Genomic DNA, 57,671 nt, shown 5'->3' with positions numbered 1-57,671 from the left:
TTTTGTGCTGGCCAAGCTGACCGAGATCAGAGAAAGCAGCACAGCGGAAAGCGCCAGCGCCGCAAAAGAGCTGCGGACAACAATGGCCTGACCAATTGTCAGGTCTGCCATCAGAACCAGGTCCCTCGCCGGTATTCCGCGTACTTTGCGCCGAATTTTTCAGACAGCACTTTGGCTTCCCGTCCGGCATTCATGATCTGGAGGGGAACCAGAATGACCAGGGGCACAAGCGGATACCACCAACCCGTGGCCAACGCCACGCCCATGAGAGTAAGGTCAAGAAACACGTACATCGGATTACGGATGCGCGAATAAAGGCCGGTGGTGACCAGCCCTTTGGCCTGCGGAGTCACGGAGAAGGCCTTCCCCAGTTGGACACGCGCCACCAGCAGGAGCGCGAACGACACCAGGGCGACAAAGGCGCCCAGAAGCGCAGTTGGTTTCATGAGAGTGGTGCACCCTTTGAAGTTGTTACGACTGATTTTCATTGATAGCACTGATTGATACAAAAAAGGCGCCGCCTTTCAGTAGCGCCTTCAGATCTGCGTTTGATCTGTGTAGATCAGTGGTTCAAATCGCCTTTACGCTTCGCGAATCCCATCCATGAACGCCTTCAACTTGCGCGAGCGCGAAGGGTGCCGCAGTTTGCGCAACGCCTTGGCTTCTATCTGGCGGATGCGTTCGCGGGTGACCGCAAACGACTGACCGACTTCTTCCAGCGTGTGCTCGGAGCCGTCTTCCAGACCAAAACGCATCTTGATGACTTTTTCTTCGCGCGGCGTGAGCGTGCGCAGCACCTGCGAGGTCTGGTCTTTCAGGTTCACGTTGATCACCGCTTCGGCGGGCGAGACCATGCTGCGGTCTTCAATGAAGTCGCCCAGATGCGAATCTTCTTCCTCGCCAATGGGCGTCTCCAGCGAGATGGGCTCCTGTGCAATCTTCAAGACCTTGCGGACCTTGGCCACGGGAATATCCATGCGCTTGGCTATCTCTTCCGACGTGGGCTCGCGCCCCAGTTCCTGCACCAGTTGACGTGAGGTGCGGATCAGCTTGTTGATGGTCTCAATCATGTGCACCGGAATGCGAATGGTGCGGGCCTGGTCGGCGATGGCGCGAGTGATGGCTTGGCGGATCCACCACGTGGCGTAGGTGGAGAACTTGTAGCCGCGGCGGTACTCGAACTTGTCCACGGCTTTCATCAGGCCGATGTTCCCTTCCTGGATCAGGTCCAGGAACTGCAGTCCGCGGTTGGTGTACTTCTTGGCGATGGAGACCACCAGGCGCAGGTTGGCTTCAATCAGCTCACGCTTGGCGGCTTCCGCGTCTACGTCGCCCTGGATGATTTCCCGCTGCGTGCGCCGCAGCTCCTGGTAGGTGACGCCGGTATCGCGTTCCTGCTTTTCCAGGTCAATGCGGTGGGAACGCTGGATGCGGCGGTACTCGCGCCGGGTTTCTTCCACGCGCGTGGCTTCAATCTTCTTTTCCAGATTGTTGATCTGGCGTTCCAGCGCGCGCATGGACTCAACCGTCTTGTTCACCCGGTCAATGAGCCGCTTGCGCTCCGGCGTGGTGAACTTGAGGTTGCGGATACCGGTGGAAACCTGCACCTGGGCCCGGCCCAGCGCCCAGCGCGCGCGGCGGTGTTCGCGCGGCTTCTTTTTCTGCGCCAGGTTGGCCAGCTTTTCTTCCACCTGCTGGACTTTTTTGTAGTGCTTGGAGACGTCGTCAATCTTGCCGACGAAGTTCTTCAGGCGCGCCTGCACTATCTCTTCCGTGATCTCCTCTTCGTCGAAGGCCACCAGCTCCTTGATGGAGCGGACGCCGCGTTTGAGGTCCTCGCCCAGGGCCAGGATTTCTTTGATCACAATGGGAGAGCGTGACAGCGCTTTCAGCACGCGCAGTTGCCCGCGCTCAATGCGCTTGGCAATTTCCACTTCGCCTTCGCGGGTGAGCAACGGGACGGTGCCCATCTCGCGCAGGTACATGCGCACCGGGTCGTTGGTTTTCTCCATCGTGCCCGGGGTCAGGTCAAGTTCTACGTCTTCGCCTTCTTCCAGATCTTCAAACTTCTGTTCGGAAGGAAGGCCCTTGGTCGAATCGAGTACATCTATGCCTTGCGTGCCAATGGTGGTAAGCAGGTCGTCCAGATCGTCTGGAGAGTGGACATCACCGGGAATGAGGTCATTGACCTGGTCATAGGTGAGATATCCCTTTTCTTTGCCTGCATCAATCAGTTTTTTTATGTCTTCGAATTTGTCGTCTAGAGCCAAACCACAATCCTCTTTGTAAGTGTCACAGCCAAGTTTTCAAGGCAATACCGGGTTGTCCGCTCGTATCCCCAAAGCGTGTAAGCGTGCGGGATGTAGGCTGGAAAGCGCGCAAAACCCGAGGCTAAAAATTTTAGCACACGGTGCGTCAAGAAAAAAAGATAGGCGGCCAGCCAACCCTGCTCAAAACAAAGGGGATATATTACCTATTTATTAGATGGCGGCATACCCTAAACCGATGCGGCATACATGGCGAAGATTACCGTAAGACCCGCTGCGGCCGTGGCGAAAAACCAGGTCCGTGACGCTCGCCAGCCGGCCAGAAGTGAAAGACCAAAGGCCACCACGCCGCAGATGAGGACAGCTTCGTGGGTCTTCAACCAGGCAACTTGGGGCGCCAACACTGACGCCCAGAAATCAACAACATACAGCGCGGCTAGAGCTCCGCAAAAGTGCCAAAGCCAGCGAAGAGGGGATTGATCGGCGGTCATGTGAAGACCTCAGATGGTTATGATGCATGCTCGTGCCCAGCAGGCGGGTCCTGTTACGTGTCTTGGCAGGATGCAGCAACTGGGAAACCGTCTAGTTCTGGGCGGCCGCCAGCTTACGGTCCAGTTCCAGCTTCTCCTGCTTTAGACGGACCAGCGTAGCAGCGTCATTGCGTTTCTCGGCGTCCACGATTCCCCATTTGATCTCGCGTTCACGGCGGAAGATCTGGATGCGGTGGCGCAAACCGTCCAACGCGCCTTCCAGCAATTCAGTGGTGAGAGGCTCGTGCTCGGTCATCACCACGGCGGCGAGCAGCTTGCGCTCCGGCTCTTCCAGCGGCAATTGCATAGGATCGTCCACTTCTTCGCCGGCTTCCAGCAGATGTTGCAGCAGGACTTCACTACTCAGTCCTTCATGCAGCCGCTCTTCCGCCAGAGCGCGCAGGACCGCGCTACGCATGGAACGCTCATCTGCCGCGGTGGCCGACGCCGCGCGAATCAGTACTTTCTCCGACGAGGTGAGGTGCGGAGCGGTGCTCGCCGGCATTTCCCGGTTTGCTCGCTGGGTGGCGGCGGTCTTGAACTCCTGCCGCATCACTCCGGAATCAATTCCCAGTTTTTGCGCGATGTCGCTGGCCAAGCTCTCGCGGACAATGCGGCTGCTCACGCGATGGATGTGCGGCAACAGATAGTTCACCGCGTTCTTTTTGCCTTCCGGCGTGCGCACCGGGAACATGTGCATGGCGCGGTCCACCAGGTAGTCAAAGTAGTCGAGCGACTTTTCCTTGAGAGCCTTGGCGTACGCGGCGGCGCCGTGCTTGCGGATGAAAAGATCAGGATCAAAGCCGGCTTCGAGGCGCAGGACCTTGATATGGAACTCTTCGGCCAGCAGCATGCCGAGCGAACGGTCAGTGGCGGTGGCCCCGGCGGTGTCCGGATCAAAGTTGACGACAATATCTTTGCTGAAACGCGCCAGGAGGCGGACCTGGGCCTCAGAAAACGCCGTCCCCGAACTGGCGACCACGTTGTGAAAGCCGGCGGCGTATACGGAGATGCAGTCCATCTGGCCTTCCACGATGATGGCGTAGGTCAGTTTGCGGATGGCCTCTTTGGCTTTGTCCAGGTTGAACAGCACGCGCGACTTGGAATAGATGGCGGTTTCCGGCGAGTTCAGATACTTGGGCCCGGCCTTTTCGTCGGTGGCCAGCGTGCGCCCGGTGAAGGCGATGACCCGGCCATTTTCTTGGGCGATAGGAAACATGATGCGGTTGCGAAACTTGGAGTAAATGTTTCCCGCGTCCGAGCCTTCTTTCCAGGAAAACAACCCAGATTCGCGAAGCAGCGGCTCGCTGTAGTCGGCTTTGAGGCGGTCGCGCAGCAGGAAACCTGAGTCGGGCGCAAAGCCGATGCGGAATTCGCGGATGGTCTCTTCGCTCAGCCCGCGCGTGCTCAGATACTGGCGGGCATGCGCTCCTTCGGGTTTCCGCAACTGCTCTTCAAAGAATGCGCAAGCGCGCTCATGCATCTCCATGAGTTGTCCGCGATGCCGGGCCTGCTCGGCTTCCTGCGGTGACGAATACTCAAACTTGGGCAGCTTGATGCCGCACTTCTCGGCGACGACCCGAATAGCTTCAGGGAAAGAAATGTTTTCGATCTTCTGCACGAAGCTGAACACGTCCCCCGATACGCCGCAGCCAAAACAGTGATAGAACTGCCGCGTCGCGTGCACGGAAAATGAGCCCGTCTTTTCCTGGTGAAAGGGACAGATGCCGGTATAGTTCTGCGCGCCGCTCTTCTTGAGCTTGATGTACTCGCCCACCACGCGAACGATGTCCGCCTGTTGCCGCACCATTTCTTTGAGATCGTTGGAGGTAGTCATGGGCGCTCAAGATCAAAGATCATTGTGCTTGAAAACTTCACGGAGGGGAATGCCAGAACTTGGTGCAACTTGAACGCCGCCGGTGCTCCGCCTGTCGCGTAGACGCTCATCAGCCTCGCCGCAACCGCGCTTTCGCCCACAAAGCTATAACAGAAGCCATTCCAGCGGCATCTTACATAGTAGATATGGCGCCCGCCGGGAGGGGATTTATGACGCGAACCACCATCCGCACCACGATTGCACTGTTTTTCCTGATCACCGGGCTTGCTCTTCAACTGCCGGCCCAGACAGGTCCTGAGTTTGTCGTTAGCATCAGTCCCTCCATTGTGACCATCACGCAGGGCGGCATGACGTCGTTTACCGTGAATATTGCGGTCAACGAGCGGCCAACATTTGAACTTAATCTTTCCGGACTGCCCTCCGGGGTGATTGCCCAGGTCCCCGCCGGGCGCGCCGGCGCCACCACCATTGTCCTAAACGCCCTGCCCAGCGCGGCCACGGGTTCCTTTACGGTTGATTTGACCGCCCTGGCTGGCGGGTTGTCGCCAGCCCGGGCCGGCAACGTCGCGCAGACCCAGAGCTTTGTGCTCAACGTGAAGCCGATGCCCGTGGTGCAATGGGAGTACCGCGTTGAAGTCACGCGAACCCAGCAGGAGTTGGAAGACATGGCCGGCAGCCTGGGAACGCAATCTTGGGAACTGGTCAGCGTGGTCCTGCATGAGCACAATGGCACACCAGAGTGGGTGGGATTCTTCAAACGGCAGAAGCACTAACCAATGAGTTGATCGAAACTCACAGTGCTTGCCTGTTCCCGACCGACATAGCCTGGGCCTTTTTGTGTAATCTGTAGGGCGATGAGAATTGAAACCAAGGCCATCCACGCCGGCGACATCGCCGAGCAGACCCACGACGTGACCTCCGCCATCCATCTTTCTACTACGTTCCACAAGGCAGACGACGGCTCGCTCCCAGGCGGCCATCTTTATGCGCGCGTGAGCAACCCCAACCGCGAAGCTCTGGAACGCGCGCTGGCTGCGCTGGAGCAGGGCTCGCTCAAAGAAAGTCCGGCGGCGTTGGTGTTTTCCTCCGGCAGCGCGGCCACCATGACCGTGCTGCAGTCGCTGGCGCCGGGCGACCACGTCATCGCCCCGGAAGATGCTTACTACGGCACACCGATCCTGCTCAAGACGGTCATGGCGCCGTGGGGGCTCAAGTTTTCGCTGGTCAACATGCAGGACTTGAACGCCGTGGAGCGCGCCGTCACGCCGGCGACGAAGCTGATCTGGGCCGAAACGCCCTCCAATCCGCTGCTCAACATCACCGACCTGAGCGCGGTGGCGGCCATCACGAAGAAGGCCAACGCGCTGTTCGCCGTGGACAACACATGGGCCACGCCGCTGCTGACGCGTCCGCTGGAGTTGGGCGCCGACGTGGTGATGCATTCGGTCACCAAGTATCTTTCCGGCCACAGTGACGTGCTGTGCGGAGCGTTAGTGTTTCGCGAAGCCGGCGATCTCTACCAGCGCGCGCGGCACATACAGCACGAGGGCGGAGCGGTGCCGTCGCCGTTTGAATGCTGGCTCACGTTGCGCGGGTTGCAGACGTTTCCCTATCGCGTGCGCGCGCAGTCGGAAAGCGCGCAACGGATTGCCGAGTTTCTTGAAAAACAACCGAAGATTGAGGCGGTGCACTATCCCGGACTGCCGAGTCATGCTGGACACAAGATTGCCGCCCGCCAGATGTCGGCTTTCGGCGGGATGATGTCCATTCAAGTCAAAGGCGGGCAGACCGAGGCGTTCAAGCTCGCCGCCGGGTTGAAGCTGTTCAGCCACGCCACCAGCCTGGGCGGGACGCATAGCCTGGTGGAACATCGCGCGTCAGCAGAAGGCGAGTACACGCGCAGCCCGAAAAACCTGTTAAGGCTTTCAATTGGCCTGGAGCATCCGGACGACCTGATGGAAGACCTGGAGCAGGGACTGACGAAGCTTTAGCCGCAGATCAACGCAGATAGGCGCTGCTAACACAACAATTGGCAAATGGAAATTAGCAAATGGCACAGCTAAAGCAAAACCGCGAGAGAAACATTCGAATCGCGGCTGTTAGGGTCAGCTTGAGCTGGGCTAATTGCTAATTGCAACTGCTGAGTGCTCATCAAGCGTTCATCTGCGAGAATCTGCGGCACGTTTTCCAGGAGCTTCCCGATAACGTCTTCCGCGTGGTATGAAGATTTTCCAGCGGGCAGGAACCGCGCAATATGCTTCAAGTCATCGCCAGACGTAATCAGGCCCTGCTCCACGTACCTGCCGTTTCGGATCTGCGCGTGTCCGATGTTGGCCACCAGAGCGTTGCACAGGCATTTTCTCCCTGCCGTGTTATCCGGTTTGCCGCCCTTGGACAGGTACAGCGTGACCGGCTCACCCGGACAGCGGTAATCAATCTTGCCGTCGGCGGCGCGGAAAGCTTCACGCAGAAATCCCAGGTCACAGATACGCGGCCGGGCGGAGTAAACCTCCGCGTCTGACAGCGTGCTTTCCAGTTGGGCAATCTTGAAGGGAAAGCCGGTGGGTGACGCCAGAGGATCGGTGAATACCTTCGCCTCTCCGCGGATGGCTTTTTTCAGCAAGGCCTGCTTGTAGTCGCTGCGCAGTCCTGATTCGTCGCAGAATGCAAACGCCGTACCCACTTGCACGCCTGCCGCGCCGGCGTCCAGTGCTGCGCGCACTTTCTGCGGCGATCCATATTCTCCGGCCAGCCAGAAAGGCAGGCCCAGCTCGCGGATTTTGTCCAAGTCAACGGAGTCGCGTTCTCCGTACACCGGCTCGCCAGCATCATTCAGCTGCAGCTTGCCGCGCGGTGGCGCGTTGTGCCCGCCCGCGGTGGGACCTTCAATCACAAATCCATCCACGCGGCCGTTGGCTTTCTTGACCATGGTGGTGGCCAGCGTGTTGGAAGCGATGATCGCCAGAAACCTGGGACGCACCAGCGGAGGCAATTCGCGTTCCATGAAGTCGCGAGGCACAAACGTCATGGTGGTATCGTCGTCGGCCTGCGCACCGGTCACGTAAAGCTCGTAGTTGGCAGGCTGGTGGCGGGCAAGCTGGTCAAGCACGCCGGGAATCTTGAGCGGTATGCCCGCGCCCATCAGCACGTATTCCACTCCGGCGAGCATGGCGCCATAGAGCGAAGGCAAGTGCGGCATCTGGACTTTCTCCAGATAGTTGATGCCCACGGGATTCGAGTGCCCCACGCGCGCCAGAAACACTTCCACAAAGTTGGCGACGATGCACAACTCCCGCAGTTCGCGAGAACTGTCCTTGGAGTGCATGGCCAAAGTTCTGTACGACGCGAGCTCAGGTTTGCCGCCGGCAACGTAATACGTTTGCCAAATGCGCTCCGCCATGGCACGAAAAGGAAAATGGTCGAGCGCGTAGCGAATGTTCCCGCCGGGGTCGCCATCTTGCAGACGCCGCGCCATGATCTGGTCCAGCGCGGTCCCGGAAACAACGCCCAGCTGGCCAAGCCGCGAAACCGCGCGCGCCAGCCGCCAGTCAGAAACTCCGGCGCCCATGCCGCCTTGAATGATGATTGGATCATTGCTCATGCTTCTATTCTGGCAGTCTTGGCTGCGCGTGATTGTCAGAGTTGGGTAATAGAAAAGTGTGAGCTTGATCACATAACGAGTGAGATATGCCCTGGGAAATCGCTACACCTTCACCTGCACATTGGCCCGGTCACCCGCCTCCGCGGCGAACAGACTCTGCGGATTAAACCCGAATGCGCCCGCCACCAAGTTGCGGGGAAATTCCGCGATCGCCGTGTTCAACTGCCGCACGGTCTCGTTGTAATGCTGGCGGGCGAAGGCGATGCGGTTCTCGGTGGACGTCAGCTGCTCCTGCAGCAAGAGGAAATTCTGTGAGGCTTTCAGCTGCGGGGATCGCTCGACGACGGCGAACAGGTTGCCGATGGCGCCGCCGAGCGCCATCTCCGCCACCGCGCGCGTAGCGATGTCAGCGCCAGCTTGCATGGCGGCGCTGCGCGCCTGGGTCACCGCTTCCAGCGCCTGCCGCTCATGACCCATGTAGCCTTTCACTGACTCCACCAGGTTAGGCACCAGGTCATGGCGGCGGGTGAACTGGACGTCAATATCGCTCCAGGCACTGCGCGCGTTGTTGCGCATGGAGACCAGACGGTTGTAGGTCCGCAGCAGGACGAACAACAGAAGAACAGCCACAGCAACAATCGCAATCAAACCAACCGAGATATCCAAGAGTTTCTAGACCTCCAACTCTCACTCTGAACGTTCAGACCAGGACTATTTAACTTTCGCTTTTCAATTCCGGCGATTTTGGCAATCTCCCCGACTCACCTTCTCGCTTTATTGATCGCGGTGATCAAGTCGCCCACAAACTTCGCGAACCCTTGCGCGATCGCCACCCAATCCTGGGCAAAGGCCCAATGGATCACCGTCAGCCACAAGGTCAGGAACAACAGGTTCAACATGATCATCAGGGCGATGGCTACCAGCATCATGGCGCCGGCGGCGGCCATCAGTGGGGCCAGGACCAGATACATGATGAAGAGAAAGATCCTCAGTCCCCAGCCGTAGCCGCGCACGGGAGCGACCATGGTTGCGCCCATCTTTTGCAGCCGCTTGGCGCGCTTGCTGAGCGGGGGATGAAACGAGAGAAAACTGTGCGTCTGCAAACCGGACTTGCCGTGACGCGGGCCTCTCTGTTCGCGGACGTCGCGCAGTGCGCGGATGCGGGCGATGGCCGCGCGGTCGCCTTGTTGCGCCAGAAGAATGTCATTGGGGTTGGGCATGTTGGGTAGCCCCATGCCCGGATCGCCGCCCATGATCTGCGCAAACGCTGCCATGCGGACCGCGGCTTGCGCGTTGCCGGTGGCTGCGGCCATGCCCACGGACAACATTTCCTGGCGCACCGAGGGCCACTCGCCGGGGAACGCCGCAGGCGACGCCACAGCAGCGTTCTCTCCCGTGACAGCAGCGCTGCCCGCTGCTGAACCAGTAGCTTTCCATGCCGCAATGGCCTTGGCCATTTTTTCCTGCGAAGGCTGCAGACCGCGCAGGCTGGAATCGCCGGAAGGATTCACGGCAAAAAGATGCGACGCCCACTCGCCGCCCTCCATCACGTTGTTGTCTTCACTCAGGCGCTGCAGCGCGCGGGCCAGCGCGTCCGGGTTGCGGGTAAGCTCCACCGCGCCGGCGTCGCCCAGGTAGCGGCGCGTCCGCCACAGCAAAGCCATGCACGGGCCAAGGCAGACGTTCAGGAAGAACCACAGCGTGATCTCCACCGCCACGTTGGTGAACTGCATGGGGAAAAAGAGCAGGCGGAAGAATTTGCGGATAATCCCAGGATTCTCTTTGCTGAAGAAGCGGTTGATGTCGGTGGAGTCCACGTCGAGCGTGTCAGAGAGCATGGCGGCGACTTCGGCGGCGTCGGCGGCGCGGTCCGTACCGGAGCGGCGGCTGAAGGCGTAGCCGATGATCCGCCACAACACGCTGCGCGACTGGCTGCCAAAAGGCGCGTTGATCAGCGTAACGATCATCCCGCAGGTTTCAAATACGCTGGTCACCGTAAAGGCGATACGCAAGTCGCCGTTGCCGATGGACGCCACCTGCGCGGCCAGCACAGCCTGCAACTGGTCGCGGTCCAGGTCGTCGAGCAGGCGGCGCGAGATGACGATGCGCGCGTCCTGGGCTGAAGTGCCGATGGCCGCCGCGTTGGCCCCGGCGGAATCAATCAGCATGACCTTGGGCGCGGGCAGACCGGCGGCAATGGCCATCTCCTGCACCACGTCAGCCAGTTGCAGCTCTTTCAAATCGTTCTGATTGGGTTCGCGCGCGCCCAGGCTGGCCAGCGTGCCGCCTACGCCGCCGTGGCGGAAGAGCATCTGCATTCCCATCCACAAAACAAACGCCAACACCATTCCCGGCAGCAGGGTAAGCGCCAGGCCAATGGCGATTTCCTGCGGGTCCACCGAGCCGCGCTGGTTGATGAGGTAGTCGGCAACGCGAACGAAGAGCTGGGCCAGCCCGTTCAACGTCTGCCAGAACTCCGGCGGCAAGGGCGAAAAGCGGTTGATGATCTCCGCCGCCAGCAGCGTCACCGCATAGAGCAGCGGGGTAAGCACCAGGGTGAGGGGAATACCCATGACGAACGCAGCAAACACGCACAACGCGGACATGCGCCATGTGGCGCGGCGATTGCGCTTCTGCGCCTTGAAAAACGCTTCCGGATCGCGGGGAGCAAATGATTGGACGACTGGGGCACTCATGTGGCGACGAGATTAGCATTTGCGTTAACCATGGACAAGCGAAGCCGCAAGATTTTGCCGCAGATTTTCGCGGATAACGCAGATAAAGAACTAGCAAATAGCAATTGGCAACTAGCAAAAACTGCACTGTTCACTCCAACGCGCTTTGGCTTTCGCTTTCCAACCTGATTCATCCGCGAGCATCCGCGAAAATCCGCGGTAAGTTTCCCCGCACACTCACTTTACCGGCTCATTAAACCGGAGCTTGTTACCGAACGGGTCCAGCAGGTCCATGCCCAGCGTGTCCCACGGTGTCTCCTCCACGTGGGGACGGTAATATCTATAGTTCTTGGCGGCCAGTTCGGCGTGGAACTCGCGGACGCCCTGCATGAGCACGTACACGCACGATCCCGGTGTGCCGTCGCCATAGTGTTCGCTCAGATGAAACACCAGATCTCCGCGCGAGACCCCCATGTACACCGGCGTGTTCGGTTCAAAGGTATGTTCAAAGTCCAGGTTGAAGCCAAGATAGCCCAGATAAAACTCCTTGGCTTTTTCCACGCTGAACATGCGCAGCGTGGGAATCGTCCGGGTAAAGATGATGGCCATGGGCGCTCCTTTGTTAGAATCGCTCGGGTTACGGTGCGGTTCGGTCTGGCATTTCTTGCATCTTAATTCTCTATAAGACGTGGCGATAAGGCATCTGACATCTCTATGCGAAAGTTTTTGTGCTGCTTCCCGGGCGTCCTGGCCCTGCTGCTGAGCGTATGCGCCGGCGGCCGGGCGCAGTCCAGCGCGCCGGACTATGACGAAATGGCTGCCCATTATTCCTATTTCACCGGCGGGCAACTCAACATCCGCGAGTTCAACGTGGAGATGCGCGACAAAATCCTGATCACGGACATCGTATATTCCGGCACGGGTGAAGACCACGTCCCGGCGTATCTGGTGATCCCGCACGGCAGCGGCCCCTTCCCGGCGATCATCTGGGGCCACTGGATGCAGCCGGGATCGCGCCTGAGCAATCGCGAAGAATTCCTGGATGAAGCGGTGGCCCTGGCGCACTCCGGCGTGATGTCCCTGCTGATTGACGCGCCCATGGTCCGGCCGGGATGGACGGAAGAATCAGCCAAGGAAGATGCCTGGCGCTGGGCGGTGCAGTACAGTGAGACTGACCGGCAGCAGATCATTGATCTCCGCCGCGGGGTGGAGGTGCTGCTGACCCGCCGCTATGTTGATCCGCACCGCATCGCCTACGTGGGCCACAGCTACAGCGCGCACCTGGGGGCCATCCTGGCGGCGGTGGAGAAGCGCATCGGCACGTTTGTCCTCATGGCCGGCACGTACAGCGACGAAGAAGACGTCCGCAACGCCAAGGACAAAGACAGCGGCCTTTTCCAGTGGCGCGAACGCATGGGCGCGGACAAAGTGGAACAATACTTCCACGACTACGCCTGGGATGACCCCGCCAACTTTCTCGGCCACACCGACGGCAAGAGCATCTTTCTTCAGTTCGCGGTGAAGGACAATGTCACCCGCGAGCAGGCGACGAAATACCTGAACGCCTACAGCGCCAAAGATAAGAAGATGGAGTTCTACGACTCCGGCCACGCCCTCAACGCCGCCGCCCGCCTAGACCGCGACCGCTGGCTGCAACAGAAGTTGCATTTCAAGGGGCTGGATGAGAAGGCGATTGGGGAGATCAGGCAGTTGAGGTAGTTTTTTCTGAAATCCCGAATCCCGCGTCAGCGGGTGAGGGAGCCCTACCCCTCCCTGTTCATCCCAATATCTAAAGAACTTACGCGACGCATCCCAACGGCGTGCCTTTCAGAAGCACTCCAGGAGTGCCGGTTCTCAATCGTCACTCTTGGCAATTTCGGCGATTTTGGCAATCTCATTGGGATCCCCCCACCCCTTCCTATTCATCCCAATGGTCGGTTACAACATACTTGACTCATGCGAACAAAAGTGCTATGCTTTTTGACATGACAGGCTATGTGAAAGAACCGAAAACGCTCCAAGAAGCGATCACCTATTTCAGCGATCTGGACAACTGCCTTGCGTATCTGGCGAAGAAACGCTGGCCCGATGGCGTGGTGATCTGCCCCACTTGCGGCGGTAAGCAAGTCCACTATCTCTCGACGCGCCGTCTTTGGCAGTGTGTCAACGAACACAAACGGCGGCAATTCAGCATCAAGGTCGGAACAATCATGGAGGACAGCGCAATCGGCCTCGACAAATGGCTGGCGGCAATGTGGATGATCTGCAATGACAAGAACGGGATTAGCTCTTACGAACTTCACCGTTGCTTGGGAGTCACGCAAAAATCCGCTTGGTTCATGGCCCACAGAATCCGGCTTTCGTTGCACAAAGAACCCTTGGGAAAACTCTCCGGGCACGTCGAGGCAGATGAAACCTTCATCGGCGGTAAGGCCCGGTTCATGCACAAGGACAAGAGGGAAAGAATTAACAGGCGCGGGTTCGGCGGCAAGACCGTTGTAGTCGGAATCCTTGAGCGTGGCGGCGAAGTGCGAACGGAAGTTACGCCTGACCGCGAACGCAACACGCTGCAAGCTCTTGTCAGGCAGCACGTCCAACCCGGCTCTTATCTGTCCACGGATGATTGCAAGAGCTATTGGGGACTCCATGCCGACTACATCCACCAGATCGTTGACCACGCTGAAACCTACGTGAGCGGACAGGTGCACACGAATGGCATGGAGAACTTTTGGAGTCTCTTTAAGCGCGGGATTAAGGGGACTTACGTTAGCGTCGAACCTTTTCATCTTTACAGATACCTTGACGAACAGATGTTCCGTTTCAATAATCGTGCGACCAAAAAGCAGTTCATTGGCGACGGTGACCGTTTCCGCATGGCAGTCTCGCAGATTTGCGACAAACGCCTAACCTACGATCAGTTGACGGGTCGCAGAGCGGAGCAACCCTGAGCGGAAACGCTTTAAACCTCGCCGCCAGAATCGCGGGAAGGGCCGCGTTCGCTGGTTTTAGCGCGTTTCTTCCTGGCCTTTTGCTTTTTGTCTTTGGCGATTTTGCGCTGTAGTTCCTTAGCGGGAACAGCTAGGAGTCGCGTCATGGCGCGGTCAAACGTGCCGAATTCATCAGCGTTTTTCGGCTCGTATTTTTCGGGGACTTTCATTGCAGGTACTACTTGCATAATAAACCTCTCTTGTTAAAATTGCGCGTCTATATCCCAAGTAAAAGGCTAGTTCCATGCCAGATCAAAACAGCGGCGACACACCAGCCGGGGATGCCCACCAAGATTCTTTTTCTAAGCCTCCACTTCAACCCGCTATACAACAAAACGAAATGAGAGAAGATTCCAAGTGCGGAACCAACGAGAAAGAGAATGCAACCGTAAAGCTTGAGCGGGACATAAAAAAGGGCGAGATATGGCTTATAGGCATTAATGGTGCTCTGCTGATAACTACCATCGTCATTGCCTGCATTTACAACGGCCAACTCAACCAAATGCGCACTGCCACCGAAGCCGCGACAAAAAGCGCGAATGCCGCCGATGCCACCTTGAAAGAAATTCGCCAGGGAAGTGCCGATACTCACACCTTGGCGGTCGCTGCTGATACTCAATCCAAGCAAGCCATCGAGCAGACTAAGAAAATGGGGGAGTCGCTGGCGAAGACGGACAAACTCATTGGAGCTACAAGTGACCTTGCCAAAGAAGCCAAGCGATCTGCGGACACTGCTCATGCTTCTGTAACTCTGGCCCGCGAAAACTTTGCCCGCGATCAGCGACCTTATCTTTGGTTCAAGCCGGACTCCCCGAAGTTTGAGGATGGAAAGCCCGTTTCCTGGAACGTGCATATCGTCAACTCCGGTCGAACGCCCGCTATCAATGTAAGAAACTGCATCACTATTTGGTGGGCGAAAGAACCCATCAAAGAGGAAGAAGTGACTGAGGAACGTATTGACGCTCAATGCTCCAAGCTGACCCACCATTCCACGGCACCCGTATTGCCGGGAAATGACATGTTCGTAACCGTTTTGACGACTGATACATTCTCTGGTGATTCTCTCAAGACAGCCAGAGATAGAGATGCCACGCTGCTCGTAACGGGCCGCGTAGCTTACCGTGACACTTTTGGGAATGAGTACAGCAGCACTTTTTGTGGCATACATCTCGCTTCGGGAGCGACTGCTACGTGCGCCAGATACAATGAAATAAAGTAAAGCAAGCAAAACCAATAGCCCTGTCACGGCAGCCCCAGTGTGCGCGAATCCAACACATGAGTCAAGTATGTTGTTACCCAATGGTCCCAATAAACAAAGGACTTAGCGGCGAGCCATCCCAATGGGGTCCCATTCGAATCGGCTGCGGGGCACAGGCTCCTTGCCGTGGCTGATTGCTGACTGCTGATTGCTAAGCGCTTATTTTTTCAATGATCTATGTTCTTTCACACCCTGAGGCGCACTTCATCATAGCGCATTTCTATTAGCGAATACAGCACGAAGTTGTACATCTTGACAAGTCGAAGTTGCGGAGGTGTTCATTTTCGCCCACTCGTCTTCAGTCTGTCACCCTGGGCGAAGCGCCGGCAATATGTGCTTTTATAACGGATTCAATATCAGGGTCACCAACTTCAGTTGCGCCGTATGGGCCACAGGGATTGAAAGGCGCAATCCTTTCAGCGCGCTTCACTTCTCCTCCAAGTCCTTTATAGCGGTTGCCGCTTGAGCATGATTTGGGTTCAACTGAAGGACTGCTTTTAAGTCCTGCATGGCTCGGACTTGGTCGCCTTTCGCGCGATAAACTAGGGCCCGGTTATAGAGCGCATTGGCATACTCAGGTTGCAGACGAAGGGCTTCGCTGTAATCCTGGAGGGCGCGATCATAATCGCCTTTGTTGGCATAGGCAATCCCGCGGTTGTTGAAGGCCCTTGCATAGTTTGGCCGCATGCGGATCGCTTCCGTAAACTGCTCGATCGCTCCACCAATGTCCCCTTTGTTGAGATAAATGACTCCCACATTGTTCACTGCCTCAGTAAGGTCCGGCTTCAAGCGAAGGGCGTCACGGAAATCTGCAAGGGCACGGTCATACTCGCCCCTTGCTTGGTAGGCGCGGCCTCTGGTATTGAACGCTTCAAACAATTTCGGATCCAGTTGGATGGCCTTGGTTGAATCCTGAATGGCTTGACCTAGGTTGCCTTTTCCATAGTATGCCGTTCCGCGGGCGGCATATGCTTTGGCAAAATTAGGATCCAGGCGAACACTATGGTCGGCGTCGGCGATGGCGTGATCATAGTCGCCCTTGTCGTTATACAGGATGGCGCGGTAGCTATGAGCTCCAGCGTCGTTGGGATTCACGCGAATAGCGTCATTGAAGTCCCGCATCGCCTGGTCGTAGTTGCCTTTGGCCGAATATTCGAGCAGGCCTCGATACGTGAGCGCATCGGCATAGTCTGGCTTGAGGCGAATGGCCTCAGCAAGATCTTGGATGGCACGATCATTGTCGCCTTTGAGAGCATAGGCGCGTCCCCGGTTATTGAAGGTCTCCGCCAGCTTTGGCTCCAGCCGAATGGCCGCCGCATAGCTCTGGATGGCGCGGTCATAGTCCTCTTTTTGGTGATAGGCGGCGCCCAGGTTGTTAAATGCAGAGGCTAATTTTGGATTTAGCCGGACAGCCTCATTCCAATCCTGGATCGCCCGGTCAAGGTCCCCTTTTGTTACATGGGCCATTGCGCGGAGGTTGAATGTTTCAGCATCTTCCGGCTTCAGACGGACCGCCTCAGTGTAAGACTGAATAGCTTGATCATAATCCGCTTTGGCAAACTGGGCATTGCCCTTCTTGACCCATTCATCCGCGGACTGAGACCAGGAGGTCGCAACCAGAAACAACAAGGAAAGCGGCGTCAATCTAGCAAATCGCACGGGCGTTATTTTACGACCAGGAATTTTGTTTTTCCACGGTTAATATCCGCATCGCTTGTCTCGCTTGGCGATTTACTCCCTCAGCTCCACCACCGTCGCGCCCGCACCGCCTTCGTTCTGCGGAGGCTCAGCCACGGTCGCCACGTGGGGATGCTTTTGCAGATACTGCCGCAAGGCCTTGCGCAGAATTCCCATGCCGCTGCCGTGGACGATCCTTACTCGCGCCAAGCCGGCGAGAAACGCCCGGTCCACAAACTTCTCCACTTCCTGCGTGGCCTGGTCCACGGTCTGGCCGATCACGTTGATCTCCGTAGGGGCGTTGTCGTCTTCGCGATTGAGATGCACGGAGATGCCCCGCGAGCGGGCGGCGGCCACCGGAGTTGCGCCGCGGGGAAGCGACGCGGACGAAGACGTGAACACTTCCGCGATGTCACTGCGCGGGACCTTCATCTTCATGGCGCCCATCTCGACTTCAAACGTGTTGTCGTCGACTTTGCGTTTGACCAGGGCCGTGCGGCCGAGCGACTTCAGCTTGACGGTGTCGCCTTCGGAGACGTGCTTCACCTCATGCGGACGCGCGTTGACGTCGCCGCGGTCGGCGCCGGTCTTGTGGGCGACCACGCCGGCGTCAAACTGCTCCTTGAATTCGCGGCGCAGCTTGGCCATGCGCTGCTCCGCCTGCTTGGTCAGCTTCTGCTGCGCGGCGCGGTCCTGCACGGCGTTGACGGCTTCGCGCGTCTGGTATTCAAAGTCGCGCAGGAGCGATTCCATCTTGCTTTCAAATTCGCGCGTCTTCTGCCGCTGCTCTTTGGCGCCTTCGGCCTCCAAACGCTTGAGTTCTTTTTGCAGCGCCGCGTCGCGCTCCTGGGCAACGCGGCGTTCACGCTCCAGATCGCGCAGCTCGGAATGCAGCTTGTCCAGGAACTTGCTGACGTCTTGCGTTTGCGTACCCAGCTTCAAGCGCGCGGCTTCAATGATCTGCGGGTTCAGGCCGAGGCGTCCGGCAATGTTGATGCCGGCGGACGCGCCCGGCACGCCGACTTGCAGCTCATACGTGGGCTGCAGCGTCTTCTCGTCGAAGCCGACGGCGGCATTCAGCACGCCCGTGGTATTCGCCGCGTACACCTTGAGCGACGTATGGTGGGTGGAGATCACGGTGACCGCGCCGATCCCGCGGAAATGTTCGGCAATAGCCACGGCCAGCGCCGCGCCTTCTTCCGGGTCAGTGGCCGAGCCCAGCTCATCCAGCAGCACCAGCGAATGCGTGGTGGCGGTGCGCGAAATGAAATCAATGTTGGTTACGTGCGCGGAAAAGGTTGACAGGTTCTGCTCAATGGACTGGTAATCGCCAATGTCGGCCAGCGCGGCGTCAAACACCGGAAGGCGCGCGGTGGTCGCCGGGACGGGCACACCGGCCTGGGCCATCAGCGCCAGCAGGCCAACGGTCTTCAGGGCCACGGTTTTGCCGCCGGTGTTGGGGCCGCTGATGATCAGTTGCCGGTGCGCGGAGTCCATTTCCAGCGTGAGGGGAACGACCTTGCGGCTTTGCTTCAAGCCGCCTGCCGCCCCCGCACCCGCCGGGTGCGGCGAAGCCACGCCACGAAAGTTTCTCTCTAATAAAGGATGCCTTGCGTCGCGCAGTTCCAGAAAATCTTCCGTCAGCTCCGGACGAACGCAGTCGTAGTCGAGTCCGAAGCGCGCTTTGCCGAATTGGAGTTCCACTTCGGCCATCACATCAACGGCCACGGCGATGGCGGCGGCCTGCTCGCCGATCTTCGAAGTCATCTCCTGCAGGATGCGGCGGATTTCCGCCATCTCCTCTTCCAGCAGGCGGACGAGGTCGTTGTTCTGCTCGATAGTCTCCAGCGGTTCGATGAACACCGTCTGCCCGCTCGACGACGCGCCGTGCACCACGCCGCTCACGCGCTTGCGCTGCTCGGTTTTTACCGGGATGACAAAGCGCTCGCCGCGGATGGTGACCAGTTCGTCCTGCACCGCGCCGCCTTCGGCCAGCCGGCGCAGGTAGCCGCGCAGCGACTCCTGGATCATGCGCTTCTGCTTCTCGACTTCGCGGCGGATGCGGTTCAGCTCCGGCGACGCGCGGTCGTCGAGCGTGCCGTCGGGCAGGATCTTGTTGCGGAAGTAGCGCAGCAGGTCGGTGAAGTCGGCGATTTGCAACGCCAAAGCTGACATGCTTTGCCAGCCATTGTCTTTGAGGACGGCGTCAGGAGGATGCAGCGCCATTTCACGCCACTCGGCGGCTTTGTCGGCGAGAAGGAGGATGTCGCGAATTTCCTCCAGCTCCAGCACTGCGCCGCTGATCTTCGACTTGGCCAGAAGCTGCCGGCCGTCGAACAGCCCGGAGAATTCCAGCCGTCCGCCGGCGGAAAGAAACTTTCGCGTTTCGGCGGCAAGCTGCTGCTGCTGGGCGATCCATGCGCGGTCGGCCGAGGGAACAAGTTCCGCTACGCGTGCCTTGCCCAGCGGCGAGGAGACGTAGGCCGCAAGCAGGTCGCGAAACTGGTCAAATTCCAGAACGCGCGCGGAAGAATGCTGGAGAGGCGAGGGCACCATGCAACTAAGATATTAGCTCACCGCAATATTGATTCGCTGCGATACTGGCTCACGTGATGGCAGCGGGGTACGCTATCATCCTGAAAATCATGACGGACGAAAAACCAGTTACGGACGCCGCAGCCGCACGAACCCGCATCCGCTACGAAAGGAAAGGCGATGGAAATCCACCACCCGGATGGTCCCATACACTCGAAGAAGGCTTTTGTCGTCCACATGCTCACCGTCGTCCTGGGCATTCTGATTGCCCTGGGATTGGACGGCATTGTCACCTGGATGCACCATCGCGCCCTGGTGCGCGAGGCGCGGGCCAATATTGCAACTGAATTGCGTCAAAACAAAGAAACCATTCGGAAGGCTGTGCCGGAAATCCAAAAGAGACAAGAACAGTTGCAGCAGATCATCTCGACCATCGACGACGCCGAAAAAACCCGGAAACTATCCGTGCACGCGCTGGGATACAACTTTGCCAGCTACGAGCTTTATTCCACGGCGTGGAAAACCGCTTCAGTCAGCGGGGCGGTCACCCACATGGATTACGAAGAACTCAAAGATTACACTGACGTGTACGATCTGCAGCAGGACTTCATCACTCTACAGAGCCAGGCGTTCTCGCCGGTGGGCGACTTGTCAGCTGCGATGCGAGTGCTGAATCGTGATTTGACCAAGGTCCCCCTGGAAAGACTTGAGGACATTCAACGGGAGGCGACGAAGATACTGGCCGTCCAGAAAGCCCTGGAAAACGTTGCCTATGGCCTTACTCTTGGATATGACAAAACGATAAAGTAACTCCAAAGATCTATGGCTACCGCGCTGAAAAACCACGGTACCATTGTTGGGCGAACAAGCTCTGCTAAACTTTCCCTGTTGTGGCCTTTCCCGTCACCCGCCTTCGCCGCATGCGCCAGTCTGAGCCCCTGCGCTGGCGCTATTAAAACCGCAATTTTCTAACAGCAACGGGATGGTTCGGCTTGCCCCTAAATGCACATAGGAGGTAAGATTGTCTTACCATGACTACCAAGGTTTCCACCAAAGGGCAGGTAGTGCTGCCGGGCGCGCTGCGCAGAAAGCTCGGCATCCTTGCGGGTGATCCGCTTCGGGCAAGGATCGAAGCTGGCCGCATCGTCCTGACACCGTTGAGGAAGCGGCCGCATAGAACCAAGATAGTGACCGACCCCATTACAGGCCTTCCCGTCTTAAGTGCAGGCGCCCGCGCTCCAGTGTTGAGCAGCAAGGAAGTACGCGAAATACTGGCGGATTTTCCATGATTTATTTGCTCGACGTGAACGCTCTTGTCGCGCTGGGCTTCCAGCAACACGAGTTCCACGAGCGGGTTGCTTTGTGGCTGCGAGCTAAACAATCTCTGCATCTGGCAACGTGTTCAATCACGGAACTCGGATTCGTGAGGGTCCTGGCCCAAACACCGGCTTACGGTCTCACGTTGGCCCAGGCCCGCACTTTGCTGCTTCGGCTGAAGGAATCCGCCGCCCTTCGTTTCACGTTCATTCCTGACGGCCATGACGTGTCACATCTCCCTGCCTGGGTCAAGACCGCGCGGCAGATCACAGACGGCCACCTGGCGCAACTGGCAAGAGCCAACAGCGCCGTTTTGGCTACGCTGGATAGAAAAATCGCAGGCGCGTTTCTGATCCCCGAGAGCTGATCCAGCAAGACCTAAACTCTAGTTCCCGCCTCTGCTAAACTTTCCCTGTTATGGCCTTTCCTGTCACCCGCCTTCGCCGCATGCGCCAGTCCGAGCCCCTGCGCTCGCTGGTGCGTGAAACCCACCTGGAACCCGGCAACTTTATTTATCCGCTGTTTGTCTGTCCGGGCGAGCGCGTGCGCAAAGAGATCAGCTCCATGCCCGGCGTCTGCAACCTCTCGGTGGACGAAGCGGTGAAAGAAGCGCGCGAAGCCAAGTCGCTGGGGCTGGGCGGCATCATTTTGTTCGGCCTGCCGGAGAAGAAAGATGAAGTCGCCACCGGCGCCTGGGCCGACGACGGCATCGTCCAGCGGGCCACGCGGGCCATCAAGAGCGAAGTGCGCGACCTGGTGGTGATCGGCGACGTTTGCTTGTGCGAGTACATGTCGCACGGGCACTGCGGGATCATGCGCCATAAGAAGGCGGGCGGGAACATGCCGGGACGCGTGGTAGTGGCGTCAAGGAAAGATCTGTCCAGCGCCATGACCAAAGTCGCCGAAGCCGCCGTGGCCGCCGAATACGAAATTGAGAACGACGCCACGCTCGATATCCTGGCCAAGACCGCCGTGTCACAGGCCGAAGCGGGCATGGACATCATCGCGCCTTCAGACATGATGGACGGCCGGGTGGCCGCCATCCGCAAAGGACTCGACGACGCGGGCTTCGCGAACACACCCATCCTTTCTTATGCGGCGAAATTTGCTTCGGGCTTTTACGGACCTTTTCGCGAAGCCGCCGACTCCGCGCCGCAGTTCGGCGACCGCCGGTCTTACCAGATGGATGGCGCCAATGTGCGCGAAGCCATGCGCGAGATCGCGTTGGACATCAAGGAAGGCGCGGACATGATTATGGTGAAACCGGCCATGCCTTACCTGGACGTGATCCATGAAGCGCGTCGCCGATTTGATGTGCCTGTGGCCGCGTATCAGGTGTCGGGCGAGTATTCCATGCTGCAAGCAGCGTTCGCCAAAGGCTGGCTGGACAGAGACCGCGTGATGATGGAGTCATTGCAGGCCATCAAGCGCGCGGGAGCGAGTTTGATTTTGACTTATTTCGCCAAGGACGCAGCGAAGCTTTTAAGCTAGCTGCGGATTTCGCAGATTAGCGCGGATCAAGAAGCAAATCAGCCGCGAACCAGCGCGAATGAACACGAATCTGAATTGGTTCAATCTTCATTCCCTTCTTTCGCGTGCATCCGCCGGCACAAAGTTTTCATTTGTGCGGCTCGGCCTCATCTTCGTCGTCGTCATCATCATCTTCTTCGTCATCGCCCCGGGCCACGCGGTGCAGTCGTCCAATGTTCTTGAAGGTTCCCAGCGCCACTGCCAGGATGGCGATCACCACTAGTCCCGCGGCGCCGTAGCGCAGCCACACGCCCGGGCCAATTTGTTTCTGTGATTCCAGCAAGCCCTGCACGTCCTTCTGATATGCGTCTCTGGCTGCCATCTCAGAATCAAAAGCGCCCAGGTCTTTTTTGCTGGTGCGGTAGCGATTGAGCAAGTCCTCCGGCAGTCCCTGCCCGACCGGCGTCTGCCGGCGCTGTTCGATGATGGGCTGGGCGAACTGCGAATACCATTGCTGCTCGCGCGCCACCATGTCCTGCAGAAGCTTGTCGCTCTGCGCCGCGGCGTCCTGCTGCGCCAGGCGTTCGATCAGGTCTTTATTGAGGCGAATGAGGTCGGCGTTGGCGCTGTTGCCGTCCAGCAGGAAGCGGTGCAGCGCCGTGTCCATGCTGTCCAGGGCGAAGATGGCTTCTTGCCGGTTCTGGTACTGGCGCAGCGCGGCGGCGTGGTTGCTGATGGCGCTGTCCAACTGGTGGAGATGATAAGCAGTCCAACCCAGACCTACCGCGGCAAGCAGGCTGAGCAAGAGCAGGACGAACGCGAACAGGCGGGCCATCACCGCGGGACGGCGGGCCGGCGTGGTAACCACAAGGTCTGACGGAGTCATGGCGCAAGAAGGCTAGCACAGGTCGCCGGTACGTCAAGCACGCATGATCGGCCGCTTGGCCGACCGTCTAGCCACTTCCTTGAAGCCCGCAGCGGTAAAAGTCGGCAGCAATCCAGTCCAGACGAATGGCGCGGGAAGCGTGGCTTTGCCTAAATCCTGCGGATAGCCTTCCACAATCTTTGCACCGTGACTTTTGGCGAACTTCACCGCGGCCTGCAGCAGCGGCACGCTCACGCCTTGGCTGCGAAAGTCGCGCGCGATGAAAAAGCAGGAGACGGACCACACTGCTTTGTCGTCCACGGGAGCGAGGACGCGCGAACGCTCCAGCGCTGGATAATCCTCGCGCGGCGCCACCGCGCACCAGCCGACAGGCATCTTGCCGGCGTATGCGATCACGCCGGGCGCGCGGCCCTGCGTCACCAGCTTCTTGAACGCGCGCTTGTTGCCTGCGCCTTTTTGCGCGTCAAATTGCGCGCGTGAAAGCCGCCAGGTCATGCACCAGCAGCCTCCGCAAGCGCCTTTGGCGCCGAACAGAGCCTCCAGGTCCAGCCAGCGGTCCGGGGTGAGCGGATGGAACTGAAACTTGGCCACATTCATCGATTACGTCGGCGCCGCTGCACGGCAAGTGCGCCGGGCTTTACGCGCGCGCCGCCAATCATCTTTTGAGCTTCCTGACGATCCATATCAGGAGCACCGCGCCCAGAATGCCTACCAGGATGGTGTAGATGAGACCGCCTCTTCCGGCGAACCCCAACATGCTCATGAGCCAGCCGCCAACCACGGCGCCAATGATACCTATGACAATGTCACCAATGACGCCATAGCCTGAGCCTTTCATGATCTTGCCTGCAGCCCAACCGGCAATCAAACCCACCAGAATCCACCAAATGAGATTCGTCATACGCCCTCCTTGCAAAGGCAGCGCCGTGCTGGCCCAAAGCCAACCTTGCGCTGGAATTGCGAGCGCCATCCTAACTCGTTTCCCGCAACATTGTCGCGTACGAATCTTTCTAGTTCCCAGCATGATCTAATGCAGCAGGAACACGAAGCGAGACCGTGAGCAGTTCCGGGCCAACGGCGCATGGCCAATGGACAAGTGGCTGCTTTACAATCAGTTGTTTGTCTTCGCGTGATTTTCATTGCAGGAGAGCGTTGCCTTGCCAGACACCATTTATGACGTTGCCATCATCGGCGGAGGTCCCGGCGGATACACCGCCGCCTTCCGCGCCGGCCAGCTTGGACTGAAAACCTGTCTGATTGAAAAAGCGGACAAGCTGGGCGGCACCTGCCTGCACGTGGGCTGCATTCCCACCAAGGCTCTGCTGTTTCACGCCGAAGTTTACGACCACATCAAGTCGGCGGAGAAGTACGGCATTGACGGCCTGGGCGCGGGCAAAGTGAACTGGAAAACCATCCAGGACCGCAAGAACCAGATCGTGGCCAAGCACACCAAGGGGCTGGACTTTCTTGTCCGCAAGAACAAAGTGGACCGCGTGCTCGGCTTCGCCTGTCTGACCGGCCCGGCGAAAGCTGGCGTGCACACCGTGGAAGTCACCGCGGATGGCGGCGCCAAGTCGCAAATCCAGGCCAAGAACCTGGTCCTGGCCACCGGTTCCTTCGCGCGCTTGCTGCCCGGGCTTCAGGCGGACGACCGCATCCTCACCAACATTGAAGTGCTGAGCCTGCCGGCCGTCCCCAAGTCCATGATCATCATCGGCTCCGGCGCAGTGGGCGTGGAGTTTGCTTCCGTCTACCGTTCATTTGGCGCGGAAGTCACGGTCATCGAAATGCTGCCCCGGCTGGTCCCCGTGGAAGATGAAGACGTGAGCAAAGAGCTGCTGCGCAGCTTCAAGAAGAAAGGCATCAACTGCTTCGTCAATACCAAGGTGGAGAAGGTCGAAAAGACCAAAGACGGCGTTTCCGTCAGCTTCACGCCGCAGGGCGAAGCCCCGCAGAAACTCGAAGCCGAAAAAGTTCTCATCGCCGTAGGCCGCGGGCCAAACACGGAGAAGATCGGGCTGGAGAAGCTGCCCAACATCAAGACCGAGCGCGGTTACGTCCACGTAAACGAGTGGATGGAGACCGGCGAAAAAAGCATCTACGCCATCGGCGACATCGTGGCCGGGTTCCCGCAACTGGCGCATTCCGGCATGATGTCCGGGATTGTGGCCGTCACACGCATCGCCGGCAAGCCCGCCAAGCCGATGAACAAACTTCGCATCCCCGGCGCCACGTATTGTGAGCCACAGATCGGCAGCGTGGGCCTGACGGAAGCCAAAGCCAAGGAACTTGGCTTGCAAATCAAGGTCGGCAAGTTTCCGTTTACCGCCAACTCCAAGGCCACCATCCTGGACCAGCATGAAGGCTTCATCAAGGTGATCGCCGACGCCAAGTATGGCGAGATTCTGGGCGTGCACATCATCGGCCCGCTGGCGACCGAGCTGATCGCCGAAGCCGTGGCCGTGATGGAACTGGAAGGCACCGTGGATGACCTGATGTTTACCGTCCACGCGCATCCCACCGTTTCCGAAGGCATGCTGGACGCCTTCAGCGCGGTGGAAGGCAAAGCCATCAACGCTTAGCATTCATGTCGCTGCGCTCCAAACCGCTCATCATCATGGTACGCGCGGCGTTCCTTCAGCGCATTCAACACGCTGCTCGGCGCGCGAGTCGGCCTCGCAGCGAACGGAATTCTTAGGATCTTTTTCCGAAGTCCCGACTCGGAGCGAAGCGAACGGGAAGGGATCCCTATCGTTACTGGAGTTCCAAGTCCCGAGCGTGGGTCGCGAATGCTGCCTGCCTCTGCTTTAGCTGGGCCAATTGCCAACTGCTAGTTGCTAACTGCTGATTTTTAGAACTTACTTATTACCAAGGTGACGTTCCTAGGTAACAATTCTGAGGCCGACCGCCCGCGGACCGGCCTATCCTACAGGCATGCCCAAGCGGCGCGAAGTACGCGTCACAGTACCTATCTCGGTGAGGCTGTGGGGCCTGGACCGGGAGGGCAAGGTGTTTTCCCAAAACGCTAAAACGCTCAACATCGCCACCAGCGGAGCGCGGCTCTATGGCGTGACGGCCAAGCTGGATCGCGGCTTCATCGTCGGCCTGCAATGTGGGAACATGAGAGCGCGATTCATGGTGGTGTGGGTGGGCGAGAAAGGCAGCTCACGCGAAGGCCAAGTGGGCCTGCGGGCAGCGGAAAACGGCATCTGGAGCGTCGCCTTGCCACGCGCGTCTGACGAAGATTTTTCCGCCTGGCTGGCAGAAAACTACCTCGACAGCGAAAGCGTCTACTGATCTGCCGACCGCATGGAATCCGCTGCCCCCTTTCCAAAACCGCGCACAACCAAGTGATCAACGCGTGGGCCATTAGCCATTAGCAATTGGCCCAGCTAAAGCAGCTTGCGAACTGATCGCTCATGCGTAGCGGATACTATGCCCGCGCTGCTTCCCTCTGCTTGAGCTGAGCTAATTGCTTACCACTGATTCTCACTGATGACACTGATAGACTGAAGAGTGGCGAGGCCGACTAGCGTGCCGAGCCACGCTGCCACAAGCGCTGATCAAGGCCGGGGAAAGCCTGGGCCGTCGGCGGTTTGGAGCGGAGCGACAATGATAAGCGTGATCAACGTCGTATGGCTGGGCCGCGTGGATTATTCCACCGCGCTCGATCTGCAGCAGACGCTCGTCAACCTGGTCAAACAAGGCCGCATCGGCCATACGCTGCTGCTGCTGGAACATCCGCCGGTCATTACTCTGGGGCGCAACGCCAGCGAGAACAACATCGTGGCTTCGCGAGAGTTTCTTGCCGCCAAAGGCGTGGAGCGCTTCGAGACCGACCGCGGCGGCGACGTCACCTTCCACGGCCCCGGACAGCTCGTCGGCTACCCCATCTTCAATCTGCGGGGTTTCGAGCCCCGCGTGGGCGCGGTGGATTTTGTGCGCAAGCTGGAAGAAGCGCTCATCCGCACCTGCGGCGACCTGGGGGTTGTCACCGAACGCATTCCCGGCCTCACCGGGGTGTGGACGCAAGACCAGACGCCGGCAGCGCCTGCCCCACAAGGAGCGCCTGCGGCCCGACAGGCAAAGATTGCCGCCATCGGCGTGCACATCTCGCGCGCCGTCACCTCGCACGGTTTCGCGCTCAATGTGAATACGGACCTCGATTACTTCAAGCTGATCGTCCCCTGCGGCATCACCGATAAGCCGGTGACTTCATTGGCGCTGGAGCTTGCGCGTTTGCAGCCGCCGAGGCAAGTTCCCGCGCTGGAAGACACAGCGCAAATGGCAGCGCGCAATTTCGGACGCGTGTTTGAAGCGCAGACGCTGTGGCTGGAATCATTGGACGCCCTGCTGGCTGGGGCGCCACTTGCCGATCACCACGGCGCCGAAGAAGCCCTCCCATCAAACCAGGACACGCCGACCAAAGCGCCCGAGCCCATTCGCAAGCTGGCCGGCGAAGAAGATATTTTCTTGGCATAATCTAAAACCTTTGAATTCCACAAGCGCCGAATAAGAGAAATCTCACCACGGAGGCACGGAGACACAGAGAAAAACAACTGGACGCGATGGCCCTGAGGTTGTTCAGTTTTGCCTTCGTGCTCCTTTGTGCTCCTTCGTGTCCTTTGTGGTTGGCTCTTGACTGAGTGCTGACGGCCAAGTGCCAACTACTTATCCTCGGTATAAACTGTTAAGTCGCATGGCCACCAAATCCAAAGCCGCCAAGACTTCGCGCCTGAAACCAGTTGTGAAGACCGCATCGTCGAACGGTCGTCCGCGCGCCAAATCTCCCGCCGTCCGCGTGAACCAGTACGGCATCCCTGACTGGCGGCTGGAGCAGCCGGAATTCGAAGTTCGCGAAGTGGCCAGCGGCGAGGAAGTCCATTACGAAATCAGCGGCAAGCTCAACACGCCGGTGCCGCCCATCCGCGAATCGAAGTACCTGAATAGAGATCAGCACCTGGAACTCTACCGCTGGATGCTCATGAACCGGCGCATGGAAGTGGCGCTGGAAAATCTCTACAAACAGAGCAAGGTGGTGGGCGGCGTGTACTTTGGCCTGGGACAGGAAGCCTGCTCCTGCGCTTCCGCCTTCGCGCTGGGTGCTGACGACTGGTTCGCACCGATGATCCGCAACCAGGGCGCGCAGCTCGTCCGCGGCTTTCATGCCCGCGACATCATGATGCAGTACATGGCCAAGGCCGGCTCGCCCACGCACGGCAAAGACGGCACGTCGCATTACGGCGACATCGAGAAGCGGCACATGGTGGCGCCCATTTCGATGCTTGGCGATCTGCTGCCGGTGATGGCCGGCGTTTCTTTGGGCGCGCGCCTGCAGGGAAAAGAACTGGCCTGCCTCACCTGGATCGGCGATGGCGGCCAATCCACCGGCGTGAGCTATGAAGGCATCAACTTTGCTGCCGTGCGCAAGCTGGGCCTGGTGCTGATCATCGAGAGCAATCTCTGGGCCTACTCCACGCCCACGGAATATCAGGTGAACGTAAAAGACCTGGCCAACCGCGCCATCGGCTACGGCATGCCCGGCGTGATCATTGACGGCACGGACGCCTGCCAGGTTTACGACGCGACCCATGAAGCCGTTGAGCGCGCGCATCGCGGTGAAGGGCCGACTCTGATCGAAGCCAAACTGATGCGCATGAAAGGCCACGCCATTCACGACGCCGCGGCCTACGTCCCCAAGGAAATGCACGAGTTCTGGCGCAAGCGCGACTGCATTGACCGCTTCCGGAAATATCTCCTTGAAAAGAAGTGGCTGACGCCCGCGCAAGACGCCGAGCTGATCGCCGGAGTGGAAAAAGAACTCGACGCCGAACGCGAGTTCGCTGAGAACTCGCCCATGCCGGAAGGCCACACCGCCGCCGAAGGCGTGTACTGCGACGGTGTCTGCCACGCCATCAAGCCGAAGTACGGTGCGCCGAAGAAAGTGCGGAGGAGTGAGGGCAAGTTGAAAGAGAGCGAGGCGGCGATACATTTCAAATAAGCAATTAGCAGCTAGCAATTAGCAGTTAGGCACACAAAGTCTGAACCCGGGTTTTTTGCTAACTGCCAATTGCTATTTGCTAATTGCTCATATATGGCCCAAGCCACTTATCTCGAAGCAATCCGGCAGGGACTCTGGGAAGAGATGGAGTCTGACCCCACGGTCTTCTGCATCGGCGAAGACATCGGCATCTACGGCGGTGCGTTCAAAGTGACGGACGGCTTCGTCCACCACTTTGGCCCCGCGCGGGTGATTGATACGCCCATTGCTGAATCAGCCATCGTCGGCGCAGCGTTTGGCGCCTGCCTAACCGGCCTGCGCCCGGTGTGCGAATTCCAGTTCATGGATTTCATCGGCTGCGCTTTCAACCAGATCGTGAACATGGTGGCCAAGTCGCATTACCGCTGGGGCGCTCCTGCTCCGCTGGTGCTGCGCGGACCCTGTGGAGGCGGCGTGCACGGCGGGCCGTTTCATTCGCAAAATCCGGAAATGTATTTCGTACACACGCCGGGGATGAAGGTGGTCGCGCCGGCCACGCCCGCCGACGCCAAAGGGCTGATCAAGTCCGCCATTCGCGACAACAACCCCGTGCTTTTCCTGGAACACAAGTTCCTCTATCGCCGCATTAAGGATGAAGTCCCCGACGGCGACTACACCGTGCCCATCGGCAGAGCGCGTTTGCATCGCGAGGGCCGCGACCTGAGCATCATTACCTATGCAGCGATGGTCCACACCGCGCAGGAAGCCGCGGACATCCTGGCCAAGGAAGGAATCGAAGTCGAGATTCTCGATCTGCGGACTCTCTCTCCGCTCGACCGCCCGGCCATCGCCGAGACGGTGAAGAAGACCAACAAGGTCATCCTGCTGCACGAAGACACGCGCACCGGCGGACTGGCCGGCGAAATTGCCGCCATCATCAATGAAGAAGCCTTTGACGACCTGGACGGCCCCATCGTGCGCATCACCGCGCTCGACACGCCGGTGCCGTTCTCGCCGCCGCTGGAACATTTCTTTTTGCCGAAAGTGGAAGACGTGGTGCGGGAGGCGAGGAAACTGCACGCGTACTAAACATTTCAATCGCGATTGAGCTTCGTGCAAATGACTGATGCCTCCAAAAGGATCAGGGCAATAGCACACTACCAGCTCGTCCAATCTACAACCGCGTAAGACTCACTGTGCCTGTTTCCGAACACGCGCCCTTGATGGAAGTGTATGTCCCGGAAAAAGTTCCCGCCGCGGAAAAGTCGCCGACGATCACCGTTTTGCCGGTTGAGCCCGGGGATGAATCTGCGAGGACCAGTGAGGCGCGTATGGGCGCCAGGGCCGTGGATGGATCCACGGTAGCCGCCGAGAAGCATGTGCCGCCCGCGATGCTGGCGGTGCCTGTTCCCGAGAAAAATCCGTGAATGTCCGGCGCGGACTGCGTGAGAGCTAAAGAGATGGTGGAAGGGGTGCCTGTCGCCGGAGCCAGCGATCCTGCCCAGGAACCGGAGAAGTTGATCAGCTGCACACTGAGTGTTCCCGTGTCGCTGGCAAGGCAGCCGGCGTTGGTGATGGCGTAATGGCCGAAGAACAACTGCGGATCGCCTCCGGGATGCGTCAAATCATCGGCGGTCAAGAGTTGGTTGTTTGGCATGATTGACAGCAACCGAAAGATTGTCTGGCCAAGGCTGCCAAGCACTTCAATATCAGTGCTGAATGGAAAACAAGACGAGTTGATGAAGTGCATGGCGCCGTTGGTTGAGTCGCCGACCTGGGTTTGCGCGCCGGCCAGCGTGAAATTGAGGGCAGGGTTGCTGGCCGACGTTCCCTTGATCAGGTAGGCCCCGGCGGTGAAGGGGATCACCGGGCAATTGCGCAAGCATGGTTGCGGACCTGTTCCGCCACCGCATCCGAAGAGCGCGGCGCCAAACAACGACACCATCGCCAACCGCCGCCGGCTCTTCATCATTGCTTGACTTGCTTTACATCCACAATGAAGTACTCGGTCTCGCCAAAGCACTGTGTAGGCACGCCGCGATGCTGCTCATAAACCAGCGCCACGCGCTGACCTCCGGCATCCATGATCTTGCGGGCTACGGCATCATCGCGGACGGAGAATGCGAAGATCTGTGGCAGGGTCCCCGGCATGCTCACCATGGCCAGCTCGCCTTCCCACGTCTTGCAGGTCCAGCCCTTCTTGGAAATTTTCTGGACGTAGCCCACGCGTTCGCCGCTGGAATAGCTCACGTGCAGGGTGATCGCCGTCCAGGCCGCAAATCCCAGAATGGGCAGAATCAAGATCGCCACAAGGACAATCAGGATCCATTTTTTGCTGCGACGCGGAGAAATAGCGGGAGCAGAGGCAGGTGTATCGGCCAAGGTAAGGGTTCCCTCCGCGCGCTATTATATGCGCGGCGCAAAGTAATTTGGTTTTTGAGTCAGCCTCGGCGGGTTCGCCCTACGGCCCGCTCACTACCGGCAACTCCACATAGCTGGCCATGCCGGGCTGGTGCGAATGCCAGATATGCTGTGTGGCCATTTTGTAATCTCCCGGCTTGGCCCAGAAGATATTGGGGACAAACGTCTGCGGATTGCGGTCATAGAGCGGGAACCAGCTGGACTGCACCTGCACCATGATGCGGTGGCCGGGCAGGAAGACGTGGTTGACCGTGGGAAGTTCAAAGCGGTAGAGCAGCGGCGTATCGGGAGTAATGGCCTTGGGCGTTTCCAGGCTCTCACGATAGCGTCCGCGGAAAATGTCCATGGACACCGCCAGTTGGTAGCCGCCCATCTCCGGCTGACCGGCCACTTCGTCGGGATACACGTCAATCACCTTCACCACCCAGTCAGCATCCGTGCCGCTGGTGGAGGCCACCAAATTGGCGACGGGCTGCCCGCTGATCTTGATTGGCGCGGTCAGCACGTCTGAGGTAAAGGACAGTACATCGGGGCGCCCTGACGCCTCGCGCTGGTCGTCAACCAGCCACAGCGGCCAGGTCAGACCTTTCTCAATGTCATAACCCACCGGCCTTGTCGGCCGCGCGCGGAACGGCACCGGCTTGGCCGGATCAGAAATGTATTGGTCAAACGCTGGAAAACTCATCTCTGTCGGAGCATTCACCCCGAGCTTGAAACCCTCGCGCAAATAGAATGGCGTGGGCTTTACGGTGCAGCCGCTGGCGCAGCCGGCGGGCCATGCCGGAAGCCGTCGCCACGTGTTGGTGCCGGTTTCAAAGGCTGACACGGGAGGCACGTCGGCCTTGGGTGCGTCATCTTTCAGATATTGGTCGAGAAACGGACGCAGGATCTGCCGGCGGAAATACAGCCCGGTATCGGTGCCGAAGCGCAACGCGCCCAGCTTGCTGCCGTCCCCGATTTCCTGACCGTGGTGCCACGGGCCGATCACCAGAAAAACTTTGTCGTTGCTCGCGTCTTTCGGCTTGATGGCTTTGTACACGGCGATGGCGCCGTAGATATCTTCCTGGTCCCACAGGCTGTCCACCAGCATGACCGGGACTTTCAGCGGCTGGGCGGCAAGAATCTTGTCCACCGCCTGGTCGCGCCAGAAAGCGTCATAGCTGGGATGCTCAAGCACCTTGCGCCAGAACCCGATCTGCTCCAGTCCGTGAAGCTTTCCCAGTTCGCCTGCTGAACCGGATTGCATGTAGAGATCGTAGTCATCAAAGTTGCCGCTCCACCACCTGGCGTCGTTCTTGCGCGTCCCCACCTGTTCGTAGATGTAGGGCATGTTCTGCTGTCGAAACGCGCCATTGTGGAACCAGTCGTCGCCGCGCCAGCCATCCACCATGGGGTTCATGGGGACGGCCACCTTGAGCGCCGGATGCGGATTCACCAGCGCCATCAGCGGCAGAAATCCGTCATACGAAATCCCCAGGATGCCCACCTTGCCGTTGCATTCGGGCACGTTCTTCACCAGCCAGTCAATGGTGTCGTAGGTGTCGGTGGCATGGTCCACCGGCGTGGGGTTCTGCGGCCCGTGCAGCGGACGGTTCATCACGTAGTCGCCTTCAGACCCGTATTTGCCGCGCACGTCCTGAACCACGCGAATATATCCCCCTTCCACGATCACTTCGGTGGCGTTGTCATAGCCCCAGAGCGCCGGGCCCAGATGGGAGCTGTGCGCATGCGTGGTGAGCTCGTCAGCGCTGTACGGCGTGCGCGTGAGCAGGATGGCGGCCGGTTTTGCCTTGGTGGCGCTGCGTGGCACCAGCACCACCGTGTGCAGCTTCACGCCGTCGCGCATGGGGACCATCACCTCACGACGCTCATGATCAAAGCTGGCGGTGGCCGGCTTCAGATCGTCGGGGGTCTCGCTGGGAAAGTTGGGATACTGCGGCGGTGCGCTTGGCTCCTTCGTCTGCGCCGGCAACGGCAGGCAGATAAGTGTCAGGAGCGCGACAACGAGCAAGGTTGACGTCCTTACGCGGTTCATCAATGTCATGGCCCGCGATTATAGACGGTTTTCCTTATCTCGACCCTGAGCTTGCCGAAGGTGAGAGATCCCTATCGGTCGCTGACATTAGAGAGCACGCGAAATCCGCTTGCTGATTTAAGCTAAAATCTGTATTGATCTATACCTTGATTGCGAAGAGGCGATAGGGATCTCTCGCTTACGCTTCGGGGTTTCACAAAAAGCTCACGCTCGGGACAAAGAAAAATGCACTACCTCCTCAAAACCGAACCCTCGGAATACAGCTTCGCCGACCTGCAAAAGAGCGACACCACCATCTGGGACGGCGTGAGCAACCCGGTTGCGCTGAAGAACCTGCGCGCGATGGAAAAAGGCGACAAGCTGGTGATCTACCACACGGGCGAGGAGCGCCAGGCTGTGGGCACGGCGACGGTCGAGTCGGTGGACCCGTCTGATCCCAAGAACCCGCGGGTCAAGATCAAGGCGGGCAAGGCCATCGCCACGCCGCGCACGCTGGCGGAGATCAAGGCCGTAAAGCTATTTGCTGATTCACCGCTGGTCCGCCAAGGACGGTTGTCCGTGGTCCCCCTGACCAGCGAGCAGTATGCGTGGCTGACAGGAAGATAACGCAAACGACCCGCGGCGGATGGCATCGCCGCCTGCATCATGAAAAATTTTGGTGACGAATTCGTCTCCGAGGCGGACCGGCTGGCGGCGCGACTGGAAGAATTGGAACGCCGCGTGGCTGCGCTGGAGCGTTCTTCTGTGGCGCAGGCGCCGGCCCCCGTCGCGTCGACGGCCCCGGTCATACCGCAAGACCATCCTTTGGCGCAGCTCTCGCGTTCGGGCAATGTGATGCCGGTGATCGGCAAAGTTTTTCTGGGTATGGCCGGCGCGTACGGGTTGCGAGCGCTGGCAGAGGCCGGTTCGTTGCCCATGGCGGCGGTTGCCGGCGTGGCCGTGCTGTATGCAGTGACGTGGCTGGTTTGGGCGGCGCGTACGCCCGCCGAGCAGGTCTTCGCCAGCACGGCTTACGCCACCACCGCCGCGGCCATTCTTCTTCCCATGCTTGGGGAACTCACGCTGCGCTTCAAGGTGATGCCGGCAACAGTCACCGCAACGCTGCTGGCGGGCTTTGTGGCCGCGGCTTTCGCGCTGGCCTGGAAACGCAGGGCGAGTTCCGTCGTGTGGGTCCCCGCGGCGTTGGGGGCGGTGGCCGGTGGCGTGCTGCTGGTCGGCACGCGCGATCCGTTTCCTTTTGCCGCAGCGCTGCTGCTGATGGCCATCATGACCGAGGCGGCAGCCTGCAGTGACCGCTGGATGGGCTTGCGTCCCTTGGTGGCCGTTCCCGTGGACGTGGTCATGGTGGCGGTGTTCGTCATCTACACCAGCGTCGACGGCGTACCCCATGAGTACCAACTGCTGGCTACGGGAAAACTCCTCGGCCTGTTTGCCGGACTGTTTGTGATCTATGCCGCGTCCGTCCTTTTCCGCACTGTGGCGCTCCGCCGGAAAATCAGCGTCTTTGAAACCGGGCAGGCGACGGCGGCTTTTGTTCTGGCCGCTCTGGCCGCGCTCAGGACCACTCACGACGCAGCGGCAATCGGCGTGGGGTCATTTTGCCTGCTGGCAGCCGCGGCGTTTTATTGGCTCTCCGCCGCCAAGTTTGGCGTTGCCGACCTCGAGCGCAACTACCATGTGTTCTCCTCGTGGGCCATTGCCCTGGCGCTGACCGGAAGCACGCTCTGTTTTCCGGCGAGTGCGAATACAGTCTGGCTCGGGGTAGCGGCAATCGCAGCAACCTGGGCCGGCGTGCGCGCGAGACGTTTCTCCTTGGCTTTTCACGGCGCGCTTTACCTTGCGGCCATGGCTCTGGTCTCCGGACTCATGCAGTATTTGGTCGCCCTGCTGATCGGCGCACCACCGCCGCCCGGCGGCTGGCCCGTCTGGGCAGCGTGCTTGTTTACGGTGGTCGGTTATACCTTGGCGTGGAACAACCTTAAAGCAGCGGAACCGCAGCAGCCACAAAGGATCCTGCATCTTTCCTTCGCCGCGCTGGCTGCCTGCTCAACGCTGGCCCTGGCCATGACCGCCGGGCTGATGGCGGTGTCGTTGTCCAACTCGGGGACCAACGCGGCGCGGGTTGCCGCCGTGCGCACGTTCGTGATTTGCCTGCTCGCGTTGCTGCTGGGCGCGAGCGGCGCGCGCTGGAAACGGACCGAGCTGATATGGCTGTCCTACACCTCGTTGGCTCTCTGCACGGCCAAGCTGCTGTTTGAAGACCTGCGCGCGGGCTCTGCCGGAACGATCGCGTTTTCGCTCTTCTGCTACGGCATGGTCTGGGTGCTGGTGCCGCGGTTCGCGCGGGCCAGCAAGGCGTCGGCCGCGACACAGCCGTAAGTCGTCATCGCGCTGCGGCGATCCTACAAACGCAAGGCGAACCCCGCATGCCGCCGGCTGATTTATAATTCTTGGTTGCTCAAGCCCCAGCCGATTGACATCTGTGGAAGGAACCAATGCCAACTGACGTAGTTATGCCCCAGATGGGCGAGTCAATTTTTGAAGGAACCATCACCAAGTGGCTCAAAAAGCCCGGTGACAAAGTCCAGCGCGACGAGCCGCTGTTTGAAATCTCCACCGACAAAGTGGACGCGGAGATCCCCGCGCCGGCCAGCGGCGTGCTCAAGGAAATCAAGATCAAAGAAGGCGCCACCGTGCAGGTGAACACCGTGGTCGGCGTGATTGACGCTGAAGGCGCGGCGGCCGTTGCCGCTCCGGCAGTGCCAGCTCCAGCGCCTGCCAAGGCAGCGGCTGCGCCTCCGGCGGCCAAAGCTCCCGCGCCGCAAGCTCCAGCCGCACAAGCGCCAGCGCCGCAGGCGGCAGCCCCCAGCGGGAACGGCGGGCCGGGCATCGATGTGGTCATGCCGCAGATGGGCGAATCCATTTTTGAAGGCACGATTACCAAGTGGCTCAAGAAAATCGGCGACAAAGTGCAGCGCGACGAGCCGCTGTTTGAAATATCCACTGACAAAGTGGACGCCGAGATCCCCGCGCCCAGTACCGGTGTCCTGCGCGAAATCAAAGTCAAAGAGGGTTCCACCGTCCAGGTGAACACGGTGGTGGCAGTGATCGGCGGAGCAGGAACAGTGATTGGCGGAGCAGGAACAACGGTCGGCGGAGCAGGCGCGCTGGCAGGCGCTCCGGCTGCAGCCCCTGCGCCAGTCGTGCAGCAGCCCGTCGCCCAGCCTCAGGCCGTGGCCGCGCAAGCTCCACCTCAACGGGTTGCTGCGGCACCCGCACCGGCAGTCCATCGCGAGGGCGAACACGTTCGATCTTCACCGCTGGTCCGCCGCATCGCGCGTGAGAACAACGTTGACCTGGGCGGCGTCGCGGGAACCGGCCTGGGCGGACGCATCAGCAAGACGGACATCCTGAACTTCATCCAGCAGCATGGCCCAGGGAGCGCCGCTCCAGCGCGCGCCGCCGTTGCCGTACCCGCGCCGCAAGCCGCGCCGATGCAGCCCGCACAACGGGCCGCCGCGCCGGCGCCGGTCTATCAGGAGCTCAGCGGCGAACTGGTCCCCATGACGCCCATGCGCAAGAAGATTGCCGAGCGCATGGTGGAATCGCGCCGCACCAGCGCGCACGTCCACAGCATTTTCAAAGTGGACATGACGCGCGTGGTCAAGCTGCGCGAAAAAATACGCAAGCAGTGGGAAGCGCGCCACGGCGTGAAGCTGACGTATATGCCGTTCATCGCCAAGGCGATGATGCACGGTATCCGGCTCAAGCCCATCATCAATGCATCGGTGATCGGCGACGGCATTCAATATCACAAGAACATCAACATCGGCATTGCCGTGGCCCTGGAGTGGGGCCTGATCGTGCCGGTGGTCAAAGGCGCGGAGAACCTGAGTTTCGTCGGCCTGCAGCGGGCCATCGTGGATCTGGGCGAGCGCGCCCGCAGCAAGAAGCTGCTGCCTGACGACGTCCAGGGCGGCACCATCACCATCACCAACCCGGGAATCTACGGGCCGCAGTTCGGGACGCCCATCATCCTGCAGCCCCAGGTGGCCATTCTGGGTATGGGCGGCATTTTCAAAGAACCGGTGGTGGTGACCGACGACCAGGGCAATGACTCCATCGCCATCCGGCACATCATCCGCCTGGTGCTGGGCTACGATCACCGGGTTGTGGACGGCGCCGACGCCGACCAATTCCTGGTTGCGGTGCGGGATTATTTGGAAAACTTTGATGACGACATTGGGTGATGGTTTGAGATCCTTCGCGCGCCGCGCTCAGGATTTCGCCTGGCGGCTCGTTGTAAGCCTGCCCTAAGCGAGCGCAGCGAACCGAATGGGCCGCCAAGACGGCTCAAATTATTAGGAACTCTCATTACTTTGGTGACCGTAGTGCCGCTGACCGCTGTAAAACCCTTGTAAAGTCGGACTCCGTTACGCTGGTACTACAACCCTGGATAACGGTACGGCATCAAGGTTAGAATCTTTACATTGCGTCGCCCGCTATCCTGGTGAGGCGAACTGCTTTCTTCTGCGGAGGGCCGGTTTATGTCCAGAATCTTTTCTCTTATTGCGTTATCTTGCGCACTGTTAGCCATGGTAGCCTGCGGCGGTGGCGGTAGCACGGTAGTGCCAACTCCCACGCCCACGCCCACACCGGCTGCTCTGACGGTTACGCCGGCTTCGGCGACGGTCCAGTTGAGCGCCTTCCAGCAGTTTTCGGCCACGGGCACGGGCGCGCCGGTCAACTGGTCAGTGAACGGCGTCCCCGGTGGCAATGCCATTGTGGGGACCATCACTACCAGCGGACTTTACACCGCCCCGGCCACGTTCCCCACGCCCAACCAGTTCAACGTTACGGCGATTTCGCAGGCGAACCTCTCCTTGTCAGCCAACGCGCCAACCACGGTGGTCTATCCCAACAGCAACAAGAACCAGGAAGTCGGCCCCATCTTCTTAGGCAGTTCCGGTGGCAACAATCTTGACACCAACGCCACAGGGTGCTGTATTGGCACGCTGGGCTCCCTGCTGCAGCGCGGCGGCACGTTCTTTATCTTGAGCAACAACCACGTGCTTGCCAGATCCAGCTTTGCTGCCGCCAACGAGGCCATCATGCAGGCCGGCGCTTCGCTCTGCTTCCCCGCGACGCAGGTGGCCGCTCTGACCCAGCAGGCAGCGCTGAAACCAAGTCCATGCACAGGGGTTTGCACCGGCAATGCGCCTAGCAATGTGGATGCGGCCATCGCCACGATTTCCTCAACTACTGCCGTGGACAATGTCGCTGGAGTTCCGACAGGAAATATTCTTGAGCTGGGCACGGCCGGCCCCACCAGCATTGCCCCGGCTCCGCCTTCCGCCACGACGACGACTCCAGCGGCCGTATTGCTGGCAAATGTGCAAGTAGCCAAGAGCGGGCGCACCAGTGGATTGACTTGCGCGAACTTGTTATCTGCATCCACGGATGGCATTACCGTGGCTTACGACTCGTCCTGTGGCGGCGCGACGGCGTTTAATGCCGTCTTCAACGGGCAGATGATCGTTAACAGTGGCACCTTCAGCGCGGGGGGTGATTCAGGATCACTGATTGTGGCCGCCGATACAGCGCGCCCGGTTGGGCTTCTCTACGCCGGCAACGCCACCAGCACGGTAGCCAACCCCATTCAGGACGTGATCACCGCATTTACCACCGCGGGTCCAACCGTGCCTACCTTCGTGGGCGGCGCGGACCATGCCGTGAGCTGCAAGCCCACGGCCTCAGCCAACTCCGCGCAGGTGGGCGCGCAATCCGCGCCGGTTTCCGCGCATCAGCAACAAATCGCAGCCGGTGTACGCGACCGCCATGTTGGGTCGTTGATGGCGTCCGATTCTTCCATCCGGTCAGTCACAGTCGGCGGAAGTTTTGATGCGCCAGGCGAAGCCGCTCTGGTGATCGAACTCTCGGCTGTTCCTCAGGTCCGCATCCCGGCGGTGATTGAAGGCGTTCGCACCAAGCTGGTCTATGCCGACGGCGTGAATGCGCCGGCCTTTACCGAACCGGAGTTTAACCGCGGGCTGGCCGCCAAAGATGCCCATCGCAGCGAGTTCTTCCAGCCTGGGTTCCAGGGAATCGGCGTGGGCCGCAGCGATGACGCTCCGGGCGAGACCACAATTGTGATCTACACCATTACCGGTGAAACCCACGCGCCCGTTCCGGCGGTCCTGGACGGAGTGCGGACCAAGGTGGTTGACGGCGAGCGCTTCCGTTCGTCCGGCTGGAATGAGCGTCTTGAATCGAAGCCAGCCAGTTGCGCCAAACCGCAGACCGCTAGCTCCAAGAAATAGATCAATCTAAGTTCGATTAATCAGCCCCGGCGGAAACGCCGGGGTTGCCTTTTTTCTGTCGCTTCGCTCCAAACCGCCGGCGCGCCTGGACAGTGGCCGCGATTCAGGCTGCTCCTGCTGAGGCGGAAATCTCACCACTGATCCACACTGATAACACGGATCAGGGAAGCGAACTGCTACGGTACGCTCAGGTTTAGAAATCGCTTCTCTTCGAATCGATACCGCTAAGGTCTGTCATTCTGAGCGAAGCGCCGCTGACAGACTGGCGTCAAAAGCGTTGCCGGGCGCGCAGTCGAAGAATCCCGAAGATGCTGGCAGACATAAATACAGTTTCAAGGCGTTCTCACGACGTACCTCGGAAAAACTCCCCGGCACGGCATGGTGAACTGAAACATGGCCGGGATCTTTCGACTTCGCGCCGATGGCTATCGGCAAGATGGGCCTTTCGAGGCGCTCCAAGATGACAGACTAGGGGTAGTTTGGTCCGCTCTGAAGTGTTGTTGCAGAGCGAAGCTCACGTGGCGCGGTTTGACCTTGCCGCGGACATCGGTCTATCCGCGGGTATCCGCGTAAATCCGCGGTAAGAATTCTTTAGAATCCGTGTCATCTGTGTTGATCAGTGGTGAAGCTTGGTTTTGCTAGTTGCTAGTTGCCAGATGCTAGCTGCTTATCGCAACCCCATCTCCCGCGCTGCCGTTTCCGCCAGCGACGCGATTCGGGCCAAGGGCGCGACGGTGATCTGCTGTTGTTCCAGTGTTTCCAGGGCAAAGCCCACGCTTTCATCGTCGTGGGGCAAGTCATCTTCAACCACGGCGGTCAGCAGCGCGCGCTTGCCTTCGCGCGCGGCAATGCCGTCGGCCAGGCGGGGGAAGCTAAAGGCCAGCACCTTGGCCGCGTTCACGTCAGTTTGCAAGGACAGAGCGTGGAACATCTTGATGGCGCCGCTAGAACCGACGCCGCCTACAGGGCCGGCGGAACCGTTCGGCGCGTAACCGCAATCAATCTTCAGCGGGTCGCCGGGACGAGTGTAATCAGAGGCTCTGATATCGCGGTTCATGAGCGGCCAAACGCCAGCGCGCTCAAACTGGTCCCGCATCTGGCGATAAATGATCTGCCGGCTGCCGGCTTCGCGCGTGCCTGTTTCTCGCAACCCAGCGCGGCGCGGACGCTCCAGGTAAAGCCGCGCCAGTTCGTCGGCTTCCGCCGCGGGAGAATCCGCCAGGCAGGCCTTGAACTCCGTGGGCTGCAGGGCGTTGGAAAACGAATCCTGCATGCGGCGGAGAATGAAGTCACGGTCGCCGTTGAGGTCATGCAGCTTGGCCCGCAAGTCGGCTTCGAGCGACTCGAGCAGTTCCACGTCAGCCTGCGCATCAAGGCAGCGCACGCGCGACCAGTCGCGAGTGAAGCGCAGCTCCGGCTGTCCGCCGGCTGGCAACAGCACCAGGCCCACGTTCACGAACTCGTTCTTCACCGCGTCAGGAACATAACGCAACAGTGAAAACGTACACTGATGTTTTTCCATCATTGCACCACCTTCTTCTTCTCTTCCGCCCACGACGGAAACGGTTGCCGCGACGAATCGCGAAACGCGGCAATCAGCTCACGCACCTTGCTTCGCCGCGCAATGATCGTTTCCACCAAGCCTTCGAGCGCCTGCCAATCGTCGCCCGTCCAGGGCGGAGGGATTTCCCCTGCGATATCGCGAATCAGCGCCGGATCAAAGTTCTCTATGCGCGAAAGCCACGGCTCAAATTGCTCCCAGCCGGCGACGTCGCGATACACGCAGTTGCGGGCGTACACGCCGCGTAGAGCGGAATCAGGAAAGTCCCACGCGCCGGCGTTGAAACAATAGCCCTGGTCAATGAACGTGGCGGAGTATTTGCGTTCCTGCGTTTTCTTGGAAAATACCGCCTGGCGGCCGTTGGCGTTGCCCAGCCATTTGTCCAGGGCCAGCATGCCGGCGAAGGCCGCGCGGTTCTTGAGTTTTTCCAGCATGGTTTCCGGCAGGTAATCAAAGACCTGGCCATTCGCGGGATCGAGCACGTAGCGCGCGCCGAACTGCAGTCCGGTATGGCACGGCTCCACGCTGCCGGCCAGTTCCATGGTCAGCTCGCGGGTGTTTTCAATCAGCCAGCGGTCCACGGCAATGATCTCAGTCGCCGGCACAGGAAGGCCGATGCGCTCGGCCAGGCGCGTCGCCAGAAATTCGTTGGCCAGCACGCGGACGTGCTGGGGATTGTTCTGGAATTTGACCACGTAGAAATGGCCGTCATCGGCGCGCATGAGTTGCGCTTGGGCCCCTCCGCGCATGCGGCGGACGTGCTGGACGGCGGCAATGGGCATAGCAGCGCTTATTTTACAGGCGGGTTGCTATGGGCGCGACTTGGACGCCGAATAAGTCTCCATGAAAGTTTCCACGCTTTCCACGTACACGTTGGCCCAGTCCACCACCCAACGCCGTTTCTGGATAAGCTCCTTGGCGTCAGTGAGCGGCCATCCCATCACACGCAGAAGGGCCAGGGCCATCATGGGAGCGCGATGCACGCCGGCGGCGCAATGGATGTAAATCTTGCTCTCTGCTTCCTCCAGCGCTTCCAGCGCAAAATCCACGCCCTGCTGGAAGAGTAGCGGTGGCTTGGGCTGGAAGTCGTCGTCCGTGGGGTTGTGCAGCACGCTCACGTCAAACCCTTCGGCCAGAGGACGGTCATCAAACTCAATCTGCATGTTGATGATGTGAGTCACACCCAGCTGGACGAGCTCGTCCATATTGTCTTCATTCCAAATGCCGCCGCCCAGGGCGATGCGTTCTGTGAGCCAGGAGATATCCATGGTGGAACTGTTCGACGTTTCGCTATCCAGAATACAGTATCGGGGCGACGAGAAGCTGGCAGGCCGCTGTGGGATCGGGAGATCGGATCATCGGGTGATCTTCAATTCTGTCGCTACGCTCCACACCGCTCCAGATTTTTTCTTCCACCAGTCAGCCTTTGGCGACTGAAGCAGGCGGCTCGGCGCGCAAGCCGGCCTCGCCGCGTCTCATGAATCGCCTGATTGCTGATTGCTGATTGCTGACTGCCTTTCGCTACAATATCCGCATCAACACTTCCCGGAGGGAAAATGGACCAACTTACTGGACTCTTGGCCTCACGGCGCAATGAAGATATTGCGCTGGACATGATGAAGTTCATCGCCGCCACCACCGGTTACGGCAAAACCCAGGTCCCGGGCGCGGGCTTTCAAGCTGGCGCCGATAGCAAGTCTGAAGACTATGCCAGCCACCTGATGGAGCTGTATACTCGCTGCCTAAACACCGTGAATGGCAAGAGATAGCGGCCCAAGGCCAGTTCGCCCGGCGGGAGAGGATTCTTTCTCCGGGACGGATTTCTTTCTAGGAGTAAGATAATAGGAGCCATTGTCGGCGTCTGCGTCCCCAAGTGAACCTGCCGAATTACATTACGCTGTCACGGATCGCGGCGATTCCGCTGATCATCTGGATCCTTACCTCCTCCCGCTTCAATTCCAGGGACAATACTCTTCGCGTGGTGCTGGCTTCCGGCATTTTCATTCTGGCCTCTATCACCGACGGCATTGATGGCTATCTGGCGCGCCGCCGCGGACAGATCACCACCATGGGCATGCTGCTGGACCCGCTGGCCGATAAGCTCATGATCGCCGCCGCGTACATTACGCTGGTGCGCTTGATCCCCGACGTGGTGAGCGTCTGGGTGGCCGTGATCATTGTGGGCCGCGAATTTCTGATCTCCGGACTGCGCTCCATCGCCGCGTCGGAGGGCTTCACCATTGAAGCCAGCGAACTGGGCAAACTGAAGATGGTGGTGCAGATTGTCTCGGTGGTCGCGGCCATTCTGGCCATGCGATGGAACGAGTGGGTGTTCTTCGGACGAATCGTGTTGCCGGTGCGGCTGGTGGCCATCATGGCCATTTGGTTCATGGTGGCGGTGTCCGTGATCTCGGCGATTGATTACTTTGTGGGCTTTTGGAAGAAGATTGATAAACGAGTGGAGCGCCACCGCCGCCGTCCCTTTATTCTGAGCCGCCGCAAGAAGAAAGCCCTGCAAGCCGCGGAAGCGGAGAATCCGGTCAAAGCTCACTGACCTTTAAGAAGTTCACCGCAAAGGACGCAAAGATCGCAAAGGGAATTTTGTTGGAGCTTTGTCCCGAACGGATTCCCCGGCTCGACCTACCCTACGTTTTTGATAACGCCCAACCATTCCTTTGCGTCCTTCGCGACCTTTGCGGTAAATCCTAATCCAGGCTAGTTCCCGGCAACGGCTCCGTTCGCCGCGTCTTACCGGCCCCGCGCCAGCGCGAGATGCGCAAGCGCATGCGGTCCAGGTAGAGATAGATCACGGGAGTCGTGAACAGAGTCAGTGCCTGGCTCACGATCAGTCCGCCAACAATCGCAATCCCCAGGGGCCGCCGCAGCTCAGAGCCCACGCCGGTGCCGATGGCCAGCGGCAACCCGCCCAGCAGCGCGGCCATGGTGGTCATCATGATGGGCCTGAAGCGCAGCATGCACGCTTCAAAGATGGCGTCTTCCGGGGACTTGTTGTCGCCGCTGCGCTCGGTCTGCAAGGCAAAATCGATCATCATGATGGCATTCTTCTTCACAATGCCGATCAGCAGAATAATTCCGATCATGGCTATCACGTTGAGATCGTTCCCAGTGATCATGATGGCCAGAATCGCCCCGACTCCGGCTGAAGGCAGCGTGGAGAGAATGGTGATGGGATGCACGGTGCTCTCATACAGCATGCCCAACACAATGTACACGGTGACGATGGCCGCCAGAATCAGCAGCGGCTGGCTCTGCGCCGTGTCTTTGAAGGCCGCCGCCGTCCCCTGGAAACTGCCGTGCACCGCGGAAGGAACATGGATGTCGCGCATGGCTTTCTCCACCACCGATGCGGCGTTCCCCAGCGGCACGCCCAGGGCCAGGTTGAAGGAGATGGTCGCCGCCGGATAAATTCCCTGGTGGCTCACGCCCAGCGCGGTGTTGGAAGGCCGGTACTGGGTGAAGGCGGCCAGGGGCACTTCCGTCCCGTTGGAAGACTTCACGTAGGTGTTTCTAAGCGCGTCCGGTCCGGGAAGAAGCTTGGGGTCAACCTCCATCACCACGTGGTACTGGTTGAGCTGCTTGTACATCACGGAAACCTGCGCCTGCCCAAAAGACTGGTACAAAGCGGCGTCCACTTGCGCGGGGCTGATCCCCAGGCGCGACGCCGTGTCGCGGTCCACGATCACTTCGGCGGAAAGGCCTTTGTCCTGCTGATCGGTATTCACGTCACGCAACTCCGGCAAGCTGCGCAGCTTGGCCAGCACCAGCGGCGCCCAGGTATTCAGCTCGCCCAGTTCTTCCGACTGCAAGGTGTATTGGAACTGGGCGTTGGAAAAGCGCCCGCCAATGTTGAGGTCCTGCGTTGCCGTCAGGAACAGGGTTGCGCCGGGGACCACGGACAATTTGCCGCGCAAGCGGTTGATGACCTGGTCCACGGTCACCGGACGGCGGCCGATCTTGTCGCGTTCGGCGGGCGGCTTCAGCGTGGCGAACATGCGTCCGGTGTTCGATGTCCCCTGTCCGCCGGCGAAGCCCATCACGGTGTTGACCGCGGGGTCTTTCTGCACAACGCTCACGAATTGCTGCATCTTGTCGCGCAGCGCGGGGAAAGCAATGTCCTGTTCGGCCTGGATGGCGCCGCCCATGCGTCCGGTGTCCTGCTGCGGGAAGAAGCCCTTGGGCGCAAAATAGTAGAGCGCTACGCTGAGGACAGCCGTGAGAATGGTCACCAGCAACGTGACAACTTGGTGGCGCAACACCCAGCCCAGGCTGTAGCGATACATCTTCAGAATAAAGTCGAAGCCGCTCTCGCTCCAGCGGTACAGCCGGCCGTGCTTCGCTTCGTTGACGGGGCGCAGAAATTTTGCGCACAGCATGGGCGTAACCGTGAGAGACACCAGCAAGGACATGCCGATGGCCGTGCTCAGCACCACGGCGAACTCGCGGAACAGCCTCCCGATGATGCCCTGCATGAAGAGAATCGGGATAAAGACGGCCACCAGCGAAGTGCTCATGGAAATCACGGTAAAGCCGATTTCGCGGGCGCCGCGGAACGCCGCTGCCACCGGGTCCATGCCTTGTTCCAGGTAGCGGGTGATGTCTTCGATGACCACAATGGCGTCGTCCACCACAAAGCCGGTGGAGATGGCCAGGGCCATCAGGGAAAGGTTGTCCACGCTGTAATCCAGCAGGTACATCACGCCGAACGTGCCGATGAGCGAAAGCGGCACCGCCACGCTGGGGATAAACGTGGCGCGCAAATTGCGCAGAAAGAGAAAGACCACCAGCACCACCAGAACAATGGAGATGATCAAGGTGATCTGAATATCGTGCACGGAAGCGCGAATGGTGCCGGTGCGGTCCAGGACCACTTCCAATTTAATTCCGGCGGGAATAGACGCCTGGAGCTGCGGCACCAGGGCCTTGACGCGGTCCACCGCTTCAATAATGTTGGCGCCGGGCTGGCGGAAAACAATCATCAGCACCGCGGGCTTTCCATTGGCCAGGCCGGTGTTGCGGATGTCTTCCACCGAATCCTGGACGTCAGCCACGTCTTCCAGGCGGACGATGCCGTTGGCGCTGCGGGCCACGATGATCTTTCTGTACTCCTCGGCTTTGAACAGTTGGTCGTTGGCGGAAACCTGCCAGGCGTTCGTCTCGTTGGCCACTTCGCCCTTGGGGCGATTGGCGTTGGCCGCAGATAGAGCCCGGCTGACCTGCTCCACGCCCACGCCCATCTTGCTCAGCAGCATGGGATTCACTTCCGCGCGAACGGCGGGTTTGGCGCCGCCGCCGACAAACACCTGTCCGATGCCCGGCACCTGCGAGAGCTTTTGCGCCAGCACGGAATCGGCAATGTCATACATGCGCGGCTTGGTGACGGAGTCTGAGGTCAGCGCCAGGATCATGATGGGCGCGTCCGCGGGATTGACTTTGCGCCAATTAGGACGCACCGGCAGGTTGGCGGGCAACTGGCCCAGAGAAGCGTTGATGGCCGCTTGCACGTCGCGCGCGGCGGCGTCAATGTTGCGGCTGAGATCAAACTGCATCGTAATGCTGGTGGACCCCAGTTGGCTGCTGGAGGTCATCTGGTTCACGCCGGCAATGCGTCCGAACTGGCGCTCCAGCGGCGTGGCCACCGACGAAGCCATGGTCTCCGGGCTGGCGCCGGGCAGACCGGCGTTCACGCTGATGACCGGATATTCCACCTGGGGAATGGGCGCGACGGGCAATCGCGTGTACGCCAGGATTCCCGCAATCAGCACGCCCAGCGCCAGCAATGAAGTAGCGACCGGACGGCGGATGAATGGAGCGGCGATGTTCATAATGTTCTGCAATCCCGACCCTGAGCTTGCCGAAGGGGAGGGACCCCTATGACCTGAGAAAGCTCAGGTGTTAGATCTCTCCACTGTGCATTACTCTTTGCAAATAATGCGACCTTCTTTTCCCTTCGCCATTTTTTGATCTGCTGTTCGCGGTGACCAGCTATTGTGGCGTCGCTGAAGGTTTCAAAGTACATTAAGCGATTGACTTTGTACTTCCTGGTGAAACCATCAAACATGCCGGCTTTGTGCTGTGTCATTCGTTTCCAGAGATTGTCGGTAAGGCCAACGTACAATGTGCCACTTAGACTCGCGAGCAAGTAGACAAAGTAACAGCGTTGCGACCTCCGTGATGTCTGTTTGGCTTTGATCGTCATACCGTAACCTTCGTCTTCTTATAGGGGTCCCTCCGCCTACGGCGTTCGGGACTCCGGAACAATCAGTCTCCACTCGCCTCCGTGGGAATGGCGTTGCCGATGGAGAAGCGCGAGAACTTTTGCGCCAGCTTGTCAAACCATATGTAAATCACCGGCGTGGTGTACAGGGTGAACAACTGGCTGAGCAGCAAGCCGCCGATAATCGTTATGCCCAGGGGATGCCGCAACTCGGAGCCCGTGCCGCGGCCAAAGGCCAGCGGCACCGCGCCCAGCAGAGCGGCCATGGTGGTCATCATGATGGGGCGGAAGCGCAGCAGGCTGGCCTGGTAGATGGCTTCCGCCGCAGGCTTGTTTTCTTTGCGTTCGGCTTCCAAGGCAAAGTCAATCATCATGATGGCGTTTTTCTTCACGATGCCGATCAACAGGATCACGCCTATCAGCGCGACTACCGTGAGATCGCTGCGGGTGATCATCAGCGCCAGGATCGCGCCCACGCCGGCGGAAGGCAGGGTGGAAAGAATGGTCACCGGGTGAATGTAGCTTTCGTACAAAACGCCCAGCACGATGTACACGGTAATCAGCGCGGCCAGAATCAGCCAGGGTTCCGAAGCCAGCGAGTTCTGGAAGGCCGCGGCCGTCCCCTGGAAGCTGGGATGGATGCTGGCCGGCATGCCCAGATCGTTTTCGACGCCGGTGATCACTTTGGTGGCCCTGCCCAGCGATTCGCCCGGCGCCAGGTTGAAGGAGATGGTCACCACTGGAAACTGTCCCTGGTGGTTGATGGCCAGCGCGGTCTTGAACGTTTCAAAATGGCTGAATGCAGCCAATGGCACCTGGGTCCCGGTGACCGACTTCACATAGATGTTGCCCAGGTCCGCGGGGTCGTCGCGGAACTGCGGGCCCACTTCCAGAATCACGTGGTACTGGTTGAGCTGGGTGAAGATGGTTGAAACCTGGCGCTGGCCAAAAGCGTCATACAAAGTATCGTCAATCGTCTGGGGCAGAATGCCGAAGCGCGCTGCGGTATCGCGATCAATCACCAGGTCAGCGCGCAGGCCTTGGTTCTGCTGGTCGCTGGCCACGTCCAGCAGTTCGGGCTGGTTGCGCAGCCGCCCCATGATCTTGTTGGCGTAGTCGTTCAGCTCGTTGGCGTCAGCGTCTTCCAGCGAATATTGATACTGCGTGCGGCTGATGCGGTCTTCCACCGTCAGGTCCTGCACCGGCTGCATATAAAGCGCAATGCCGGCCGTGTCGCGCACCTTGTCCACTTCCGGCTGCAGGCGGCGGATGATGTCCGACGCGGTGGCGCTGCGCTGGTCGTGCGGCTTCAGGTTGATCTGGATGCGCCCGCTGTTCTGCGTGGTATTGGTGCCGTCAATCCCGATGAACGATGACAGGCTGGCCACGTCCGGGTCCTGCAGGATCACCTTGGCCAGCTTCTGCTGCTGCTCCGCCATGGCATTGAATGACGTGGCCTGGGCAGCCTCTGAAATCCCCAGGATCACGCCGGTGTCCTGCACCGGAAAGAAACCTTTGGGGACAATCACGTAGAGATAAAGCGTCAGCGCCAGTGCACCGGCGGTTGCCAGCAGCGTGGCGGTCTGGTGCCTGAGGACCCACTGCAGGGTGCGACCGTAAAACGCGATCACCCGTTCATACGCGCGTTCCGAAGCCTGGAACATGCGCCCGTGCTTGGCTTCTTTCGGGTTCTTGAGCAGCCGCGCGGCCATCATGGGCGTGAGCGTGAGCGAAACGAAGGCCGAAATGACGATGGTCACGGCCAGCGTGACGGCGAATTCGCGGAAGAGCCGCCCCACAATGTCGCCCATGAACAGCAGCGGAATCAGCACAGCGATGAGGGACACGGTCAAAGAAATAATCGTGAAGCCGATCTGCCCGGACCCTTTCAACGCGGCTTCCAGCGGCGAGTGGCCTTCTTCCAGAAAGCGGTCAATGTTTTCGATCATCACAATGGCGTCATCCACCACAAAGCCGGTGGAGATGGTAAGCGCCATGAGCGAAAGATTGTCCAGGCTGTAGCCCAGTAGGTACATCACGCCGAAAGTGCCAACAATCGAAAGCGGCACGGCCACGCTGGGGATGACCGTGGCAGAAAGGTTGCGCAGGAACAGGAAAATGACGATCACCACCAGGACCACGGTGAGCATCATTTCAAATTGCACGTCCTTCACTGAGGCGCGAATAGTTTCCGTACGGTCGGTGAGCATGTGCATCTGGACCGACTTGGGCAAGGCGGCCTGCAACTGCTGCAAAGATTTCTTGACGCGGTCCACCACCTGGATAATGTTGGCCCCGGGCTGGCGCTGAATGTTGACGATGACCGCCGGCAACACCTGCGGGCCCTGGCCGGGCGTGGTGGTCCCCATCCAGGCCGCTTGTTTGGTGTTCTCCGCGCCGTCAATGATGTTGGCCACGTCCTTCAAGCGCACTGGTGCGCCGTTGCGGTAAGCGAGGACCACTTCCTTGTATTCATTCGCGGACAGCAACTGGTCATTGCTGTTGATGGTGAACGCCTGCCGCTGGTTTTCCAGAATACCTTTGGCCTGGTCCACGTTGGCTTGCCCCAGCGTGGTGCGCAGGTCTTCCAAACTGAGGCCGTAAGAAGCCAGGGCCGAAGGGTTGGCCTGTATGCGCACCGCCGGACGCTGGCCGCCGCTGATGGAGACCAGTCCCACGCCGGTGAGCTGGGAGATTTTTTGCGCCAGCGTGGTGTCCGCCAGGTCTTCCACTTTGGTCAGCGGCAGGCTGTCAGAGGTCAGGGCCAGGGTAAGAATCGGCGCGTCCGCGGGATTGACCTTGCTGTAGATCGGCGGGTTGGGCAGGTCGCGCGGAAGGAAGGTTGTGGCCGCGTTGATGGCCGCCTGCACTTCCTGCTCAGCGACGTCAATGTTCTGTTCCAGCGTGAATTGCAGCGTGATGACCGAACTGCCAAACGAACTGGTGGACGTCATCTGGCTCAGCCCGGCCACCTGGCCGAACTGGCGCTCCATGGGCGCGGTGACCGACGAAGCCATCACTTCCGGCGCGGCGCCGGGATAAAACGTGATCACCTGGATGGTGGGGTAATCCACCTGGGGCAGCGCCGATACCGGCAACTGGCGGTAAGCCACCGCGCCCACCAGCAGCACGGCGATCATCAGCAGCGAGGTGGCTACCGGACGAAGAATGAATAAGCGAGATGGACCGCCGTTGGCCATGATTCAGGTTCGTGTCAAGGAACGCGTGCTATTGCGCCTGCGGCGCGGACGCGTCAGAAGGCCGTTTTTTGCGCTCTCCGGTTCCGCCGGGCGCAGGAGATGTTGCCGGCGCCGCTCCAGCGTCACCGCCGCGGACTTCCACCTGGCTGCCGTTCTGCAGCCGGTCTTGCCCGTCTGTCACCACCGCTTCTCCCGGGCTCAATCCTTTGCTGATGGCGGACAGGTTCCCGCCATTGAAGGCCACGGTCACATAACGCAGTTCCACCGTCTTGTCCGGCTTGACGGTGAATACATAGGTTCCTTGCGGGCCGCGCTGGATGGCCGCCGCTGGCACCACGGTGTTGTCTTTGCGCACTTCCAGCAGCAGGTGGATGTTGACAAACTGGTTGGGCCACAGCACGTTATCGCGATTGTCAAAGACGGCTTTCAGCTTGCCCGTGCCCGTGGTGGTATCAATCTGGTTGTCAATGGTCAGCAGTTTGCCGGTAGCCAGCTTGGTCTGATCGTCGCGGGCGTAAGCTTCTGCCGGAAGCTCTCCGGCATGCATGCGCTTGGACACCGCGGGAAGCTGGTCTTCCGGCAGCGTGAACAGCACGGCGATGGGCTGCAGTTGCGTGATCACCAGCATTCCCGTGGGATCAGAAGCGTGGACCATGTTGCCGACGTCCACCTGGCGCAAGCCCACGCGCCCGTTGATGGGCGCGGTGATGCGCGTGTACATCAAATTCAGCTTCACGTTGTCAATCTGTGCCTGGTCGGCGCGCACCGTACCTTCGAGCTGTCCGGCCAGTGAGACCTGGGTATCGTACTGCGCCTGCGGGATCACGCCGTCTTTCACCAGTCCGGCGAAGCGGGCCATGTTGAGTCTGACGTCCTTCAAGGCGGACTGGTCTTTGAAGAGATTGGCTTCCGCCTGGCTCAGGGCAACTTGGTAAGGGCGGGGGTCAATTTCCACCAGAAGATCGCCCTTCTTTACTTGCTGCCCTTCGCGAAACGCGATCCGGATTATTTGTCCGTCAATGCGGCTCTTCACGGTGACGGTATTGAAGGCGTCTACCGAACCCAGCCCGTTGAGGAACACCGGCATGTCGCGGACTTCTGCTTTAGCCACCGCCACGGAGACGGCCTGCGCTCCCATGCGGCCGCCTTTTTTTCCGCCACCCTTGCTGGCAGCTTGCGGGTCAGGAGAATTTGCGCAGCCCGCAAGCAAACACGCCAGCGCCGCGCAGGCCAGAAGGCCGAGCGTCGCGACGATGGGCTCTTTAGACGAAGCTTTCAACATCCATGTCCTCCCTGTCCTCTCACGGGGCAGGCGCAAACCTTTACTTTACCAGAGTGATTCCGATTTTTAGCGCGTGGTAGTCACTTGGCGGGACCTTGCCGACTCCGCGTTTACCTCACCTGGTTTGGGGGCAGATGACTGGGCCAACTCCTCTATTTGACGGCATCCTCGCGTTTTTTAGGGAAAGATTTTGTAAATAATTGTTAATTCAATGACTTCCGGTATTCCTGCACGAGGTGAAGGAACTCCTAAATAACCTGCATTACCTTCGGCAAACAAAAATGCCCGGACATGGCGTCCGGGCCGTGAATGACAACATTAGGGCCTAGGGGAATACGGCAAACAGATCTTTCAAGTCAGTCTGATTGGCGGCATCGCCCAGCAGGGGCGTTACTCCAAATATCTCTTCGAAGGTGCGCAAAGTGGAGCCGCTGGTGTAATGGATGGTATTGGAATAACCGCCTCCCTTGGCAAAAGGCGAGAGCACGATCATGCCGATGGGCCCGTCGCCGGTGGCGGCTTCGTCCCAGGTGATGAAGACTGCGCCGCCGGCCTTGTAGGCCGCGGAGTTTAGGATCAATGGCAGGTTCTGCGAGAGCCAGGTGTCGCCCTGCTTGACCGGATTGCGCGTGGGTTTGCAACTGTCGTGCATGTCATCGCACAGGTTGGGCGTAATGAAGTTGTAGTGGGCGACGTTGTTGTTGGCCAAGTCAGAGGCAAATTCGGTGAACGGCCGCACATGGTTGATGCACTCCGCCGAGTTGGGGTCCAGCGTGTTGGTCACGTCGTCAAAATAGACAAACGGGTTGTGCTTTACCGCGTACTCGCCGCTGCTGGTCAATGGGCAAGTGGTGCCGGTAATGTTTTCCTGGTAAGTCTTCCAGGAAATTGCCTTGTTCTGCAGCAGGGTCACCAGGTGCTGCGTGGTGCTGAAGTGGTGCGAACTGGGCGCGTTATCATCCAGCACGCCGAAGTTCGTTCCTGCCTCCAGCCAAAGATAGTTGGGCAAGCTGGGATGGATGCCCGGCGGATTGAAATACTGCTCCGCGTGCGATGCCATGGGCAACACCGTGTTATTGATGTAAGGCGCGCTGGCGCTTCCTTTGATCTGCGACCAGTTGTGGTTTTCCATCAGAATGATCCAAACGGTCTTGATGTTTCCGGTCTGCGCGTGCGCGGAAACGTTGAAGCCCGCCAGGACTACAAACGACAACAGAGTAAAACAAAGCTTGAGCAACTTCATGGTTCGAAGATTTCCTTTCCACCTGAATTGCCGCCCCCGGATGCGGTATGGAAGAAAGTCTAAGTACCTTGTGTGAACATCACTTGAAAGGCGCGTGAAGATTGATGAAAGCGTGCAATCGAGTCCCGATTCGGGAACAACGGATGATTTTTCGCCGTGCGCAGAGTCGGTAGCGCAATAAAAAAACGAGAGCAGGAAAGCCTTCCTGCTCTCAGTCTCAAGAAGAAGCTTGTCTTGCGTCCTACTTGGGCGGCTCGGGCTTGGCGGCGTCAGGCGTTGTGGCGCCGGGAGGCAGCGTCCAGACTTCCACTTTGCGTCCTGAACCGCCGGCTTTGGTTTGAATACGCTGGCCGTCAATCCCTTTGGATTTGGTCAAGTAGGTTTTGCTGTTGTCGGCTCTCTGCGTCGCCAGGCGCGGTGGTTCCAGTTCTTCTGACGAGCCGGTGAGCATCACGTTGCTGCCTGGGTCCTGCTCCATCTTCAAAGCAACATCGTCCAGAATCGCTTTGGAGCGATTGTCCACGTACGCGCTGTTGGGTTTGAATTCCAGTTCGCTCAGCTTCTGCGCGGTGGGGACGGGCGGCGTGCCCGCTTCCACGTTGACCGTGGTCACCGCGCTGGAACTCAACTGGCGATCGTCAAACGCCGTGGCGCGCACCTGGATGGGGCCGGCTCCGGTTTCCGACGTGTCCAGCGTGGCCTGGTTGCGGTTGGAAGACAGCCGGCCGCCGTTCGCGACAAAGGTAATGCTCAGCGGACGGTTGTCCGGACTGGCGGCATTGCAGTTGATGGTGGAGCTCTCTCCCACGCGCACGGTGCTGGGAGTGGCGGTACAGGTGATGGTGGGCGGAGAGTTCTTGTCCGGCGGGGCGGCAGCGGCCTCGGCGCCTGGTCCGCCGGCGGAAACCGGCAGTACGGGTTGAATTTCAGGCGCGGCGGCCACGTCCATCAATTCCACGCCATCGCCCACGTGGATGTCCTGCAGCGCGGTCATCACCATGGCCGTTGCGCTCTTGCGATGGACCTGCAGCACCACCATGTCGCCCAGGGTGAGGCGCGGCAGGCTGGAGACGTCTCCCCGCGGCAGTTGCTGCGGGTTGAGCTGCGTGTCTTCATTAGCGCTGGCTTTCAGCGACAAGCCGGCTTCCGCGTCATTGTAGGTGGAGGAATAAGTCCGCGTGGCGCGCAAATAGTCGCCTACCTTCAGTCCCTTGTCTTCGCCAATGCTGAGATACACCTTGTACTTGGACCCCACGTACGTATCAAACTCGTTCGCCATGATGATGCGGCCCACGGTCTTGCCGTTGGGTGGAGCAAAGCGCTCCAGCGTGACATTGCGGAACACCGGCGCTTCGCGGGCTTCAAAAGGGATGGCGATATCACCCGGCACAATTTCCGCACAACTCAGCTCGGGCCTGGCGATGGCCGTGTCCTTCTGCACTTCCAAAATCTTCACGTAGCCAAGTTCAAAGTACGCCTGGCCGGCTTCGCGGATGGCGCCCGCCTGTCCGCGGTACAGCTCGTAATGGTTGGGATCTTTCACCTTGCGCACAATCTGGTAGCGCTCGCCTTCTTTCATGTCGCGGCCGTGGATGAATATCGTGTCGCCGCCTGCGGCGTAGCGCGATTGGTCCGGACTGGCCCAGCCGGCCGCCACGTAGCGATGGTCGGGTACCTTGTCGGTGGTGATGAACCCCGCGCAGTACATGTCAGAGGGTGTGGGGACGTTGCCGATTTCCAGGGCCTTGCCCGTCGCTACCACTTTGGTGGTTCCCACCTGCGGCGCCTGTGCTCCCTGTCCCATGGCCGCTGCGGTCAGTGCCAAAAGTATGAGTCCTGTTGTCTTCATGCTTACCTCCCGTACCTGCAAGGGACATACCTCTCCGCCCAGGCACATCTTTCCCAGGTTGGAACATATCACCGCTTTTCCGGGGAGTTCAACTAAACTCTTATTTACTTAGAAGATACACCTCATTACAGAAGTACATTTTGGAGCTTGCATTCGGGTCTTGCATCTGTGATTTTCTCTACCATATGATGCCAGCTTTGCCTTGTATCTAAATGACAGGAAACACAGCCAATATTGCGCCTCGGTTTCTACCCGCCCGGTTGCCCCGGGTGTGCGTGGCCATTGCCGCCACCAACCCTGCTGAAATGGTGCAAAAGGCCGATGTGCTGGTGCGGGAGAACCCCTTTGTTGAGTTCAGGTTAGACTACCTTCCCAAACCTGCGCTGGGCCTGCCCAAGCTGCGCACCTTTGTGGAATACCACCCCGAGGCGCTGATCGTCGCCACCTGCCGCCGGGTGGTCAGCGGAGGCAAGTTCCGGGGAAGCATCGCCGCCCAGGTTGACGTCCTGGTAAAGGCCGCCGCCCAGGGGTGCCATCTGGTGGATATCGAGCTGGAGTCGGCCAGCCACCTGAAACCGGCGGATTTTAACCGTTTACGGCGATCCGCCAACCTGATCCTCTCCTACCACGACTATCGCGGCACCAAGAAGCTGGAAGAAACCTTTGCCAAGATGCGCCAGTATCCGGCGGATTTCTTCAAGCTGGTCAGCACCGCCAACTCGCTGCACGACAACGTAGTGCTGATGAAGTTCCTGGAAAAACACAGCCATGAGCACTCGCTCGTCGGCCTGTGCATGGGCGAACAAGGGTTCATCAGCCGGCTGCTGTGCGTGCGCGCCGGAAGCCAGTTCACTTTTGCCTCCGCCAACCCCGGTGAAGAAACCGCGCCCGGACAAGTCACCGCCCGCGTTCTGCGCGAGACCTATCGCATTGACCAGGTGGACGCGGCCACGCGCGTGTACGGCGTCGTCGGCGATCCCGTCGCGCACTCGCTTTCTCCCGTCATGCTCAATACCGCTTTCCGTCGCGAAAACGTGAACGCCGTCTACCTGGCGCTGCACGCCAAGACGCTCGACGATCTGATGACCTGCGTGCGCGACATCCCCATTGCCGGCTTCAGCGTGACCATGCCGTACAAAGAAGAAATCATCAAGCACCTGGACAAGACCGACCCGCTGACCACCAAGATCGGCGCTTGCAACACCGTGGTCCGCGCGCAGGACGGGAAACTCTACGGCTTCAATACTGACGTGACCGGCGTGGTCCGCCCTCTGGAAACCCGCATTCGCCTGCAAGGCGCCAAGATTCTTGTCCTGGGCGCCGGAGGCGCGGCCCGCGCCGCGGTCTTTGGACTGAAAGAACGCGGGGCTGACGTATACATCCTCAATCGCACCGCCGGTCCGGCGCAGAATCTGGCCAAGCAGGCCCGCGCCAAGGCCATCAACCGCACCATGCTGAAGAAGATGGAGTTTGAGGTGATCATCAACGCCACTCCCGTCGGCATGGAGGGCAATCGCGATCCCCTGCCCATCTCGGAAGCCGAGTTCAAGGCCCGCTATTTCTTCGAAATGGTGTACACGCCGAGCGAAACCAAAATGGTCAAGCTGGCCCGCGCCAAAGGCATGCACGTGATCCTGGGGGCGGAGACGTTCGTCCAGCAGGGCGCGCGCCAGTTTGAAATCTGGAGCGGCAAGCCGGCGCCGGTGGCCGAAATGCAGCGCGTGGTGGACTTCGCGCTGGCCCAGCGTGCGGCAGCGAAAGCGGCGGAGGGGAGTATGAAGAAGAGGAAGAAGTAGCCGCCCCTCCCCTCCCTGTTCATCCCAAAGTTCAAAGTTGAGCCGTTTTGCGGGCGTCTGAGCCCGCAGGCGAAATCCTGAGCGACCCTGAGGCTTGCCGAAGGGGAGTCGAAGGAGCCCTGGCTACCCTTCCCGCATCATCCCAAGATCTAAACGGCTTACGCGACGCATCCCAATTTGGCGTGGGTTTTGCGAGCTGCACCCACAGTGGGGTTGGTTTTCCGATTTTCGTGCGATTTCGTTGGGATCTCGGCGATTCCGGCGATTCGCCGCACCTTGCGCGGCCTACCCCCTTTCGCCCGCATCTGTTGCAAACAAAGCCCCAAACCCATTCGACCGGCCGGTCATCGGTCGGTCACCGGTCGGTCATCGGACGGTGACCGGACGGTTACGGCTCGAGCGAATCCACTCTTTCAGAAGCTGGCTTGCTTTTTGGCTGCGTGCTGATTGCTAACTGCTCGATTTTCAAAGACCATCCCGGTTCCGCCTGGGCGGCGCGGTTTTCACCAACTACCAAATACTAAATACCAACTACCGGGTTGCTAGTATATCGTATTTTATTCGCGCCCAGTGCGAAGTAGTTCATCGTCCTTGAAGAAGTGTGTGGACCGCAGGCGCCCCCGCCTGCGCTGGAGAACCCAACGAGCCCACAAAGATCGTGTGGCACAGGCACTCCTGCCTGTGCCGATTCTTATGGGAAGATCAAACT

At 59.5% G+C, this 57,671-nt stretch carries 48 protein-coding genes (1 of these 48 running past the window's edge); 22 read left to right on the top strand and 26 right to left on the bottom strand.

Annotated features, from left to right (window positions below):
- Window positions 1-91: the 3' portion of a DoxX family membrane protein gene (locus tag LAO20_09720; protein MBZ5531697.1), read on the top strand. The gene continues 335 nt to the left of window position 1, outside the view; 91 of the gene's 426 nt are visible here — the last part of the coding sequence; its start codon lies off the left edge, out of view; its stop codon occupies window positions 89-91.
- 19 nt (window positions 92-110) lie between these two features.
- Here the strand turns inward: LAO20_09720 and LAO20_09715 are convergent, their stop codons facing one another.
- The 4 genes from LAO20_09715 to dnaG all read right to left on the bottom strand — a co-directional run bounded on the left by LAO20_09715 (window position 111) and on the right by dnaG (window position 4,634).
- Window positions 111-488, bottom strand: coding sequence for a hypothetical protein (locus tag LAO20_09715; protein MBZ5531696.1), 378 nt, complete (start codon window positions 486-488; stop codon window positions 111-113).
- A gap of 93 nt (window positions 489-581) precedes the next feature.
- Window positions 582-2,270: an RNA polymerase sigma factor RpoD gene (gene rpoD, locus LAO20_09710; GenBank protein MBZ5531695.1), complete on the bottom strand. Its 1,689-nt coding sequence runs from the start codon at window positions 2,268-2,270 to the stop codon at window positions 582-584.
- Window positions 2,271-2,497: 227 nt separating this feature from the next.
- Complete coding sequence (locus LAO20_09705) at window positions 2,498-2,758, bottom strand: hypothetical protein (GenBank protein ID MBZ5531694.1); 261 nt, start codon at window positions 2,756-2,758, stop codon at window positions 2,498-2,500.
- Between the two features lie 91 nt (window positions 2,759-2,849).
- Entirely contained in the window at window positions 2,850-4,634 is a 1,785-nt protein-coding gene (gene dnaG / locus LAO20_09700; GenBank protein ID MBZ5531693.1) for a DNA primase, read from the bottom strand.
- 209 nt (window positions 4,635-4,843) lie between these two features.
- Between dnaG and LAO20_09695 the strand changes: the two genes are divergently transcribed.
- Both LAO20_09695 and LAO20_09690 read left to right on the top strand, forming a co-directional pair.
- On the top strand, window positions 4,844-5,407 hold the full coding sequence (locus LAO20_09695) for a hypothetical protein (GenBank protein ID MBZ5531692.1): 564 nt from the start codon (window positions 4,844-4,846) through the stop codon (window positions 5,405-5,407).
- 81 nt (window positions 5,408-5,488) lie between these two features.
- Window positions 5,489-6,625, top strand: a complete 1,137-nt coding sequence (locus LAO20_09690; protein ID MBZ5531691.1) for an aminotransferase class I/II-fold pyridoxal phosphate-dependent enzyme — start codon at window positions 5,489-5,491, stop codon at window positions 6,623-6,625.
- A 68-nt stretch (window positions 6,626-6,693) separates the two neighbouring features.
- On the opposite strand, the gene LAO20_09685 is transcribed toward LAO20_09690, so the two are convergent.
- The 4 genes from LAO20_09685 to LAO20_09670 all read right to left on the bottom strand — a co-directional run bounded on the left by LAO20_09685 (window position 6,694) and on the right by LAO20_09670 (window position 11,519).
- Window positions 6,694-8,235, bottom strand: a complete 1,542-nt coding sequence (locus LAO20_09685; protein MBZ5531690.1) for a nitronate monooxygenase — start codon at window positions 8,233-8,235, stop codon at window positions 6,694-6,696.
- 102 nt (window positions 8,236-8,337) lie between these two features.
- A complete protein-coding gene (locus LAO20_09680) occupies window positions 8,338-8,895 on the bottom strand; it encodes a LemA family protein (GenBank protein MBZ5531689.1) in 558 nt (185 codons plus the stop codon).
- Between the two features lie 101 nt (window positions 8,896-8,996).
- Entirely contained in the window at window positions 8,997-10,931 is a 1,935-nt protein-coding gene (locus LAO20_09675) for a M48 family metalloprotease (GenBank protein MBZ5531688.1), read from the bottom strand.
- Between the two features lie 216 nt (window positions 10,932-11,147).
- Window positions 11,148-11,519 carry a VOC family protein gene (locus LAO20_09670; GenBank protein ID MBZ5531687.1) on the bottom strand — a complete coding sequence of 124 codons (372 nt, stop codon included), beginning with the start codon at window positions 11,517-11,519 and terminating at the stop codon, window positions 11,148-11,150.
- Window positions 11,520-11,624: 105 nt separating this feature from the next.
- Here LAO20_09670 and LAO20_09665 point away from each other — a divergent pair, with 105 nt between their 5' ends.
- Window positions 11,625-12,629, top strand: coding sequence for a S9 family peptidase (locus tag LAO20_09665; protein ID MBZ5531686.1), 1,005 nt, complete (start codon window positions 11,625-11,627; stop codon window positions 12,627-12,629).
- 266 nt (window positions 12,630-12,895) lie between these two features.
- Complete coding sequence (locus LAO20_09660; GenBank protein MBZ5531685.1) at window positions 12,896-13,858, top strand: IS1595 family transposase; 963 nt, start codon at window positions 12,896-12,898, stop codon at window positions 13,856-13,858.
- 11 nt (window positions 13,859-13,869) lie between these two features.
- Here the strand turns inward: LAO20_09660 and LAO20_09655 are convergent, their stop codons facing one another.
- Window positions 13,870-14,067 (bottom strand): hypothetical protein, encoded by a 198-nt coding sequence (locus tag LAO20_09655; GenBank protein MBZ5531684.1) that lies wholly within the window; start codon window positions 14,065-14,067, stop codon window positions 13,870-13,872.
- Window positions 14,068-14,141: 74 nt separating this feature from the next.
- On the opposite strand from LAO20_09655, the gene LAO20_09650 reads away from it, so the two are divergent.
- On the top strand, window positions 14,142-15,116 hold the full coding sequence (locus tag LAO20_09650; GenBank protein MBZ5531683.1) for a hypothetical protein: 975 nt from the start codon (window positions 14,142-14,144) through the stop codon (window positions 15,114-15,116).
- Window positions 15,117-15,581: 465 nt separating this feature from the next.
- Here the strand turns inward: LAO20_09650 and LAO20_09645 are convergent, their stop codons facing one another.
- A complete protein-coding gene (locus LAO20_09645; protein MBZ5531682.1) occupies window positions 15,582-16,814 on the bottom strand; it encodes a tetratricopeptide repeat protein in 1,233 nt (410 codons plus the stop codon).
- Between the two features lie 72 nt (window positions 16,815-16,886).
- Complete coding sequence (locus LAO20_09640; protein ID MBZ5531681.1) at window positions 16,887-19,388, bottom strand: endonuclease MutS2; 2,502 nt, start codon at window positions 19,386-19,388, stop codon at window positions 16,887-16,889.
- A 159-nt stretch (window positions 19,389-19,547) separates the two neighbouring features.
- On the opposite strand from LAO20_09640, the gene LAO20_09635 reads away from it, so the two are divergent.
- The 4 genes from LAO20_09635 to hemB all read left to right on the top strand — a co-directional run bounded on the left by LAO20_09635 (window position 19,548) and on the right by hemB (window position 22,175).
- Complete coding sequence (locus tag LAO20_09635; protein MBZ5531680.1) at window positions 19,548-20,177, top strand: hypothetical protein; 630 nt, start codon at window positions 19,548-19,550, stop codon at window positions 20,175-20,177.
- A gap of 221 nt (window positions 20,178-20,398) precedes the next feature.
- Window positions 20,399-20,656 carry an AbrB/MazE/SpoVT family DNA-binding domain-containing protein gene (locus tag LAO20_09630; GenBank protein ID MBZ5531679.1) on the top strand — a complete coding sequence of 86 codons (258 nt, stop codon included), beginning with the start codon at window positions 20,399-20,401 and terminating at the stop codon, window positions 20,654-20,656.
- Entirely contained in the window at window positions 20,653-21,051 is a 399-nt protein-coding gene (locus LAO20_09625; GenBank protein ID MBZ5531678.1) for a PIN domain-containing protein, read from the top strand. Before LAO20_09630 ends, LAO20_09625 begins: the two co-directional genes overlap by 4 nt.
- A gap of 50 nt (window positions 21,052-21,101) precedes the next feature.
- Entirely contained in the window at window positions 21,102-22,175 is a 1,074-nt protein-coding gene (gene hemB, locus LAO20_09620; GenBank protein MBZ5531677.1) for a porphobilinogen synthase, read from the top strand.
- Window positions 22,176-22,302: 127 nt separating this feature from the next.
- Here hemB and LAO20_09615 read toward each other — a convergent pair whose 3' ends face one another.
- The 3 genes from LAO20_09615 to LAO20_09605 are packed head-to-tail and all read right to left on the bottom strand — an operon-like array spanning window position 22,303 to window position 23,941.
- Window positions 22,303-23,040: a hypothetical protein gene (locus LAO20_09615; protein MBZ5531676.1), complete on the bottom strand. Its 738-nt coding sequence runs from the start codon at window positions 23,038-23,040 to the stop codon at window positions 22,303-22,305.
- 33 nt (window positions 23,041-23,073) lie between these two features.
- On the bottom strand, window positions 23,074-23,637 hold the full coding sequence (locus tag LAO20_09610; GenBank protein ID MBZ5531675.1) for a GNAT family N-acetyltransferase: 564 nt from the start codon (window positions 23,635-23,637) through the stop codon (window positions 23,074-23,076).
- A 58-nt stretch (window positions 23,638-23,695) separates the two neighbouring features.
- Window positions 23,696-23,941, bottom strand: a complete 246-nt coding sequence (locus LAO20_09605; GenBank protein MBZ5531674.1) for a GlsB/YeaQ/YmgE family stress response membrane protein — start codon at window positions 23,939-23,941, stop codon at window positions 23,696-23,698.
- A 256-nt stretch (window positions 23,942-24,197) separates the two neighbouring features.
- Between LAO20_09605 and lpdA the strand changes: the two genes are divergently transcribed.
- The 5 genes from lpdA to LAO20_09580 all read left to right on the top strand — a co-directional run bounded on the left by lpdA (window position 24,198) and on the right by LAO20_09580 (window position 30,109).
- Window positions 24,198-25,622, top strand: coding sequence for a dihydrolipoyl dehydrogenase (gene lpdA, locus LAO20_09600; protein MBZ5531673.1), 1,425 nt, complete (start codon window positions 24,198-24,200; stop codon window positions 25,620-25,622).
- Window positions 25,623-25,974: 352 nt separating this feature from the next.
- Window positions 25,975-26,337 (top strand): hypothetical protein, encoded by a 363-nt coding sequence (locus tag LAO20_09595; protein MBZ5531672.1) that lies wholly within the window; start codon window positions 25,975-25,977, stop codon window positions 26,335-26,337.
- A 315-nt stretch (window positions 26,338-26,652) separates the two neighbouring features.
- Window positions 26,653-27,522: a lipoyl(octanoyl) transferase LipB gene (gene lipB, locus LAO20_09590; GenBank protein MBZ5531671.1), complete on the top strand. Its 870-nt coding sequence runs from the start codon at window positions 26,653-26,655 to the stop codon at window positions 27,520-27,522.
- Between the two features lie 217 nt (window positions 27,523-27,739).
- Entirely contained in the window at window positions 27,740-29,041 is a 1,302-nt protein-coding gene (locus LAO20_09585) for a thiamine pyrophosphate-dependent dehydrogenase E1 component subunit alpha (protein ID MBZ5531670.1), read from the top strand.
- A gap of 93 nt (window positions 29,042-29,134) precedes the next feature.
- Entirely contained in the window at window positions 29,135-30,109 is a 975-nt protein-coding gene (locus LAO20_09580; GenBank protein ID MBZ5531669.1) for an alpha-ketoacid dehydrogenase subunit beta, read from the top strand.
- A gap of 85 nt (window positions 30,110-30,194) precedes the next feature.
- Here LAO20_09580 and LAO20_09575 read toward each other — a convergent pair whose 3' ends face one another.
- From LAO20_09575 to LAO20_09565, 3 genes are all read right to left on the bottom strand, one after another.
- Entirely contained in the window at window positions 30,195-30,992 is a 798-nt protein-coding gene (locus tag LAO20_09575) for a hypothetical protein (GenBank protein MBZ5531668.1), read from the bottom strand.
- Complete coding sequence (locus LAO20_09570; GenBank protein MBZ5531667.1) at window positions 30,989-31,339, bottom strand: hypothetical protein; 351 nt, start codon at window positions 31,337-31,339, stop codon at window positions 30,989-30,991. The genes LAO20_09575 and LAO20_09570 overlap by 4 nt, the downstream gene beginning before the upstream one ends.
- 142 nt (window positions 31,340-31,481) lie before the next feature.
- The gene (locus LAO20_09565; GenBank protein MBZ5531666.1) at window positions 31,482-33,485 is read right to left on the bottom strand and encodes a CocE/NonD family hydrolase; all 2,004 of its coding nucleotides are present in this window, start codon (window positions 33,483-33,485) and stop codon (window positions 31,482-31,484) included.
- 216 nt (window positions 33,486-33,701) lie between these two features.
- Here LAO20_09565 and LAO20_09560 point away from each other — a divergent pair, with 216 nt between their 5' ends.
- The 4 genes from LAO20_09560 (at window position 33,702) to LAO20_09545 (ending at window position 39,796) form a co-directional block, all read left to right on the top strand.
- Window positions 33,702-34,082: an EVE domain-containing protein gene (locus LAO20_09560; protein ID MBZ5531665.1), complete on the top strand. Its 381-nt coding sequence runs from the start codon at window positions 33,702-33,704 to the stop codon at window positions 34,080-34,082.
- Between the two features lie 39 nt (window positions 34,083-34,121).
- Complete coding sequence (locus tag LAO20_09555; GenBank protein ID MBZ5531664.1) at window positions 34,122-35,855, top strand: hypothetical protein; 1,734 nt, start codon at window positions 34,122-34,124, stop codon at window positions 35,853-35,855.
- Between the two features lie 116 nt (window positions 35,856-35,971).
- Window positions 35,972-37,726, top strand: coding sequence for a 2-oxoglutarate dehydrogenase, E2 component, dihydrolipoamide succinyltransferase (gene sucB, locus LAO20_09550; protein ID MBZ5531663.1), 1,755 nt, complete (start codon window positions 35,972-35,974; stop codon window positions 37,724-37,726).
- Window positions 37,727-38,023: 297 nt separating this feature from the next.
- Entirely contained in the window at window positions 38,024-39,796 is a 1,773-nt protein-coding gene (locus tag LAO20_09545; protein MBZ5531662.1) for a hypothetical protein, read from the top strand.
- A 667-nt stretch (window positions 39,797-40,463) separates the two neighbouring features.
- Here the strand turns inward: LAO20_09545 and LAO20_09540 are convergent.
- From LAO20_09540 to LAO20_09530, 3 genes are read right to left on the bottom strand one after another with little or no spacing between them, the layout of a single operon-like run.
- Complete coding sequence (locus tag LAO20_09540) at window positions 40,464-41,321, bottom strand: DUF3037 domain-containing protein (GenBank protein MBZ5531661.1); 858 nt, start codon at window positions 41,319-41,321, stop codon at window positions 40,464-40,466.
- Window positions 41,318-42,139 (bottom strand): phosphatidylinositol kinase, encoded by an 822-nt coding sequence (locus tag LAO20_09535; GenBank protein ID MBZ5531660.1) that lies wholly within the window; start codon window positions 42,137-42,139, stop codon window positions 41,318-41,320. Before LAO20_09535 ends, LAO20_09540 begins: the two co-directional genes overlap by 4 nt.
- Window positions 42,140-42,166: 27 nt before the next feature.
- Entirely contained in the window at window positions 42,167-42,625 is a 459-nt protein-coding gene (locus LAO20_09530; GenBank protein MBZ5531659.1) for a dual specificity protein phosphatase family protein, read from the bottom strand.
- A 288-nt stretch (window positions 42,626-42,913) separates the two neighbouring features.
- On the opposite strand from LAO20_09530, the gene LAO20_09525 reads away from it, so the two are divergent.
- Both LAO20_09525 and pgsA read left to right on the top strand, forming a co-directional pair.
- Window positions 42,914-43,126, top strand: a complete 213-nt coding sequence (locus LAO20_09525; GenBank protein MBZ5531658.1) for a hypothetical protein — start codon at window positions 42,914-42,916, stop codon at window positions 43,124-43,126.
- A 104-nt stretch (window positions 43,127-43,230) separates the two neighbouring features.
- Window positions 43,231-43,911, top strand: coding sequence for a CDP-diacylglycerol--glycerol-3-phosphate 3-phosphatidyltransferase (pgsA, locus tag LAO20_09520; protein MBZ5531657.1), 681 nt, complete (start codon window positions 43,231-43,233; stop codon window positions 43,909-43,911).
- Window positions 43,912-44,062: 151 nt separating this feature from the next.
- Here pgsA and LAO20_09515 read toward each other — a convergent pair whose 3' ends face one another.
- From LAO20_09515 to LAO20_09490, 6 genes are all read right to left on the bottom strand, one after another.
- Window positions 44,063-47,200, bottom strand: coding sequence for an efflux RND transporter permease subunit (locus LAO20_09515; GenBank protein ID MBZ5531656.1), 3,138 nt, complete (start codon window positions 47,198-47,200; stop codon window positions 44,063-44,065).
- The gene (locus LAO20_09510; GenBank protein ID MBZ5531655.1) at window positions 47,197-47,574 is read right to left on the bottom strand and encodes a GIY-YIG nuclease family protein; all 378 of its coding nucleotides are present in this window, start codon (window positions 47,572-47,574) and stop codon (window positions 47,197-47,199) included. The genes LAO20_09515 and LAO20_09510 overlap by 4 nt, the downstream gene beginning before the upstream one ends.
- A 62-nt stretch (window positions 47,575-47,636) precedes the next feature.
- Window positions 47,637-50,792, bottom strand: coding sequence for a multidrug efflux RND transporter permease subunit (locus tag LAO20_09505; protein ID MBZ5531654.1), 3,156 nt, complete (start codon window positions 50,790-50,792; stop codon window positions 47,637-47,639).
- 28 nt (window positions 50,793-50,820) lie between these two features.
- Window positions 50,821-52,074, bottom strand: coding sequence for an MdtA/MuxA family multidrug efflux RND transporter periplasmic adaptor subunit (locus LAO20_09500; GenBank protein ID MBZ5531653.1), 1,254 nt, complete (start codon window positions 52,072-52,074; stop codon window positions 50,821-50,823).
- Between the two features lie 325 nt (window positions 52,075-52,399).
- Window positions 52,400-53,317 (bottom strand): alkaline phosphatase family protein, encoded by a 918-nt coding sequence (locus LAO20_09495; GenBank protein MBZ5531652.1) that lies wholly within the window; start codon window positions 53,315-53,317, stop codon window positions 52,400-52,402.
- 241 nt (window positions 53,318-53,558) lie between these two features.
- Window positions 53,559-55,166 (bottom strand): OmpA family protein, encoded by a 1,608-nt coding sequence (locus LAO20_09490; protein ID MBZ5531651.1) that lies wholly within the window; start codon window positions 55,164-55,166, stop codon window positions 53,559-53,561.
- Between the two features lie 212 nt (window positions 55,167-55,378).
- Between LAO20_09490 and aroE the strand changes: the two genes are divergently transcribed.
- Window positions 55,379-56,962 carry a shikimate dehydrogenase gene (gene aroE / locus LAO20_09485; protein ID MBZ5531650.1) on the top strand — a complete coding sequence of 528 codons (1,584 nt, stop codon included), beginning with the start codon at window positions 55,379-55,381 and terminating at the stop codon, window positions 56,960-56,962.
- Window positions 56,963-57,671 lie beyond the last annotated feature (709 nt).

Source organism: Terriglobia bacterium (genome assembly GCA_020072815.1).
In the GTDB taxonomy this organism is placed as follows: Bacteria; Acidobacteriota; Terriglobia; order Terriglobales; family Acidobacteriaceae; genus Angelobacter.
Note: the sequence above shows the minus strand (reverse complement) of the source record. Positions and strands in the feature narration are given on the sequence as shown.

Bases quoted from the DNA above. Each gene is read 5' to 3' on its own strand.
- LAO20_09530 (MBZ5531659.1), bottom strand. From the start codon at position 42,625: ATGGATATCTCCTGGCTCACAGAACGCATCGCCCTGGGCGGCGGCATT.
- lipB (MBZ5531671.1), top strand. From the start codon at position 26,653: ATGATAAGCGTGATCAACGTCGTATGGCTGGGCCGCGTGGATTATTCC.
- sucB (MBZ5531663.1), top strand. From the start codon at position 35,972: ATGCCAACTGACGTAGTTATGCCCCAGATGGGCGAGTCAATTTTTGAA.
- LAO20_09515 (MBZ5531656.1), bottom strand. From the start codon at position 47,200: ATGAACATCGCCGCTCCATTCATCCGCCGTCCGGTCGCTACTTCATTG.
- LAO20_09535 (MBZ5531660.1), bottom strand. From the start codon at position 42,139: ATGCCCATTGCCGCCGTCCAGCACGTCCGCCGCATGCGCGGAGGGGCC.
- LAO20_09540 (MBZ5531661.1), bottom strand. From the start codon at position 41,321: ATGATGGAAAAACATCAGTGTACGTTTTCACTGTTGCGTTATGTTCCT.
- LAO20_09545 (MBZ5531662.1), top strand. From the start codon at position 38,024: ATGTCCAGAATCTTTTCTCTTATTGCGTTATCTTGCGCACTGTTAGCC.
- LAO20_09625 (MBZ5531678.1), top strand. From the start codon at position 20,653: ATGATTTATTTGCTCGACGTGAACGCTCTTGTCGCGCTGGGCTTCCAG.
- LAO20_09715 (MBZ5531696.1), bottom strand. From the start codon at position 488: ATGAAAATCAGTCGTAACAACTTCAAAGGGTGCACCACTCTCATGAAA.
- LAO20_09555 (MBZ5531664.1), top strand. From the start codon at position 34,122: ATGAAAAATTTTGGTGACGAATTCGTCTCCGAGGCGGACCGGCTGGCG.
- aroE (MBZ5531650.1), top strand. From the start codon at position 55,379: ATGACAGGAAACACAGCCAATATTGCGCCTCGGTTTCTACCCGCCCGG.
- LAO20_09675 (MBZ5531688.1), bottom strand. From the start codon at position 10,931: ATGAGTGCCCCAGTCGTCCAATCATTTGCTCCCCGCGATCCGGAAGCG.
- LAO20_09660 (MBZ5531685.1), top strand. From the start codon at position 12,896: ATGACAGGCTATGTGAAAGAACCGAAAACGCTCCAAGAAGCGATCACC.
- LAO20_09510 (MBZ5531655.1), bottom strand. From the start codon at position 47,574: ATGACGATCAAAGCCAAACAGACATCACGGAGGTCGCAACGCTGTTAC.
- LAO20_09565 (MBZ5531666.1), bottom strand. From the start codon at position 33,485: ATGACATTGATGAACCGCGTAAGGACGTCAACCTTGCTCGTTGTCGCG.
- LAO20_09665 (MBZ5531686.1), top strand. From the start codon at position 11,625: ATGCGAAAGTTTTTGTGCTGCTTCCCGGGCGTCCTGGCCCTGCTGCTG.
- LAO20_09610 (MBZ5531675.1), bottom strand. From the start codon at position 23,637: ATGAATGTGGCCAAGTTTCAGTTCCATCCGCTCACCCCGGACCGCTGG.
- LAO20_09585 (MBZ5531670.1), top strand. From the start codon at position 27,740: ATGGCCACCAAATCCAAAGCCGCCAAGACTTCGCGCCTGAAACCAGTT.
- LAO20_09640 (MBZ5531681.1), bottom strand. From the start codon at position 19,388: ATGGTGCCCTCGCCTCTCCAGCATTCTTCCGCGCGCGTTCTGGAATTT.
- LAO20_09500 (MBZ5531653.1), bottom strand. From the start codon at position 52,074: ATGTTGAAAGCTTCGTCTAAAGAGCCCATCGTCGCGACGCTCGGCCTT.
- LAO20_09505 (MBZ5531654.1), bottom strand. From the start codon at position 50,792: ATGGCCAACGGCGGTCCATCTCGCTTATTCATTCTTCGTCCGGTAGCC.
- LAO20_09690 (MBZ5531691.1), top strand. From the start codon at position 5,489: ATGAGAATTGAAACCAAGGCCATCCACGCCGGCGACATCGCCGAGCAG.
- LAO20_09655 (MBZ5531684.1), bottom strand. From the start codon at position 14,067: ATGAAAGTCCCCGAAAAATACGAGCCGAAAAACGCTGATGAATTCGGC.
- LAO20_09705 (MBZ5531694.1), bottom strand. From the start codon at position 2,758: ATGACCGCCGATCAATCCCCTCTTCGCTGGCTTTGGCACTTTTGCGGA.
- LAO20_09635 (MBZ5531680.1), top strand. From the start codon at position 19,548: ATGGAAATCCACCACCCGGATGGTCCCATACACTCGAAGAAGGCTTTT.
- dnaG (MBZ5531693.1), bottom strand. From the start codon at position 4,634: ATGACTACCTCCAACGATCTCAAAGAAATGGTGCGGCAACAGGCGGAC.
- LAO20_09650 (MBZ5531683.1), top strand. From the start codon at position 14,142: ATGCCAGATCAAAACAGCGGCGACACACCAGCCGGGGATGCCCACCAA.
- LAO20_09605 (MBZ5531674.1), bottom strand. From the start codon at position 23,941: ATGACGAATCTCATTTGGTGGATTCTGGTGGGTTTGATTGCCGGTTGG.
- LAO20_09575 (MBZ5531668.1), bottom strand. From the start codon at position 30,992: ATGATGAAGAGCCGGCGGCGGTTGGCGATGGTGTCGTTGTTTGGCGCC.
- LAO20_09695 (MBZ5531692.1), top strand. From the start codon at position 4,844: ATGACGCGAACCACCATCCGCACCACGATTGCACTGTTTTTCCTGATC.
- LAO20_09560 (MBZ5531665.1), top strand. From the start codon at position 33,702: ATGCACTACCTCCTCAAAACCGAACCCTCGGAATACAGCTTCGCCGAC.
- hemB (MBZ5531677.1), top strand. From the start codon at position 21,102: ATGGCCTTTCCTGTCACCCGCCTTCGCCGCATGCGCCAGTCCGAGCCC.
- LAO20_09670 (MBZ5531687.1), bottom strand. From the start codon at position 11,519: ATGGCCATCATCTTTACCCGGACGATTCCCACGCTGCGCATGTTCAGC.
- LAO20_09495 (MBZ5531652.1), bottom strand. From the start codon at position 53,317: ATGAAGTTGCTCAAGCTTTGTTTTACTCTGTTGTCGTTTGTAGTCCTG.
- LAO20_09490 (MBZ5531651.1), bottom strand. From the start codon at position 55,166: ATGAAGACAACAGGACTCATACTTTTGGCACTGACCGCAGCGGCCATG.
- LAO20_09580 (MBZ5531669.1), top strand. From the start codon at position 29,135: ATGGCCCAAGCCACTTATCTCGAAGCAATCCGGCAGGGACTCTGGGAA.
- LAO20_09630 (MBZ5531679.1), top strand. From the start codon at position 20,399: ATGACTACCAAGGTTTCCACCAAAGGGCAGGTAGTGCTGCCGGGCGCG.
- LAO20_09525 (MBZ5531658.1), top strand. From the start codon at position 42,914: ATGGACCAACTTACTGGACTCTTGGCCTCACGGCGCAATGAAGATATT.
- LAO20_09615 (MBZ5531676.1), bottom strand. From the start codon at position 23,040: ATGACTCCGTCAGACCTTGTGGTTACCACGCCGGCCCGCCGTCCCGCG.
- LAO20_09595 (MBZ5531672.1), top strand. From the start codon at position 25,975: ATGCCCAAGCGGCGCGAAGTACGCGTCACAGTACCTATCTCGGTGAGG.
- LAO20_09685 (MBZ5531690.1), bottom strand. From the start codon at position 8,235: ATGAGCAATGATCCAATCATCATTCAAGGCGGCATGGGCGCCGGAGTT.